Source organism: Paenibacillus sp. S150 (genome assembly GCF_019352175.1).
GTDB lineage: Bacteria > Bacillota > Bacilli > Paenibacillales > Paenibacillaceae > Paenibacillus_AQ.
Map to the genome: position 1 here is coordinate 1 of NZ_JACBYI010000021.1, position 57,671 is coordinate 57,671.

General features: G+C 53.5%; 51 protein-coding genes and 1 riboswitch (1 of these 52 running past the window's edge). Of the genes, 18 read left to right on the forward strand and 33 right to left on the reverse strand.

Translation table 11 applies throughout. The features are described from left to right. Positions 1-723: 723 nt before the first annotated feature. The 6 genes from HYD27_RS18395 to HYD27_RS18420 all read right to left on the reverse strand — a co-directional run bounded on the left by HYD27_RS18395 (position 724) and on the right by HYD27_RS18420 (position 7,152). Positions 724-1,794, reverse strand: a complete 1,071-nt coding sequence (locus HYD27_RS18395) for an ABC transporter ATP-binding protein (RefSeq protein WP_219217579.1) — start codon at positions 1,792-1,794, stop codon at positions 724-726. Positions 1,795-2,180: 386 nt separating this feature from the next. After that, positions 2,181-3,161 carry a phosphotransferase family protein gene (locus HYD27_RS18400; protein WP_219217580.1) on the reverse strand — a complete coding sequence of 327 codons (981 nt, stop codon included), beginning with the start codon at positions 3,159-3,161 and terminating at the stop codon, positions 2,181-2,183. Between the two features lie 5 nt (positions 3,162-3,166). Then, positions 3,167-4,135, reverse strand: a complete 969-nt coding sequence (locus HYD27_RS18405) for a sugar phosphate isomerase/epimerase family protein (protein WP_219217581.1) — start codon at positions 4,133-4,135, stop codon at positions 3,167-3,169. Between the two features lie 49 nt (positions 4,136-4,184). Further along, positions 4,185-5,249 (reverse strand): Gfo/Idh/MocA family protein, encoded by a 1,065-nt coding sequence (locus HYD27_RS18410; protein WP_219217583.1) that lies wholly within the window; start codon positions 5,247-5,249, stop codon positions 4,185-4,187. Positions 5,250-5,294: 45 nt separating this feature from the next. Next, a complete protein-coding gene (locus tag HYD27_RS18415) occupies positions 5,295-6,392 on the reverse strand; it encodes a Gfo/Idh/MocA family protein (RefSeq protein ID WP_219217585.1) in 1,098 nt (365 codons plus the stop codon). Then, positions 6,385-7,152, reverse strand: coding sequence for a sugar phosphate isomerase/epimerase family protein (locus tag HYD27_RS18420; RefSeq protein ID WP_219217587.1), 768 nt, complete (start codon positions 7,150-7,152; stop codon positions 6,385-6,387). Before HYD27_RS18420 ends, HYD27_RS18415 begins: the two co-directional genes overlap by 8 nt. Positions 7,153-7,479: 327 nt before the next feature. Here HYD27_RS18420 and HYD27_RS18425 point away from each other — a divergent pair, with 327 nt between their 5' ends. The 3 genes from HYD27_RS18425 to HYD27_RS18435 all read left to right on the forward strand — a co-directional run bounded on the left by HYD27_RS18425 (position 7,480) and on the right by HYD27_RS18435 (position 9,523). Next, a complete protein-coding gene (locus HYD27_RS18425; protein WP_219217589.1) occupies positions 7,480-8,313 on the forward strand; it encodes an AraC family transcriptional regulator in 834 nt (277 codons plus the stop codon). Positions 8,314-8,350: 37 nt separating this feature from the next. Beyond that, on the forward strand, positions 8,351-8,548 hold the full coding sequence (locus tag HYD27_RS32720; protein WP_219217591.1) for a hypothetical protein: 198 nt from the start codon (positions 8,351-8,353) through the stop codon (positions 8,546-8,548). Positions 8,549-8,842: 294 nt separating this feature from the next. Further along, positions 8,843-9,523, forward strand: a complete 681-nt coding sequence (locus tag HYD27_RS18435; protein ID WP_219217593.1) for a TIGR00266 family protein — start codon at positions 8,843-8,845, stop codon at positions 9,521-9,523. A 78-nt stretch (positions 9,524-9,601) separates the two neighbouring features. On the opposite strand, the gene HYD27_RS18440 is transcribed toward HYD27_RS18435, so the two are convergent. Further along, on the reverse strand, positions 9,602-10,192 hold the full coding sequence (locus HYD27_RS18440) for a TetR/AcrR family transcriptional regulator (RefSeq protein ID WP_219217595.1): 591 nt from the start codon (positions 10,190-10,192) through the stop codon (positions 9,602-9,604). Positions 10,193-10,235: 43 nt separating this feature from the next. Further along, complete coding sequence (gene fur, locus HYD27_RS18445) at positions 10,236-10,709, reverse strand: ferric iron uptake transcriptional regulator (RefSeq protein ID WP_219217597.1); 474 nt, start codon at positions 10,707-10,709, stop codon at positions 10,236-10,238. Between the two features lie 339 nt (positions 10,710-11,048). Here fur and HYD27_RS18450 point away from each other — a divergent pair, with 339 nt between their 5' ends. Continuing rightward, on the forward strand, positions 11,049-11,624 hold the full coding sequence (locus HYD27_RS18450; RefSeq protein WP_219217600.1) for a hypothetical protein: 576 nt from the start codon (positions 11,049-11,051) through the stop codon (positions 11,622-11,624). A gap of 118 nt (positions 11,625-11,742) precedes the next feature. Further along, positions 11,743-12,417, forward strand: a complete 675-nt coding sequence (locus tag HYD27_RS18455) for an S-layer homology domain-containing protein (RefSeq protein ID WP_219217602.1) — start codon at positions 11,743-11,745, stop codon at positions 12,415-12,417. 763 nt (positions 12,418-13,180) lie between these two features. On the opposite strand, the gene HYD27_RS18460 is transcribed toward HYD27_RS18455, so the two are convergent. The 4 genes from HYD27_RS18460 to HYD27_RS18475 all read right to left on the reverse strand — a co-directional run bounded on the left by HYD27_RS18460 (position 13,181) and on the right by HYD27_RS18475 (position 17,345). Continuing rightward, entirely contained in the window at positions 13,181-13,933 is a 753-nt protein-coding gene (locus HYD27_RS18460; protein WP_219217604.1) for an amino acid ABC transporter ATP-binding protein, read from the reverse strand. A 12-nt stretch (positions 13,934-13,945) separates the two neighbouring features. Next, complete coding sequence (locus tag HYD27_RS18465) at positions 13,946-14,614, reverse strand: amino acid ABC transporter permease (protein ID WP_219217607.1); 669 nt, start codon at positions 14,612-14,614, stop codon at positions 13,946-13,948. A gap of 58 nt (positions 14,615-14,672) precedes the next feature. Next, entirely contained in the window at positions 14,673-15,524 is an 852-nt protein-coding gene (locus HYD27_RS18470; RefSeq protein WP_219217608.1) for an amino acid ABC transporter substrate-binding protein, read from the reverse strand. Between the two features lie 300 nt (positions 15,525-15,824). After that, the gene (locus HYD27_RS18475; protein ID WP_219217610.1) at positions 15,825-17,345 is read right to left on the reverse strand and encodes a DHA2 family efflux MFS transporter permease subunit; all 1,521 of its coding nucleotides are present in this window, start codon (positions 17,343-17,345) and stop codon (positions 15,825-15,827) included. Positions 17,346-17,538: 193 nt separating this feature from the next. Here HYD27_RS18475 and HYD27_RS18480 point away from each other — a divergent pair, with 193 nt between their 5' ends. The 7 genes from HYD27_RS18480 (at position 17,539) to thiE (ending at position 23,607) form a co-directional block, all read left to right on the forward strand. Continuing rightward, on the forward strand, positions 17,539-18,195 hold the full coding sequence (locus HYD27_RS18480; protein WP_219217612.1) for a TetR/AcrR family transcriptional regulator: 657 nt from the start codon (positions 17,539-17,541) through the stop codon (positions 18,193-18,195). Positions 18,196-18,265: 70 nt separating this feature from the next. Next, positions 18,266-18,369, forward strand: a riboswitch (TPP riboswitch). 136 nt (positions 18,370-18,505) lie between these two features. Further along, entirely contained in the window at positions 18,506-19,291 is a 786-nt protein-coding gene (locus HYD27_RS18485) for an ABC transporter ATP-binding protein (RefSeq protein WP_228745207.1), read from the forward strand. Beyond that, positions 19,272-20,048, forward strand: a complete 777-nt coding sequence (locus tag HYD27_RS18490; protein ID WP_219217614.1) for an ABC transporter permease — start codon at positions 19,272-19,274, stop codon at positions 20,046-20,048. The genes HYD27_RS18485 and HYD27_RS18490 overlap by 20 nt, the downstream gene beginning before the upstream one ends. Then, positions 20,045-21,097: an ABC transporter substrate-binding protein gene (locus HYD27_RS18495; protein WP_219217615.1), complete on the forward strand. Its 1,053-nt coding sequence runs from the start codon at positions 20,045-20,047 to the stop codon at positions 21,095-21,097. Before HYD27_RS18490 ends, HYD27_RS18495 begins: the two co-directional genes overlap by 4 nt. A 196-nt stretch (positions 21,098-21,293) precedes the next feature. Beyond that, a complete protein-coding gene (gene thiM / locus HYD27_RS18500; RefSeq protein WP_309242091.1) occupies positions 21,294-22,109 on the forward strand; it encodes a hydroxyethylthiazole kinase in 816 nt (271 codons plus the stop codon). 26 nt (positions 22,110-22,135) lie between these two features. Continuing rightward, complete coding sequence (gene thiD, locus HYD27_RS18505) at positions 22,136-22,954, forward strand: bifunctional hydroxymethylpyrimidine kinase/phosphomethylpyrimidine kinase (protein ID WP_219217616.1); 819 nt, start codon at positions 22,136-22,138, stop codon at positions 22,952-22,954. Further along, positions 22,951-23,607 carry a thiamine phosphate synthase gene (gene thiE / locus HYD27_RS18510; protein ID WP_219217617.1) on the forward strand — a complete coding sequence of 219 codons (657 nt, stop codon included), beginning with the start codon at positions 22,951-22,953 and terminating at the stop codon, positions 23,605-23,607. The genes thiD and thiE overlap by 4 nt, the downstream gene beginning before the upstream one ends. A 97-nt stretch (positions 23,608-23,704) precedes the next feature. On the opposite strand, the gene HYD27_RS18515 is transcribed toward thiE, so the two are convergent. Next, on the reverse strand, positions 23,705-24,247 hold the full coding sequence (locus HYD27_RS18515) for a GNAT family N-acetyltransferase (protein WP_219217618.1): 543 nt from the start codon (positions 24,245-24,247) through the stop codon (positions 23,705-23,707). A 200-nt stretch (positions 24,248-24,447) separates the two neighbouring features. Between HYD27_RS18515 and HYD27_RS18520 the strand changes: the two genes are divergently transcribed. Both HYD27_RS18520 and HYD27_RS18525 read left to right on the forward strand, forming a co-directional pair. Further along, positions 24,448-24,885, forward strand: a complete 438-nt coding sequence (locus HYD27_RS18520) for a MarR family winged helix-turn-helix transcriptional regulator (protein ID WP_219217620.1) — start codon at positions 24,448-24,450, stop codon at positions 24,883-24,885. 23 nt (positions 24,886-24,908) lie between these two features. After that, positions 24,909-26,732: an ABC transporter ATP-binding protein gene (locus HYD27_RS18525; RefSeq protein ID WP_219217622.1), complete on the forward strand. Its 1,824-nt coding sequence runs from the start codon at positions 24,909-24,911 to the stop codon at positions 26,730-26,732. Between the two features lie 235 nt (positions 26,733-26,967). Here the strand turns inward: HYD27_RS18525 and HYD27_RS18530 are convergent, their stop codons facing one another. The 11 genes from HYD27_RS18530 to desA all read right to left on the reverse strand — a co-directional run bounded on the left by HYD27_RS18530 (position 26,968) and on the right by desA (position 41,395). Further along, on the reverse strand, positions 26,968-27,150 hold the full coding sequence (locus HYD27_RS18530) for a DUF3934 family protein (RefSeq protein ID WP_219217729.1): 183 nt from the start codon (positions 27,148-27,150) through the stop codon (positions 26,968-26,970). Between the two features lie 250 nt (positions 27,151-27,400). Next, positions 27,401-28,486: an aspartate-semialdehyde dehydrogenase gene (asd, locus tag HYD27_RS18535; RefSeq protein WP_219217624.1), complete on the reverse strand. Its 1,086-nt coding sequence runs from the start codon at positions 28,484-28,486 to the stop codon at positions 27,401-27,403. Between the two features lie 127 nt (positions 28,487-28,613). Then, complete coding sequence (locus tag HYD27_RS18540) at positions 28,614-29,825, reverse strand: VWA domain-containing protein (protein WP_219217626.1); 1,212 nt, start codon at positions 29,823-29,825, stop codon at positions 28,614-28,616. Next, on the reverse strand, positions 29,826-32,171 hold the full coding sequence (locus tag HYD27_RS18545; RefSeq protein ID WP_219217628.1) for a DUF5682 family protein: 2,346 nt from the start codon (positions 32,169-32,171) through the stop codon (positions 29,826-29,828). Then, positions 32,168-33,271, reverse strand: coding sequence for an AAA family ATPase (locus HYD27_RS18550; RefSeq protein ID WP_219217631.1), 1,104 nt, complete (start codon positions 33,269-33,271; stop codon positions 32,168-32,170). Before HYD27_RS18550 ends, HYD27_RS18545 begins: the two co-directional genes overlap by 4 nt. A 36-nt stretch (positions 33,272-33,307) precedes the next feature. Then, positions 33,308-35,164, reverse strand: a complete 1,857-nt coding sequence (locus HYD27_RS18555) for a HEAT repeat domain-containing protein (protein ID WP_219217633.1) — start codon at positions 35,162-35,164, stop codon at positions 33,308-33,310. Between the two features lie 62 nt (positions 35,165-35,226). Then, positions 35,227-36,663, reverse strand: coding sequence for an SWIM zinc finger family protein (locus tag HYD27_RS18560; RefSeq protein WP_219217635.1), 1,437 nt, complete (start codon positions 36,661-36,663; stop codon positions 35,227-35,229). 227 nt (positions 36,664-36,890) lie between these two features. Continuing rightward, positions 36,891-37,103, reverse strand: a complete 213-nt coding sequence (locus HYD27_RS18565) for a PI-PLC domain-containing protein (RefSeq protein WP_219217637.1) — start codon at positions 37,101-37,103, stop codon at positions 36,891-36,893. Between the two features lie 1,341 nt (positions 37,104-38,444). Next, positions 38,445-39,047, reverse strand: coding sequence for a response regulator transcription factor (locus tag HYD27_RS18570; protein WP_219217639.1), 603 nt, complete (start codon positions 39,045-39,047; stop codon positions 38,445-38,447). Continuing rightward, entirely contained in the window at positions 39,044-40,189 is a 1,146-nt protein-coding gene (locus tag HYD27_RS18575) for a sensor histidine kinase (protein ID WP_219217732.1), read from the reverse strand. Before HYD27_RS18575 ends, HYD27_RS18570 begins: the two co-directional genes overlap by 4 nt. Before the next feature lie 141 nt (positions 40,190-40,330). Beyond that, entirely contained in the window at positions 40,331-41,395 is a 1,065-nt protein-coding gene (gene desA, locus HYD27_RS18580) for a Delta(5) desaturase DesA (RefSeq protein WP_219217641.1), read from the reverse strand. 675 nt (positions 41,396-42,070) lie between these two features. Between desA and HYD27_RS32945 the strand changes: the two genes are divergently transcribed. Then, positions 42,071-42,292, forward strand: coding sequence for a matrixin family metalloprotease (locus tag HYD27_RS32945; RefSeq protein ID WP_375373930.1), 222 nt, complete (start codon positions 42,071-42,073; stop codon positions 42,290-42,292). 166 nt (positions 42,293-42,458) lie between these two features. Here HYD27_RS32945 and HYD27_RS18590 read toward each other — a convergent pair whose 3' ends face one another. From HYD27_RS18590 to HYD27_RS18620, 7 genes are all read right to left on the reverse strand, one after another. Next, on the reverse strand, positions 42,459-44,057 hold the full coding sequence (locus HYD27_RS18590) for a response regulator (RefSeq protein WP_219217648.1): 1,599 nt from the start codon (positions 44,055-44,057) through the stop codon (positions 42,459-42,461). Between the two features lie 18 nt (positions 44,058-44,075). Then, positions 44,076-45,443: an ABC transporter substrate-binding protein gene (locus tag HYD27_RS18595; protein WP_219217651.1), complete on the reverse strand. Its 1,368-nt coding sequence runs from the start codon at positions 45,441-45,443 to the stop codon at positions 44,076-44,078. Positions 45,444-45,457: 14 nt separating this feature from the next. Continuing rightward, positions 45,458-47,182 carry a sensor histidine kinase gene (locus tag HYD27_RS18600; RefSeq protein ID WP_219217655.1) on the reverse strand — a complete coding sequence of 575 codons (1,725 nt, stop codon included), beginning with the start codon at positions 47,180-47,182 and terminating at the stop codon, positions 45,458-45,460. 63 nt (positions 47,183-47,245) lie between these two features. Next, the gene (locus HYD27_RS18605; protein WP_219217656.1) at positions 47,246-48,109 is read right to left on the reverse strand and encodes a carbohydrate ABC transporter permease; all 864 of its coding nucleotides are present in this window, start codon (positions 48,107-48,109) and stop codon (positions 47,246-47,248) included. Then, a complete protein-coding gene (locus HYD27_RS18610; RefSeq protein WP_219217657.1) occupies positions 48,106-49,059 on the reverse strand; it encodes a carbohydrate ABC transporter permease in 954 nt (317 codons plus the stop codon). The genes HYD27_RS18605 and HYD27_RS18610 overlap by 4 nt, the downstream gene beginning before the upstream one ends. Before the next feature lie 96 nt (positions 49,060-49,155). Beyond that, on the reverse strand, positions 49,156-50,508 hold the full coding sequence (locus HYD27_RS18615) for an extracellular solute-binding protein (protein WP_219217658.1): 1,353 nt from the start codon (positions 50,506-50,508) through the stop codon (positions 49,156-49,158). An 808-nt stretch (positions 50,509-51,316) separates the two neighbouring features. Further along, positions 51,317-52,480, reverse strand: coding sequence for an NTTRR-F1 domain (locus tag HYD27_RS18620; protein WP_219217659.1), 1,164 nt, complete (start codon positions 52,478-52,480; stop codon positions 51,317-51,319). 176 nt (positions 52,481-52,656) lie between these two features. Between HYD27_RS18620 and HYD27_RS18625 the strand changes: the two genes are divergently transcribed. The 3 genes from HYD27_RS18625 to HYD27_RS18635 all read left to right on the forward strand — a co-directional run bounded on the left by HYD27_RS18625 (position 52,657) and on the right by HYD27_RS18635 (position 55,495). Beyond that, on the forward strand, positions 52,657-53,085 hold the full coding sequence (locus HYD27_RS18625; protein ID WP_219217660.1) for a hypothetical protein: 429 nt from the start codon (positions 52,657-52,659) through the stop codon (positions 53,083-53,085). A 1,145-nt stretch (positions 53,086-54,230) separates the two neighbouring features. Beyond that, positions 54,231-54,443: a hypothetical protein gene (locus tag HYD27_RS18630; RefSeq protein WP_219217661.1), complete on the forward strand. Its 213-nt coding sequence runs from the start codon at positions 54,231-54,233 to the stop codon at positions 54,441-54,443. A 152-nt stretch (positions 54,444-54,595) separates the two neighbouring features. Continuing rightward, positions 54,596-55,495, forward strand: a complete 900-nt coding sequence (locus HYD27_RS18635) for a manganese catalase family protein (protein WP_219217662.1) — start codon at positions 54,596-54,598, stop codon at positions 55,493-55,495. Positions 55,496-55,723: 228 nt separating this feature from the next. On the opposite strand, the gene HYD27_RS18640 is transcribed toward HYD27_RS18635, so the two are convergent. Next, positions 55,724-55,882: a hypothetical protein gene (locus tag HYD27_RS18640; protein ID WP_219217663.1), complete on the reverse strand. Its 159-nt coding sequence runs from the start codon at positions 55,880-55,882 to the stop codon at positions 55,724-55,726. A gap of 932 nt (positions 55,883-56,814) precedes the next feature. Then, a protein-coding gene (locus HYD27_RS18645; protein ID WP_219217665.1) for an aldo/keto reductase crosses the window boundary here: on the reverse strand, positions 56,815-57,671 show its 3' portion. Its footprint extends 142 nt past the window's final position; 857 of the gene's 999 nt are visible here — the last part of the coding sequence; its start codon lies beyond the right edge, outside the window; it ends in the stop codon at positions 56,815-56,817.

Below are 57,671 nucleotides of genomic sequence, written 5' to 3' on the forward strand. Positions count from 1 at the left end.
AACTAAAGTAGCGCATTCGGATACCGGAACATCCCTAGTGGGAAAAAGTACAACTAATCCGGCTGATATCAGGCATTTGGGGGGAGCGGGCCTCCATTAGGTGTACAAAATCCCACTAAAGCCCGTTGAAGCCAAAATTCCAGCCCATTAGTGTTACTTTTTACACTTCGCTTCAGTCCCCTATGAACCTCTCCCTTGCGTTCCATCAGCTTGTTCAGGTTCGCCGGTTCCATTCCTATACATTAAGTTTCTTTATTGTGTTTTTTTTAAGATTACAGAACCGTCTCCCGCTTAAACAGCGGAGCGGACGGACCCGCGGAACAGCGGCCGCGGCCGCCTGGGTCTCCGGATTTTCACCGCTAAGGGGAATGAAAAAAATCTGGAGAGCACAGTTATCGGAACAACGCTCCGTTCACGGAGCGGCCACTCCAAAAGCCTATGTATATCCTACGCAAAATAACCCCACAAAGCCATCCATGCCGCTGACGAGGCACCACAGATGATGGAAATGGGGGTAGATTTTGTTGCGTTTAATTTCTTGCGGCCTTTAAGCGCTTATCCTCATCCGTAAAGTTATTTCCAAAGTAATGGGGACTTGGCTTCGATGATTTACTCAGGTGCTTTGCGGGAACCCCAAAGCATATAAATTCTCTTTTTAAAAAAAGCGCCAAGCCGGCTCACGGCTTGACGCGAATTGAATTATTATGCTCCGGCTGCTGAGTATTAATACTCGCTGGCATGCTCCACCAGGACCGGTTCAGAATACGCATTGCCCAGCACACGCTGTCTCTTCTTCACGACTTCAGGCGGCTCGACCGCCGGGGCCATCGGGTGCATCAGCCAGGACTTCACCAAATGCGAATCCGACACCTTGTACATAGGAGGCTCTTTCTCCAAGTCAATTTGCATGGCGTAGGTGCTGCGGAGGGCAAAAGCATCGCCCTTCGGCGGCTTGATCAGATCCGGCGGCGTTCCCGGAATCGCAGTAAGCAGCGAGCCTTTGCTCTCCAGGCTTGGCATGGAAGCCAGCAAGCCCCAGGTATAAGGATGCCTTGGATCATAGAAAATTTCTTCAGCCGTTCCCATTTCAACAATTTGACCGGCATACATAACAGCTACACGGTCAGCCATTCTGGCTACAACCCCGAGGTCATGGGTAATGAAGATAATCGCGGTGTCGATCTTCTTCTGGAGATCCTTCATCAGATCCAGGATTTGCGCCTGAATCGTTACGTCGAGCGCGGTAGTAGGCTCGTCCGCAATCAGAAGCTTGGGATTCGCCGCAAGTGCCATGGCGATAACCACACGTTGGCGCATTCCGCCGCTGAACTCATGGGGATACTGCTGAAAACGCCGTTCCGGTGAAGGAATGCCCACCAGATTAAGCAGCTCGATAGCGCGTTTGTATGCCGCATCCTTGGAGATTTTCTCGTGCTTGAACAGCACCTCGGTAATTTGTCTGCCGACCTTCATCATCGGATTCAACGAGGTCATCGGATCCTGGAAGATCATCCCGATTTCTTTACCGCGGATTTTCTGCATTTGTTTTTCAGTTTTGCCGATCAGGTCCTGCCCGTCAAACAGAATCTGCCCGCGCTTGTATTCACCCATAGGCTGGGGAACCAGCTTCATGACCGCCTGCGAAGTTACGCTCTTACCGGAACCGGATTCGCCCACGATCGCCAGTGTTTCCCCTTTATTTACATGAAAGCTTACACCGCGGATCGCTTGAACCTCGCCTCCGCGTGTTCTGAATGATATAGCCAGGTCTTTTACCTCTAAAAGGCGCTCCATCCTGTCACCCTCTCTGCTTCTTTTCAAATTACGATAATGATTCTCAGGCACATAAAAGCACGCAATAAGTATTATTTTATCTATCTTTGTATACTTACGTCAAGAATTTTCTGAAAACCGGCGCTGCCGCCGCAAGCGTGTTCATCTTGGCTTATAGCGTTGCCTGCTCCTCATCAAATCTCCTATAACCGGCGGAGCCAGCAGCCACGGCCAGCGGTCTCCGGCCAGCTGACCATATGATCATTCAAAAGACGGCAGAAGGCGCCTGCTCCCGGAATATACACGAACCGCATGTTCATAGCAAAATCCCCGGCGGATTCACTGCTGCAATATACAGGCGAAGAAGACCGGCTTCTCCTGCGAGAACCGGCCCTCCACCATTTGTTCTATACATTTGCTTCATCCGTGCCCACAAATTCCTTCAAGGTTTCCTGCAAATTCTCAAAGGTCCAGCGCACATGATTCTCATCCTTGTACTGCCGGGAATAGCATTCAATGACCATAATCAGATCCAAATAGAGGTCATACAGCTTGATCCGAAGCCGCTCGCCCGGACTGTCAAATACAGTCCCATACCCCTCCAAGAAAGCCTGAGAATTCTCGAAATGCCGGAAGTAGTACTCCATCAGCACATCCCCCCACAGCGCACGCTCCCAGTCAATAATGGAGACAATGCTGCCGTCTCTGACGAAGATATTGCCGTTCCACAGATCCCAGTGAATCAGACGCGGTTCGGTCACCTCTTCAAGCGCAGGCAAATATCTCTCAATCCCCTGCCTGATTTTGTCATAGGAAGCGGGCAGAACGGCCTTCAGCCTTGCACCATCGTCAAGCACCTTATGAATCATTGCCGTGAAGGTCTCCCGCCAGGTTCTTCCCGTTCCCACTGAAGATTCTCCGAACAGGCCAAAATGCTCTCCCTTAATTTCATTGATCAGGCGCTGATAACGGCCCAATTCGAATTCAATGGAAGCTTTTACTTGTTCTGAAAAACTGTCCTTGACCTCAATGTATGGCTCACCATCAACCTTTTCCATGAAGAAATACGGACTTGGAATCAGCCTGTGGCTCTCATCAAATCCGTATACTGCAGGAACCGGAATGCCGCCGGCTGAAAGAACCAGGCGGAGCGCTTCCACTTCGGCACGCATGATGTCTTTTTCATAGCTCAGCGTCTCAGTCTCTTCGGCAGGCGCAACCTTCAGGATCACCGATCTGCCATCAGCTAATTCAAGATCATAGGCTGTATTAAAAAATCCGCCCGTCAGCTCCTTGCTGCTGATGATGGCTGTGTCTTTGCCAAATGTGCCCTCTGCCAAGGTTCTCAGCTGCTGGTCATCCAGTTTGACCTTAGTGAAGCTCTCCATCCGGTTTAGACCCACCACATATCGGCAAGAGGCTCTTCAATCAGCACCTGGCGGAGATTGTCCACGGCCTTGGAGAATCCTTCTTCGATAGACATCAGGCCATCCTCATGCTCAATGCTGACCACATAGTCATATCCGACTAACCGGAGTGCGCTGATGATATCGGCCCAGACCTTTACATCATGGCCGTAGCCTACCGAACGGAACTGCCAGGCACGGTCCAGCATATTCGTGTAGGACTGCATGTCGGTCAAGCCGTACATATTCACATTCACCGGATCAATCACGGTATCCTTGGCGTGGAAGTGATGAATCGCCCCCTGGCGCCCAAGGATATGAATAGCCTGCACCGGATCAATCCCCTGCCACCACATATGGCTTGGATCAAGGTTCGCGCCGATCACTTCTCCCGCAGCCTCTCTCAGACGGAGCAATGTAGCCGGCGTATGCACGGAGAAGCCTCCATGCAGCTCAAGGCCAATCTTCACATCATGCTGCGCGGCAAAAGCTCCCCATTCCGTCCAATACGGAATCACCTTGTTCTCCCATTGCCAGGCCAGAATCTCCTGGTAGTCATTCGGCCACGGAGCCACCGGCCAGTTCGGGTATTTGGCATCCTCATGGTCACCCGGGCAGCCGGAGAAGGTGTTCACAACGGAAACGCCAAGCTTCTGCGCCAATTTGACGGAGTTGACGAAATCCTCGTGATCTTTGCGGGCCAGCTCTTTCTGGGGATGCAGCGGATTGCCGTGGCAGCTCAGCGCACTGACCGTCAGGCCGCGGGACTCTACCGCATGCTTGAACTCTTTGAGTGCCGCCTCATTCTCCAGCAGCAGCTTGGGATCGCAGTGGCTGTTGCCCGGATTGCCTCCGGTGCCGATTTCCACCGCCTTCAGCCCTTTGGAAGCTACATAATCCAGCGCGTCCTCCAGCTTGCGACCGCCGAAAAGCACCATAAATACTCCAAGTTTCATTGCCCTGCCGCCTCTCGTCCTTGAATATTGTGAAGATTCTTGGATTAAATTAATACTCGTCAAAATCCTTAATGGTCTGATTGGATTCCGCAGCCGCAAATATTGCTTCGATCAGCTTCAGCACGCGCAGAACCTCGGTATTCTTGACAATCGGTACCGCAGTCCCCTCAATGACATCCGCAAAGTTGGCATAGAAGCCGGAGGACAGCTCCGCTGCCGGCGGCAGCGCTTCGGTGATTGTGGCTCCCTCCGAAGGCGGAGCCATGGTCTTCGTCAGACCCACACCGGCACGGATTGGAGTCGGCTCCAGTCTTTCATTTTCCTGGTTGCGTGTAACAATCCGCCCCGTCAGCGACCAGTCTTCAATGATCCCGGTGCCTTCCGTACCCTTTACGTACCATCTTGGCAGCGTGATGAAGTTAGTGGTGCCCACCTCTACAACAGCTTTGACGCCGTTCTCGAATTGCAGCACGGCCTCGAAGCCGTCATCCACTTCATTGCCCAGGATAAAGCTCAGGCTGCTGCTGACACTGGATACCTTGCTGTCAATCATGAACAGCAGCTGGTCCAGCAGATGTACGCCCCAGTCCAGCAGCATCCCCCCGCCCTGCGCCTTCACATGACGCCAGTCGCCCGGAATTCCGTTGGCTCCGTGCACACGCGATTCAAGCTGGAACAACGGGCCGATCGTGCCGTGGTCATACATTTCCTTGATGACCCGGAAATCCTCATCCCAGCGGCGGTTCTGATGGACCATCATAATGCGTCCTGCGGCTTCAGCCGCTTCAAGCATTTCTTTGAACTCCTCCGAGGATAACGCCACCGGCTTCTCGCAGATCACATGCTTGCCTGCCCTGAACGCAGCGAGGGCGATTTCCTTGTGCACATCGTTGGGTGTGGCAATCAATATGGTTTCAACCTTCGGATCAGCCAGAACCTCCCCGTAGCTGGCATAAGCGGTATATCCCGCCTCCACCGAAGCACTGCGGCGTTCCTGCAGCAGATCAAACGTTCCGGCCACCTCAAGGCGGCCGCTTTCCTCAATCAAATGCGTGTGATAGCTTCCCATTCCGCCATAGCCGACAATGGCGATAGTATGCTTCTGTGAACTCATGGTCTCCACTCCTGTTTCTGTAGAAGATATTGCTGGTTGTTCCAATCAGTTGCCAGAGCTTCCGTCGAAGTATACCGCGCGGCCTGTGCGCGCAGATTCATAAACCGCTTCAAGTATTTGCGTCACCACAAAAGCCTGCTCCGGCTTAACAACCGGCTCTTTGTCTTCACTTACCGCTTCCAGCCACAGCCGGGCTTCGCGGTCAGCTTCAGTCTCCGCGGCTCCACTGTAGAAAGCTACACCGCCGGAGGACAGATCCACCTTGGTCTCGTACAGGCGTCCGGCGCGTTCTCCGTTCAAACGCAGACCGTCCTTCATATCCGCGCCGCCTTCTGTACCCGCCAGCATGGTTTTGGCTTCACCGAACTCCGACACATTCAGCGCCCAACTGGATTCCAAGGAAATTGTAGCACCATTTTCCATCGTAATAAAGCCAAAGGCCGAGTCTTCCACCTTGAACTGCTCCGGGTCCCAGGGACCGAAGGCATTCGCCGCATTCTTCTTCTGCCCCAGCTTGTGGAACGTGGAACCGACCACCATGCGGGGTTTGTAGTTATCCATCAGCCACAATGTAAGATCCAGCGCGTGTGTGCCGATATCGATCAGCGGGCCTCCGCCTTGCTTCTCTTCATCCAGAAAGACGCCCCAGGTTGGAACCGCGCGGCGGCGCAGCGCAATCGCCTTGCCGTAATAAATGTCGCCGAGCTCCCCGCTCTCGCAAAGGCCCTTCAGATATTCGCTGTCCGGACGGAAGCGGTTCTGGTAGGCGATGGAGAGCTTCTTGCCTGTGCGGCGTGCGGCATCGAGCATTTCCCGAGCCTGTGCACTTGTCTTGGCCATCGGCTTCTCGCACATGACATGCTTGCCTGCCTCCAGCGCCGCCACCGAGATCACGGAATGGCTGTCATTCGGTGTGCATACATGAACAATATCAAATCCGCCGTCTGCCAGGAGCTCCCGGAAATCCGTGTATACGGCTGCATCTTCAGTACCGTAGGTTTTGGCCGCCTCCTGGGCGCGTTCTTCAATAATATCGCAGAATGCCACCATTTCGGCATTTTTCTGACGCGACAGGCTTGGCATATGTTTGCCGTTTGCGATGCCACCGCAACCGATAATGGCAATTTTGAGTTTGTTAGACATGAACTTTTCCTCCTTGATTGGCATAAGCCTTTATCCACTTCAAGCTGTCCGCGACGCTCTCAAGCGGCGAACGGCTGCAATAATCCTGCTCCACTACCGCCCATTCCGCGCCCGCCGCATCAGCGGCCTCCAGAATTGCGGCGAGATTCACTTCCCCTTCGCCCAGCACAACCGTCTCTGCCGAGCCGTCTTCACGCTTCCTCATATCCTTCAGATGGATAATCGGCAGGCGCCCGGCATATTTGCGGATATATTCCACCGGATCATAGCCGCCGTAGTATACCCAGCAGGTATCCATTTCCACTTGCAGCAGCTCGGCAGGCACTTCCTCAAATATGCCGTCAAAGACCGTGCGTCCGCCGAATTGCTCAGTGAATTCAAAATCATGATTATGATAAGAAAGAACTGCTCCCTGCGCGTTGCATTTCTCCCCGATAATCCGCAATCCCTTGACAGCCTCTTCCCAATTGCGCTGCTCCTCGGTCAAATAAGGCACAATCAGATTGCGGTTGCCGATGGCCAGATTGAAGCTGATCTCCTGCTCGGTATCATTCAGCATGGCATCATACGGACGGTGCGCTCCAAGCGGAACCAGTCCCGTTTCCTGAAGCAGCGCACTTACTTCCTCTGCCGTCCGGCCAAAAAAATGATAAAATTCCACACCGCTGTATCCCAGCTCCGCCACTTTGCGCAATGTTCCTTCGAAATCCTGTTCCAGTTCTTCTCTCAGCGTGTACAGCTGCAACCCGATCTTCAGCATCTTTGACTCACTCCTGTTTGGTCTGAATTTCATTTGAACTTCTTTCCTGCTTCTTATCGTTCCCGAAAAGCCACTTTCTGTGCTTCACCTGAACAAAAGGGCTGCAAAACCTGAATGTCCAATATCTGTATTTCTTACCCCTTGGTTTCCACTGGTTAGCCTATGTAGCTTTCAGAGCCGCTATAAAGCCTCCTCCACATCATTTATATGTTTTTTGCTTAGGTCCATGGTAATATGAAAGCGTATATAATAAAATGAATAATATGATTAAAACATGAACAATCTGCTTATCATTTAAAAGCCATTCTACATCACCCGGAGGGAACCATGACACACTCTGCACCCTGCCATGTACTGTCGGCCGGTTTCTCATTCCACCGCAAGCCGTTCCACGTGTCCCAGAATGAAGGTGTCCAATATCACCTTCTGCGCCTTCAGACTGAAGGACGCAGCCGGACAATGATCGGCGGCGTTGTCACCCCGGTGGAGAGCGGCGACCTCATGCTTTTTGCACCAAGCGACCCCTATAATTTAAGCATCGACAAAGAGAATTTCCCCGTCGGCAAGCCGCGGATCCAAAGCGGGGATTACCATATCTTCTGCGGAGGCCCGTGGATTGAGGAATGGTGGACCCGCAAGCAGCGCCCGCTGATTCTCCCCATGCCGCTCAGCGATTATTTCCTCGGCCTCTTCCGCCAGCTCGTGCTGGAGCAGCGCCGCTTGTCCGACTCCTCACCGGAGATTTCCGCTTGTTATCTGCAGATTCTCTGTATGGAAATCGACAGGCTGATGTCTGAGCAGCCCGCAGTCTCGCCCAAAGGCTATCTGGCTTACCGGATGAAGCAATATGTAGAGGAGCATGCCGCCTATCCGTTCCGGCTTGAGGATGTGGCCGGGCATGTGGATATTTCCGTTTCCCGGGCGGTCCATCTGTTCAAGGAGGCTTTTGGCACCACAATTGTCAAGTATGTCAACGACGTCAGGCTCGATATGGCGCGGGAACGGATCACCTTCAGCCCCATGCCGCTGGAGCATGTCTCCGAAACCTGCGGCTTCGCCAGCTACACTTATTTCCACCGCGTGTTCCGCGGACGCTTCGGGATGTCTCCCAAGCAATACCGCATATACAGCCGGCAAATAGAAATGACTTCATTATCCTAGTGATTATTTCCCCAGGACATGCACAAGGAGCGCCATCTTGAAAGATCCGCTCCTTGTGTTTGACCTTATTCAATTGCTGCCGCTTGCTTGGGGTGATCCGGACATGCTGGGATATTGCTCCGAAATGCTCATTTTGCCTGCGGTTCCGTTCCGCGCACCAGGTGCCGGAGCGTTCAGCCTTGAGCAGGGCTTTTTGCGTTTTTGTGCGTGCCATGAGGGCTACACTCCTTTTTAACTGAATGATCAGCGCAGGGCTTCATCCCCTCTGCCGGTATTTTAATTTTAACATATTCTCACGGCCATTTCCCGGTATAATTGATTATAATCAACCGGCCCAGCCCGCGCGCTTGCACTGGCAGGTTCGGTTACAGTATCCTTGATGGGTACGAGGCCAGACGGAATTATGGTCATTGATGTGAACGGGTATATCTGATACAGCATACGCAAGGAAATCAAACTTGCCCGGCTCGCGGGCAAAACAGCGGAGCATTGGAAAAGCCTGTAATTCACGGATGCGGAGGAGAATTCAATGAAATACGATGTGCTGTATGAAGGGGCCTTTGCCATGCTCAAGGTGCACTTGAATCCGGGCGAAAGTGTCAAGGCGGAGATGGGGGCAATGGTCGCCATGTCGCCAAACGTTGAGCTTAGAGGCACCGTGGACGGCGGCCTGATGCGGGGTCTGGGCAGAATGCTCAGCGGGGAGAAATTTTTCTTCCAGGAGCTGACGGCAACCCGCGGTTCAAGCGAGGTGCTGCTCTCGCCGGGCTCCCTTGGCGACATTCAGGCCATCGAGCTGGACGGATCGTACAAGCTGTATGTGCAGAAGGACGGCTTCCTCGCCGGAACCCACGGCATTCAGGTAAATACAAAGATGCAGAATTTGACGCGCGGGCTTTTTTCCGGCGAAGGCTTTTTCATTATTGAAATCAGCGGCAGCGGCACCGTATTCCTCTCTTCGTTCGGAGCGATCCATGCGATCAACCTGGAGCCGGGCGAGGAAATGATTATTGACAACGGACATTTGGTGGCGTGGCCGGATTATATGGATTACAAGGTGGAAAAGGCAGCCTCCGGCTGGCTGAACAGCCTGACGAGCGGCGAGGCCCTGGTCTGCCGGTTCCGCGGCGAGGGCGTGGTGCTGGTGCAATCCCGCAATCCGGGCAGCTTCGGAACATGGATCAAATCCTTTGTGCCTTCCAGACCGTGACAAACCATAAAAACGGCATTTCAGAGCGCAGACAGCGGACTCTTGAAATGCCGTTTTGGGGATATGCAGAAAGTGCAGCTAAGCCATCAGCCGGTCCAAATGATAAGCCACCAGCTTGACCATTTCCTCCGGTGTGACCTGCGCCGGGTGAATGACATTATGCAGCACCAGGCCATCCACCAGGCCATGCAGCACCTTGATCTCCAGCTCCAGGTCCAGCCCTTTCTTCAGCAGCTGCTCCGAGACCAGGAACTCCATCATTTGGCGAAAACCCTCATACAGGCCGTTATGCACTTCCTGCTTCAAGGCCTGGATCTTCGGATCGGCTACGGCTCTGCCGATAAAAGCAAGCCAAACCTCCGCCTCAATCCTCCGCTCTTCGTCCAGCGGCATCAGCTCGCCGATCAGACTCTCAACATCCTTGCGGGGGTCACCGGAGAATTGAAAGGCTCCTACACGGGCATAGCCCCTCTCCGTCACCAGCTTCATGGAGAAAGCCAGCAGCTCGGACTGGCTCACAAAATAATGCCGGAGCGAGCCAAGCGACATGCCGGCTTCCTTGGCAACATTACGCACCGAAGCGGCTTCCAGCCCCTCACGGCGGATGATTCTCCACGCAGCTTCAGCCAAGCGGTTGCGGCGTTCCCCGTGATCTACTCTTTTGGGCATGGAGGCTCTTTAGCAGGACAGACCATCGGAACAGATGCCGTACTCATGAGACCTCCTGGCATTCCTTTTCCCTTTTGCAGCCGCTTCGCTTGCATGAATTATAGGTGCCCTTGAAATCGAGCCGGTGATCGGTGACGTTGAAGCCATATTCACGTTCCAGCCGGAGCTCCAGCTCGTGAAGCCAATCATCCTTGATTTCCTCCAGCCTGCCGCAGACATTGCAGATCAGGTGGTGGTGCATATGGGCATGATCGTCATCGCGCAGATCATAGCGGGCGACGCCATCGCCGAAATTCATCTTTTCTACAATATGAAGCTCACACAGCAGCTCCAGCGTACGGTATACCGTCGCAAGTCCAAGATGCGGATAGCTGTTCTTCACAAGCATGTATACCTCTTCCACGCTTAAATGATCCTTCTCATTATCAAGCAGGACTTTGACTATGGCCTCACGCTGTGGTGTTAATTTATAATTTTGCGCAGCAAATTGCTGACTGATATTAACAATCGGATTCACCTTAAGTCTCCCACCTTTCCGGAAGCGCAAAACTGAGATTATAATTAGTAATCGTTACGAACTAAGCATAACAAAAATGCCCCCCAAAGAAAAGGGTCTGACATCATTATAACATCTCTTTGCGGAATTCAGCACAAAGCATCAAAAAAAAACGGCAAGAATACGGCATAATGGACTCTGTACCCCACTTGCAATGGAATGAATCAGATGAATTATTTTCCCGGTTAAATAAGGATTACGATATATATTCCCGTGGACTGAGCACCCGCCCATACGGGCCGCCGCCTCCTTTCCATACCTTATAGAAACAGATGAGTTATGGAAGTGAGGATGACACGGATGGCAAAAGCACAACCTAAAAAAGCCCGGCGCCTGGTGACGGCCCGCGTTCTGGGCCAGGTCAGCAGATCCATGCTGCCGTTTTACCGAAAGATTGCCACCAGCCGCAGCTTCGCCGGGCAATGGTCCACCGCCGTCGTTACCGCAGATCTTGCCCTGATGGGCAAGCTGCTGGCGGATATACCCGCCTTGGCTGGCACAGAGAATTACGGAACGAACGGAATCGGCTATTTCATCTCTTTCCCCTTTCCGCCGCCGGTTGCCTTCTATACGAATGGAACGACGATCCCGCCGGGTATGGTGCAGTTCACCTTCAGCACGCAGGCGCACCGGAGTGTGGCCCTGGCCGTGATTCCGCTGTACCGGAAGCTTGCAGCCAGCCCCTGCTTTGCCGAGCGCTTTGCCGCCGCAATCCGCCGCAAGGACAACAAAGCCGTAACAGCCATGGTGCGCGGGCTGGTCAAAACGGCTTCATTGAGGTCGGTAACCATTGAAGAGCATGGCGCAGCTCTGCTGTTCAAAACCAGGTTCAGCCAATACCCCTACCGCAATGTGCTGTTTCAGGAATCGATGTAGGCCGGCAGCTAATTTGGACCTAAAATTAAATTGCCTGCAACCTTTCCAGTTTCTGCTTCGTTAGAAGGATTGAACATGGCCAAGCGGCCGGCATCCTACAGACAGAGGTGGAAATGAAATGAATTTCAAAAACAGCGCTTTTGCAGCGATTGCAACGTTATCCCTCCTCACCTTCTCGCTCGGCGGACCCGTTTTCGCCGCGGACAGCAGCTTCAAGGATATTGGCAATGTAAACGGCAGGGACAAAATAAATTCCCTGAAAGAGCAGGGCCTGATCAAGGGCTTCTCCGATACCCGGTTCATGCCCGGCTCCAAGGTTACAACAGCCCAGGGCGTACAGTTCATCTCCGGCGGCCTTCAGCTGAGTCTTGCTGCTATCGATTTCAACAAGGCACCGCTCGCCAGCGGCATATTTACCAAGGTCAAAGACAACGCCTGGTATGCGGAAGCCTTCGTCAACGCTCATTACAACGGCATTGAAATCGACGCCGATATCGATCCCTCGAAGCCAATGACCAAGGAATTGTTCACCAGCCTGCTGATCCAGGGCGTAGAGAAAATCGGCAACCTGCCAATGATCAACATTGTGCCTGCAGATATCGCAGATGCGGATGCTTTGGAGCCATCTTTCCAGGGCAGCATTCAGCGCTCGCTGAAATACAACATCAACACCCTGGATGCAAGCGGCAACTTTAATCCGAAAAAAGAAATCACCCGCGCCGAAGCAGCCGTTATGCTCTACAATGCGCTGGAGTACCTGAACTCCAAAACGGACAGCGCTCCGCAGAACTGAATATTTTTTGCAGATGAGCTGCTCATTGTTGATCGATTCCACAGGAGCAGCTTACTCTAGTTGCCTGCGCAAAGGGGCTGGCCCAAAAGCAGGCTTCCACGATAAAAGCAGACAGTCCTTTAGCATAATGTATAGCGTGAAACATATAAAATCTTATCTTTGAACAAAACGGCTAGGCCTCCTTCACCGGACGGCCTAGCCGTTTTTGATTTCAGATTCAAGGCTGTCCGGGGCTATTCCGATCGCCCTAGCCGGATAACCTTTGCTTTGGCGGTCCCTCCATAGCTTTCTGCTGAACTCCGGCGGTAAGCCCAAGTGGAAAAAGGTCACTTATTTCTCCCCACAACCCCTTTTTCGCAAGCGTTAGTGGGAAAAAGGATACCTAATTCATCCGATTCTTTTCCTTTCTGGGAAATATGCCTAAATTAAGCTTGCTTTTTCCCACTATTCCCTCTGCCGGAAGCCTTCCGTCCATTTTAAGTTGAGTAATTCCACTTCACTCCCCAGCCCCGCAGCATGTGGGAGCCAACCGGCCTCAAGCGTCACTTGCCAAAAGCTCTTAGCCGTCCCACGGCCGTTTCCTCAGGCTGGAAATTCCACAAGAGCTTCAGGGCAGATTCTTCGGCGTACCGTGCTCGATTATGAGTATGCATACGCTCACGGTAAAACAAAAACAGGCTGTCATTGGGCGGCAGCCTGTTCTTACAGCACTTGCAATTAATTCCACCAACAATGGCCCGGCGTAGTCCGGCACCAGGTCCGGTTAATCTTCATCACCGCTCAGCCGGTTCAGAAACTGCAGGGCGCGCGGATTCTCCGTATGCTCCAGCACCTGCTGCGGCGTCCCCTGCTCCAGAATCACACCGCCGTCCATCAGGATAATCTCGTCCGCCACATCGGCGGCGAACTTCATCTCATGGGTGACAATGACCATCGTCATACCCTCGGCGGCAAGCTGCTTGATCACCTTCAGCACCTCGCCTACGAGCTCGGGATCAAGCGCCGAGGTTGGCTCATCGAACAGCAGCACCTCCGGTTCCACCGCCATCGCCCGGGCAATGGCCACTCGCTGCTGCTGTCCTCCGGACAATTGATGCGGAAAGGCCTCCGCCTTGTCTGCGAGGCCAACCTTGGCCAGCAGCGCTTCCGCCCGCTTGCGGGCTTCCTCCCTGGGACGCTTCTGGACGGTAACCTGACCTTCCATTACATTCCCGAGAGCGGTCATATGCGGGAAGAGGTTGTACGACTGAAAGACCATCCCTGTCCGCTGGCGCAGCGCCAGCACCGAACGCTGCGGGATTTTGCCTCCGGCAGTGAACTCCAGCTTGAGGCTGTCCAGCACAAGACTTCCGCGGTCAGGCTGCTCCAGCAGGTTGAAGCAGCGCAGCAAGGTGGTTTTGCCGGAGCCGGAAGGGCCGATAATCACCAGCACCTTGCCGTGTTCGACGGTGAGGTCCACACCCTTCAGCACCTGAAGGGGACCGAAGGACTTATGCAAATTACGGATTTCGATCACGGATACTCCTCCTTATCTCGCCGAGTAACGGTCAAGCCGCTTCTCCAGGTAATTTTGCAGAGCCGACAGCACGGAACAGAAGAGCAGGTAGAACAGGGCCGCTTCAGAGTAGAGCAGCAGCGGTTCATATGAGGTCGCCGTAATCTGCTGGGCTGTTTTGAATATTTCCACATAAGTGATTGTGGCAGCGAGCGAGGTATCCTTGACCAGGCTGATAAAGGAGTTGGACAAAGGCGGTACCGAGACGCGGGCGGCCTGGGGAAGAATGACCCTCCGCAGCGCCTGCCCCCGCGTCATCCCGACAGAGAATGCCGCTTCCCATTGGCCTTTGGGTATGGACAGAATCGCCGCCCGCACGATCTCGGAGGAATATGCGCCGACACTGAGCGTGAACCCGATGGTAGCGGCAATAAAAGGATCAAGGATAATGCCAACCGCCGGCAAGCCGTAAAAGATAATAAACAGCTGCACCAGCAAAGGCGTCCCGCGGATAATCCAAACATAGAAGCGGGCGATCAGCTTGGGCAGGGTCCACGGCGAAAGCCGGATAAGTGCGGTAAACACGGCCAGCAGCAGCCCCAGGATAAATGAAACTACTGCCAGCGGAATGGTAAAAGCCACCCCGGCTTTGAGCAGGGGCAGCATGGAATCAAGGAAAATTTGTATTTTGCGGTCATCCATGGATCAGACATCCTTCTCGGACCTTTGGGCGGCTCCGGCCGCCCTGGTCCATCCGTTATTATTGGGAAACGTCGGCGCCAAAATATTTCTCGGAAATCGCAAGGTACGTGCCGTCACTTTTCATAGCGGCCAGCGCTTCGTTTACAGCCGCAACCAGCTCATCGTTGCCCTTCAAAAAAGCGGCCGCGCTCTGGGAACCCTCGGCGATTTCATCGACAACCTTGATCTTCACATCCGGCTTCTGCTTCTTCAGATCCAGATAGGACAGCCCGTCATTCACGGTGGCGTCAATCCGGCCGGAGGTCAGCAGGTCAATAGCTTGGTTAAAGCCTTCGGTTGCTACGATCTGCGCGCCGTTCTCGCGGGCGATATCGGACAAATTGCTGGTCAGAGACTGGCCGGCCTTTTTGCCCTCCAGATCGGCAAAAGCTTTGATCTCTTCATTATTTTCGCCGACAATCAGCACCGCCTTGGACACGATGTACGGGTCGGAGAAGTCATATTTCACCTTGCGCTCGTCCGTAATCGAAACCTCATTAAAAATCACATCAAAGCGCTTGGCATCCATCCCGGCAAAAATGCCGTCCCACTGGGTCTCGAAGAATTCCGCCTCCACTCCAAGGCGCTTGGCAACCTCTTCAGCGATTTCAACGTCAAATCCGGTAAGCTTGCCGGATGCATCATGGAAGGTAAAGGGGGCATAAGTACCTTCGGTCCCAACACGCAGCTTGCCGCTCGCCAGGATGGCATCCAGACTGTTCTGTTCCGCCGGAGCTGCCGCTCCCTCGGTAGGAGCCGCTGAAGATTCCGGCGCTGTATTATTGCCTCCCGCGTTGCCGGTATTATTGCCGCATGCCGCTGCCAGCACCACCGTCAGCAGCATCAGAATTGTAAGACTAAGCTTTTTCATACAAATTTCCCCTCTCATTTAAATCTCTGTATATTCCGGAATTTAACCGGCAAATTGAATACTAACATCGCCGCGCAAGCGGAGTCAAGAACTTTTTTCCGATAATAAACATCGGAATTATAACATAGCCATTTGAAGGAGCGCTGTCCACTGTATAACCTTGCCCGCAAGGTAATAGCTTGCCCAGAACCCCGCCAGTTTTCCCGGACAAACCGGACACAGCAAAAATATCCCCGTTCCGCGTCTCACCGCTGAATGGGGATTCTTGCGAAGCTGCCGGAAAGGAATGCCCTGCTGAAATTATCCGTGCATTATCTCAGGCTGCACCTGGGACTTGGAGCCGCCCTCGCCGCCTCTGCGTCCTCTGCGCAGCAGAAGACCAAGCACAGCGCCTCCCAGAGCTACGAAGATCATAATATGGAACGTATCGTCAAACCCCTTGGCAAGTACAGTTTGCGTTGCCAGCTTCAAGGCTTCCGGCGAAGCATTCGCCGCAGTATTGCCGGCCGCAGCCGCAGCCTCCTGCATTTCCGCAGCACGCGCCGCTGCCCTTGAGGTCAGGATGGTCACGAGTGTGGATACAGCCAGAGAATTGATAACCTGCTGCATGGAATTGGTCAAGGAAGTCACCCGGTTCACGAGATGGCTTGGCGCCTTGTTCAGCAGATGCGTATTCATCGGCATCACCATCATCCCCATGCCTGCACCGCACATAATCAGCGGCAGAATCAGATCTCTGCCCTGCGTGGCAAGATCCACATGCGAATACTGGTACAGCGCTCCGGAGACCAGGCTGAGTCCACAGACAACCAGCCAGCGCACTCCGATTCTGTCGAACAAAATCCCGGCAATGGGCATCATAAGTCCGGAGGCAACCGCCTGGGGCAGCATCGTCAGACCCGTGTCAAAGGCACCGAAGCCGCGGGCCTGCTGCAAAAACTGCGGAAGCAGAAACAGCGCGCCATAGAGGCCAAACTGAGCGATCCACTGCACAAAGATACCCGTGCTGAAATCTATTGAACGCAGAATCCGCAGCTCCAGCAAAGGGGTCTTCGAGCGCAGCTCGGCAATCACAAAAGCGATTAAGGCCGCAACGCCCAGAGACAAGCCGATCAAGGTTTTGTCGGAGGTCCAACTGTCCGCTCCCTGGCTTACCCCGTATGACAGTGAGGCAAATGCCAGCGGTCCAAGAAAAATCCCCAGCTTGTCCATCCCCGGTACCTGGCTGCGCTCCGTTTTCGGCAGCTTGCGGGAGCCGATCAGAAGACAGATAATGCCGATGGGAATATTAATAAGGAAGATCCAGCGCCAGGAATGATACTCCACCAGCCAGCCGGAGAGCACAGGACCAATCGCCGGAGCGAACAGCACCGGGATGCCCATGATTCCCATAACTACGCCAACCTTGCTCTTGGGAGCCAGCTTATACACATAAGCCATACCTACGGGAAGCACACAGCCGCCGCCCAGTCCCTGCAGGACACGGAACGCAATCAGCCATTCCGCGCTGCTTGGTGTCGCACAGAGAATGGAACCAATGGTGAATACGGTGACAGCTGTCAGAAAAACAGTTTTGGCTCCGAAACGGTCGGACAGCCACCCGGACAACGGGATCACCGAAGCCTGGGCCAGCATATAGCCGGTGACGATCCATTGCAGCGTATTTAAATCCGTGTTGAAATCCTTGACAAGTGTGGACAAGGCCACATTCATTGCCGTACTGTCCAGCACAACCATAAATACACCGGCAATGATCGCCAGCAGCGGAACCAGAATGCTTGACAGGCGAAAATCGGCATCCGGCTTCAGCGTTTGTTCCATCTTTGAACTCCTCCTAAGTTGAACTGCGGGCGAAGGCTCATTGACCGCTGCGCAGCTTTATCTATATAATGAATGAAGTGAACGGACAATTGTCCGCCGTGCATTTTTCAGTCTACGGACAATTGTCCGATGTGTCAATTAATTTCTCTTATTTTCTGTAAATAGATGCTGTATTTCTGAAAGGAGCCGAATTATGAACCCAAGAGAGCCAGGCGGCAAGCAGGCTGCCAAAGCTGATAAAAAGCCAGTGCAATCCCCTTCCAGAGACTATCAGGACCCTTATGTGCAGCGGATTCTTGCAGCCGCCCAAGAGCTGTTTGACGAAAATGGCCTGGAAGCTGTAAGTATGTACGGGATCGCCAGGCAGGCAGGCATCGGCCAAGGCTCGCTGTACCGCAGATTCACCGACAAAGGTGAAATTTGCGCTGCCCTGCTCTCGGCCAGCTCCGAACGGTTTCTTGCCCGGCTGGAACAAGATTTGCGCGATTCAGCAGGTTCGCCAAGCGCTCTCGGGGAGCTGCGGGAGAGCATTGAGCAGGTCGTTGATTTCATTGACCAGCATGCCGAGCTGCTGCAGATGATCAAGTCCGAATTCACGGGCAAAAAACAGCTTACACAGTTCGAGCATCCGATTTTCCTGCGTCTGAACGCGGTTATGTGCGAACGGCTGCGGCGGGTTGCCGAAGGCGGCAAGCTGATCGCAATTGATCCGCAGTTTGCCGCAACCGCCCTGATTGCCGTGCTGAGTCCTGATCTCTACCTCTACCAGCAGAAGGTGCACAGCTCCACCAAAAGGGAGATTTCGCAGGGCGTCCTCGCGCTGTTCGTCGCCGGACTGCAGCGGACCTGAACTTCAATCCTTTTATAACAAGGCGGAATATGCTATATTAGTTAGCAATCACGAATACAATATTGACCTGCTATTTCACTAGGGGAGTCTGCCGACTGAGACGAAGCCTTAAGCTTCGGACCCTTGGAACCTGATCTGGATCATACCAGCGGAGGGAAGTGGAACGGAAATGATCAGCAGTGCCGCTTCATGCCTACTGCCTGAACCTTTCAGACCCATTTGCCTCCACTGGAGGCGGATGGGTCTTTATTGTGGTTTCCCATGATGCATAACCACAGTGCTGCTTCCATCCGGAAGCAGCTGCGGGCAAATGAGAGGAGGCATAGCACATACGAGTATGATTTCTATAACCAATCTGTCCTATTCTTTCAACGCATCGCCGCAGCCTCCGGTGTTCAGCGGGCTCTCGATGGAGGTCCGCCAGGGCGAGTTCATTTCTCTTGTCGGGGCGAGCGGCTGCGGAAAAAGCACTTTGTTCAAAATCATCGCCGGATTGCTCCGCCACACCGGCGGCGCGATCAAAGTTAACGGAAGGCTCTCCTCCGAGCCTTCCTCGCGCCTGGGACAAGTCGGATATATGCCCCAGCAGGACCTGCTGCTGCCCTGGAGAACCGTGCTGGACAACTGCCTGCTTCCCTGGGAGCTGAAGAGAAGCACCGGCAAGGCCGAGGCTATATTGTATGTCCGCGAAATGCTGGACCGTTTTGGCCTCGAAGGCACGGAGCGGCGTTATCCGCAGGAGCTGTCAGGAGGCATGCGCCAGCGTGTTGCCATGCTGCGCACACTGGCCGCCGGCAATGAGCTCATCCTGCTGGACGAGCCCTTTGGAGCTTTGGATGCCATCACGAAGCGCGGGCTGCACCGCTGGCTCTTGGAGCTGTGGAGCAGCCTTGAAAAAACGGTTCTCTTCATCACCCACGATCTGGAGGAAGCGCTGCTGCTCAGCGACCGGATCTATTTGATGTCCGGCGGCGGAATGCAGGAGTTCAAGGTAGATCTCCCGCGTCCCCGGCATTATCGAATGAACTATGACCCCCGGTTTGTGGCGCTGCGGGAGGATTTGGAGCGGAGGCTGCATGAAAATCATACTTATTAAAGCCTCCCTGCGGGAATATGGCCCCTTCGCCCTGCTGGTGCTGCTGACTCTCGCCCTCTGGGAGACCGCTGCCCGGCTGAAGCTCGTCCCTCCGTTCATCCTTCCTGCTCCAACGGCGATTTGGATGGCGCTGGCGGAGCAGCGGCACCTGCTTTTCGCAGAGCATCTGCCCGCTACACTGCAGGAGGTTTTGCTGGGTTTTGTTCTGTCAGCCTGCTGCGGCGTGCTGCTGGGCACCGGAATGCACATGTTCACCCCGCTGGAGAAGGCGCTGTATCCCCTGCTGGTCATCAGCCAGACGATTCCGCTGATCGCCCTCTCGCCCATTTTTATTATGTGGTTTGGCTATACGCTGTGGAGCAAGGTTGCGGTGGTCTTCCTGACCGCCTTCTTCCCCGTCGTGGTCGGTACCTATGACGGACTGCGCAAGAGCGGGGCGATCTACAGGGAGCTGCTGCTTACACTCGGTGCGAACCGCTGGCAGATTCTGCGCAAATCGCAGATTCCGCCGGCGCTGCCCTCCTTGTTCTCGGGGCTCAAGCTCTCCATTGTCTACTGCGTCATTGGCGCGACGATTGGAGAATGGCTTGGCGGCAGCCGGGGACTCGGGTACTTCAGCCGGCGGATGGCAGGCAATCTGCAAAGTGCGGAAATGTTCGCCGCTGTATTTCTTTTATCCGCGCTCGGCGTCGTCCTGTTTCTATGTGTTGTGCTGCTCGAAAAAATTATTTTGCAGAAAAGAGGCATTCACCGATGAAAACGATCTCCGTCAAAGCTTTGTTCAGAAAGAGGAAGCATTCCTTGCTTCCGTTATCGGCACTTCTGTGTCTCGGCCTTGCTGCAAGCGGCTGCGGAGGAGGCAACAATGCCGCACCTGCCGGCTCTGAGGCCCCCGTTGCAGCCGAGCAGCTCCACAAGCTGACTATTATGCTCGACTGGTACCCGAATGCCGTCCACTCCTTCCTGTATGCCGCCCAGCAGAACGGCTATTTCGCCGAGGAAGGCCTGGAGGTGGTTATCCAGATGCCCGCCGACAGCAATGACGCCCTGAAGCTGGTCGCCGCCGGGAAAGTCGATCTGGCCCTAAGCTACCAGCCGCAGGTGCTGATGGCCCGGGGGGAGCAGATTCCGGTGAAATCCGTTGCCGCGATTGTAAGACATCCGCTCAATCACCTGATGGTTCCGGCTGACAGCGGGATCAGCAGCCCGAAGGCGCTGGCGGGCAAAAATGCCGGCTACTCCTCCATTCCGCTGTATGAAGCCATGCTGAAGACGATGGTCAAAAGCGATGGAGGCGATCCTGCCGCCGTCAATATGATCGATGTGGGCTTCGACCTGATCCCTGCAATTTCCACCGGACGGGTCGACGGAATTATCGGGGGGTTCATCAACCATGAGCAGCTGATTCTGGAGAAGGAAGGCCATCCGGTGATTTCGCTGGACCCTACGGATTACGGCGTTCCGGATTACTATGAGCTTGTCCTGGTTGCCAGTGAGCAGGGCCTGCAGAACTCTGAGGGGTATATTGAGCAGTTCATCCAAGCTGCGCGCAAGGGACAGCAGTTCGCTTCGGAGCATCCGCAGCAGGCACTGGACCTTCTGATGGCGCATGAGGATGCCACCGCCCCGCTCGACAAGGACATTGAGTCCAAAAGCCTGGAGCTGCTGCTGCCGCTCATGGATGCCGGGGACGAGCCGTTCGGTTATCAGGACCCCGCCTCCTGGGACGAGGTGCAGAAATGGCTGATTGACAACGGGCTGCTGACAGGCGAGGTCAAAGTCCAGGAGGCTTTTATTAATTTGTGAGGGGCCAATGAAGGGAGTAGAAGCCGCCTGGCGCGGGGAATGGGATTGGATGAGAACTTACTGATGACAGCCTGTCCTTGAGGACTATGAAGCCCCCCCATTGGCCCTTGGCTCGCAAGGAATTCTCCAGTCAGCCGGATTTACCTGCGGTGCCTGCCTTTGTCCCAAGTAATTTCATTGGCGTATCGCATATCAAATTTCAGGAGGAATTATCATGTCTTTCTTATCCAAAGTGCGGGACAGCAATCCGCTGGTGCATAACATTACAAATATTGTGGTTGCGAATTTCAGCGCGAACGGGCTGCTGGCGCTGGGGGCATCGCCTTTTATGGCTGATGCGCACGAAGAAGTCGCGGATATTGCCGCGATGTCCGGCGCTGTAGTACTGAACATAGGCACGCTCAATGACTACGCTATTGCCTCCATGCTGCTGGCCGGAAAGGCGGCGAACCGCCACAACGTGCCGGTTGTGCTTGACCCGGTGGGCGCCGGAGCCACTGCTTACCGCACCGATGTTACCCGTAGGCTGGTGGAAAGCATGCAGATTGCCGCGCTTCGCGGCAATGTGGCTGAAGTGGCCCATGTAGTCGGAGAGAGCTGGAGCATCAAAGGCGTGGATGCCGGAGCGGGAGACGGCGATGTAGTGGCACTCGCTGTAAAAGCCGCACTGAAGCTGAACTGTGTGGTAATCATCACCGGCAAGGAGGATGTCATCACGGATGGCAGCAGCACTTATGTAGTCAGCAACGGACATCCCGTTCTGACCAGGGTTACCGGTACAGGCTGCCTGCTCAGTGCAGTCGTGGGCGCTTTCCTCGCGGCCAGCGGCGGAGCCTGGCTGGAAGCCGCAGCCGAAGCCCTCTCCTTCTATGGCGTTGCTGCCGAAATCGCCGAAGAACGGACACACGGACAGGGGCCGGGCAGCTTCCAGATCGAATTTCTGAATCAATTAACCCTGGTTACACCACAAACATACTCCGGGCTTTCCCGTATACAGCGGCTTGGACAATGATCACAGCAGCCAAAGGAGGCCTTGCCATGACTAAAGTATTCAAAGCACTGACTGTCGCCGGTTCCGACAGCGGAGGCGGTGCCGGCATCCAGGCCGATCTCAAAACCTTTCAGGAGCTGGGTGTATACGGAATGTCCGCACTTACGGCGGTAACGGCACAGAACACGCTCGGCGTTCAGGGCGTGTACCCGCTGGAAACGGAAGCCGTTGCCGCACAGCTCGATTCCATCGGAACGGATCTCACGCCCGATGCCGTCAAAACCGGCATGCTGTTCAGCAGCGGGCTGATCCGCGTGGTTGCCGGGAAGGTCCGGCAGTATGGCTGGGATCAGCTGGTCGTCGACCCCGTCATGGTGGCCAAGGGAGGTTCCCCCCTGCTTCAGCAGGAAGCCGTCCAGGCGCTGATTACCCATCTGCTGCCGCTGTCCTTGGCTGTAACCCCCAATATCCCTGAGGCGGAAATTCTGACCGGGATGAAGATTGCCGGCATGGCTGACCGCGAAGCCGCGGCCAGGCTAATTCATGCGATGGGACCGCGGGTTGTGGTTCTGAAAGGCGGCCACGATGAGGAAAGCGCCAAGGTGATTGACCTCTTGTATGACGGTGAGAGCTTCACATATTTGGAGAGTGTGCGTGTCAATACCCGGCACACGCATGGAACAGGCTGTACCTATTCCGCAGCTCTTACAGCCGGGCTTGCGCAGGGCCAGCCGGTCGCAGAAGCGATTCAGACGGCCAAGGCCTATATTCAAGCCGCCATCGAGGACGGCTTGAATATAGGCGCCGGACACGGTCCGACCAATCATTTTGCCTATCAGAACCGGCTGAGGGGGACTCGATCATGAAGCGGATCGACAGCGGGAAAATGCGCAGACTGCTGAAGCTGTACTTCATTATGGGAAGTGTGAACTGCCGGAAATCTCCGCTGGACACACTTGCTGAGGCCATTGACGGCGGAATTACCTTATTCCAATTTCGTGAAAAAGGCATTGCCTCATTTACCGGACTGGCCTATATGGAGCTGGCACAGCAGCTTCAGCGGCGCTGCCGCGAGCATCAGGTGCCTTTTATCGTGAATGATGACATCGAACTGGCGGCAGCCCTGGATGCGGACGGTGTGCATGTCGGACAGGATGATGCGCCGGCCCGTTCCATCCGCCAGCGGCTGGGGGCGCATAAAATCATCGGCGTCTCCGCCCATACCCCGGAGGAGGCGAAGCAGGCCATTGCGGACGGAGCCGACTATCTTGGTGTCGGACCAGTCTATACAACCTCCTCCAAGGATGATGCCGAGGCGGTTCAGGGGACCGCTGTTATTGAGGAGCTGCGTCGCATCGGACTGACGATTCCCCTGGTGGGTATCGGCGGAATCAACGCGAACAATGCCGCACCTGTAATCCGGGCCGGTGCGGATGGAATCTCCGTCATCTCGGCTATTGCCGGTGCGGCTGACATTCGCGGAGCGGCCCGGGAATTCCTGCGGGTGATCCGGCAGTAGCCGGATCAGCCAAAGACGGCCACGCAGCCCCCAGCCGCAAACAAAGCACAGCTGCCGTTCATGACACGGCGCTGTGCTTTTTTAGCGTCAAAGCCTCTCACCTCCATCTTCCCATTACAATGGTGTTGTAGTATTTACCGTCAGACAACAGCTTGTCGTTCTTCAGAAGTCCTTCCGCTTCAAATCCCTGCTTCTGATAGAGTGCTATTGCCTTGCTGTTGGTTTCGAGGACCTTTAAAGTGATTTTGCGGATACCGCGCGCTTCAGCCCAGGCAAGGGTCACCCCCAGCAGATTACGGCCGATGCCGCTTCCCCAGCATTCCTGAAGCACACCGATGCCAAATTCGGCCTGATGGGCCAACCGCTTCAACGCCTTCCCTTCACATCTGGAGAATCCGGCAAGCCTGCCGTCCACAGCCGCCACCAGCATGAGGTTCCTGCCGCTTGCCCTGTCCTCTCTGATTAGCTGCTCAAAGCCCGCTGCATCGATGAAAGCCTCTCCCCGCTCCCTGTCCAGATTCTCAGTCTCTCCATCAATTTGCAGCCGTAGCTCGGCCAGCGGTCCGGCATCTGCGGGCACTGCTTCCCTGATCGTAACGTTCTTTCCTCCCCGTTCATATTGCCGTGGTTCCATCTTCATTATGTACTCCCCTTCCCAAGGATTTAGCCGGTTAAGCTGAACTCTTGATTTACCAATGGGCTTTGGTCGCGGCGGCAGGAAGGTTTGGACTTCCCGCCGCTGGCTGGTTGGTCAATCCTGCCGTTCCTTGACTTTGCCGCCGCACTGGTTTACATTATAAACAGTTTACAACAACAACTAATATTCAAGGCAGGTGCGGCATGACATACCGTGAGCAAACCATAGAGGTGTATCAATCGTATTTTGCGGTCGCCCGCCAGCTTAAGAAGCTGGCTCACCAAAGCGCGGCCAAGCTTGGGCTGACCGTGCATCAAATCGGCATCCTGAATTTCCTTCTGGGACATCCGGGCCAGACCCAGAAAGAAGTAACGGAGCGTCTGGTGTTCAACAAAAGCCGGGTTAGTCTGCATATCGATGCGCTGGCCCTCAAGGGGCTGGTAAACCGTGCAGTGTCCGAGCAGGACCGCAGGGAAACGAAGCTGTATCTCACTCCCGCAGGTGAAGCCTTATGCCAGCAGTACAACGGGGAAGCTTGGTCCCATCAAGTGCTTGGTGAAGCGCTGGAGCAGTTCACGGAGCAAGAGCTGAAGCAGCTCATCCACATGAACAAGCAGCTGCTGCTGCATCTTAATCCCTAAATCTACAGAAGCTGGTGATATGAATGTCCAGAGGCTTTGGACCGCCGGATGGCGGTGGTTATACCCGGTTGAAATTCGACGACCACGAACGGAAGGCCAATCTGTCCAAAGCACTGCTGCTGCGGATAGCCAAATATTTTCTCCCGTATTGGAAACAAACGCTGCTCGTGATGGCTGTGCTGGTTGTGTCCGCGGTGCTGGGATTGCTGCCGCCCCTGCTGATTCAGCAAATCATCGACCAGGCGCTCCCGGATAAAAACCTCCGGCTGCTGGTGATCCTTGTTCTGGCCTCGCTGGGGACAACGGTGGTTTCCGGCCTGCTGGGTGTGCTGCAGAATTATTTGAATTCTTTTATCTCCCAGAGCATTGTCTATGACATGAAAAATCAGATGTACCGCCATTTGCAGCGGATGCCGCTGCAATTCTACTCCGGGGTCCGGCAAGGCGAAGTAATCACGCGGATGACGAGCGACATTACGGGAGTTCAGGGTGTGTTCAGCAGCACTGTGGTCAATTTTGCCAGCAATCTGTTCATCCTCGTCTCCACGGCCTTAACCCTGTTCATCATGAACTGGAAGCTGGCCCTGCTCGGCGTGCTGGTCATTCCCCTGTTTGTCATGCCTACCCGCAAAATGGGCAATGTGCGATGGAAGCTGGCCAAGCAGACCCAGGAAAAATTCTCCGAGCAGAATCAAGTGATCCAGGAAACGCTCAGCATCAGCGGATATCTGTTAATGAAGCTGTTCACCAAAGAAAGCACGGAGTATGCCAATTTCAAACAAATCAACTCCGAAGCCACACGGCTGCAAATCCGTGAATCGATGGCGGGCCGCTGGTTCATGATGGTTCTGTCCACTTTTACCAGCATTGGTCCGATGCTTATCTATCTCTACGGCGGAATTCTCTTCATTCAGGGCGAGCTGTCCGTCGGGGCCATTATCGCCTTTGTTGCCCTGCTGGGCAGACTGTACGGACCTGTGATGCAGATGACGAATCTCTATGTCGATATCAAGCGGGCGGCGGCACTGTTTGAACGGATTTTTGACTATTTTGATATGAAGCCGGAGATCGTCGATGAACCGCAAGCAGCGGCAATCAGCGCAGTGGGCAAGGACATCGCTTTTCATGACGTATCTTTTGGCTACCAGCCGGATAAAACAGCCCTGCACGGCATCTCGTTCACCGCTTCCGCCGGAACACTGACCGCACTCGTCGGACCCAGCGGTGCGGGCAAAACAACAATCACCAATCTCATTCCCCGCCTCTATGAGGTTGATTCGGGAGCTATCAGGATCGGGGGCAGAAGTATCCGGGAATTCACCCTGGATTCCCTGCGGTCGCAGATTGGCCTCGTGACGCAGGACACTTATCTGTTCAACGGAACCATCCGTGATAATCTTATGTATGCAGATGCCGGAGCCGGCGAAGCCGGGATGATTGCTGCCTGCAAAGCCGCCTATATTCATGATTTCATCATGAGTCTGCCGGAGGGCTACGATACGGTGGTCGGCAACCGGGGGATCAAGCTGTCCGGGGGGGAGAAGCAGCGGATCTCCATCGCCCGTGTGCTGCTGAAGAATCCGCCGGTCATTATTATGGATGAAGCAACCTCATCCCTCGACACAGCCTCGGAATATTATATCCAGCAAGCAATGCGTTCCCTGCTGCAGGGCAAGACCAGCATCGTCATCGCCCATCGCCTCTCCACCATCATGGCTGCAGATCAAATCCTCGTCATTCAAGCCGGAGCAATTGTCGAGGAAGGAACACATGATTCGCTGCTTGAGCATAACGGCGTGTACAGGGATTTGTACGATAAGCAGTTTGAACCGAAGGTGCTGGCATAATCAATATGATTTAAGAAAAAGAAAACCGTAATGCGTCACTGTAAGAGGTGGCATATTACGGTTTTCTTTTTAATAATGCTAATGTGCCGACGGCAAAAATCCGTGAAGGATATCCGGCAAAGCCGATAATATTGCCTCCATTGATCGTTATCCGTCCGGCCGCAATCAGCCTGCCGGTTTCCGTCCGCGGGTAAACGCCCGTTTCGCTTATGATGATCTATGAGCAGCCGGCCTTTTATTTGCCGCTCCCGTTTGTTTTTGCGCCGCTGCCCTTGGCAGCGCCTGTGCCTTTGCCGCCGGTTCCCCCGGCGGGTGCGCCTTTGGCCGGTTTCACAGGCTTCGCCGTTTTGTTCCAGCGGGTCCAGCCTTTGCTGCCTGTCCCTCTGCCTGTGCCGCCGCCTTTGCTTTTTGCCACAATATCACTCCGCCCGATATTCAGTTTTCGTCTTGCTGTTATCTATATTCTCCTGAAAATCATTCTTACTCTTTAGAGTAAAAATCCCCAAAATCCCCCTCCGCTGCCCTCACCTTTTCAAGCCCTTTGATTATTTCAATATCATCTATCTTACCATTCCTGCAGGCATTATGTCAGATAATTACGCAAGCAGCCTGCCGGAGCTGATCCGGCAGGCTGCTGCTTAGCCAAAGATTATGGAAGTGGGCAAGGATTATTTCGGCTGAATGTAACCCTCAGCTTTTAGAAGTTCAGCAATTAGCACGGCTCCGCCGGCTGCGCCCCGGACCGTGTTATGGGACAGGCTGACAAATTTGTAGTCATACAGCGTATCCCCGCGAAGTCTGCCGGCCGAGATACCCATACCGTTCTCGATATCACGGTCAAGCCGGGTCTGCGGGCGGTTCTCCTCTTCGAAATAGGTAATGAACTGCTTAGGTGCGCTCGGCAGTCCAAGCTCCTGCGGCCGGCCCTTGAAGCTGTTCCAGCGCTCAAGAATTTCTTCCCTGGAAGGCTTCTGCTCAAATGAAGCGAACACTGCGGCCATATGGCCGTCAGCCACCGGCACACGGATGCATTGTGTCGTGATGACAGGCTGTTCACTCTTCACAATCCCTTCAGCCGTCACGTTGCCCCAGATGCGCAGCGGCTCCTGCTCGCTCTTCTCTTCTTCGCCGCCGATATAAGGAATGACATTATCCACCATATCCGGCCAATCGGCAAAGGTTTTGCCCGCCCCGGAAATCGCCTGATAGGTGGTCACGACAACCTTGGAGGGCTTAAAGTCATGAAGTGCATGCAGTGTAGGCATATAGCTCTGGATCGAGCAGTTGGGCTTCACGGCAATGAAGCCGGTTTCCGTACCCAGACGCTTGCGCTGCCGGGCAATCACTTCCAGGTGCTCCGGATTAATCTCAGGGATCACCATGGGAACATCCGGCGTCCAGCGGTGCGCGGAGTTATTGGAAATAACCGGAGTTCCGGTGCGCGCGTAAGCTTCCTCCAGCGCCTTGATCTCTTCTTTCTTCATATCAACGGCACAGAAGATCAAATCTACATCCGCAGCCACTTCCTCCACTTTGGAGGCATCCTGAACCATGATGCCTTTGACGGCATCAGGGATAGGGGTGGACAGCTTCCATCTGTGTTTGACCGATTCTTCATAGGTTTTGCCTGCCGAGCTTGCACTTGCGGCAATTCCCGTTACCTGAAACCAGGGATGATTCTCAAGCAGTGCGATAAAACGCTGGCCGACCATACCGGTACCGCCGACGATACCCGCTCTCAACTTACTTGACATAAGAAATTCATTTCCTTTCAAGCAGCCCCCATCGATAGGTGCTTTTTAATAACCGATTATAAATGATATATGCAGCTTACACAATATGTGATTGTAAAGAAGGGGCATTTGGAGAAAAAATTGCCGGTCACGAAGCCCCCAGGCGTTTGGCCAGCTCTCCGAGATCCTGTCCCTTAAGCGCCCCTTCCACAAGCAGGGGCAGCAAGGCCGGAGTGCAGGCGAAGCAAGGGGTGCCGTCGCGTGACAGCTGCCCGGCCAGGCGCTCGTCATAGGAGGGCTTGCCTTCATCGGACAACGCCAGCAGCGTCATGGTCCGGACGCCTGACTCCCGCAGCTCCCGCATCCGTCGCACCAGACCGGCCTGGTTGCCGTTCTCATAGAGATCAGAGACAATAATGAACAGCGTCTTCTTCGGCTCTTCAATGAACTGCTCGCAGTACTTCACCGACTTGTGGATATCTGTTCCGCCGCCAAGCTGTATCCCGAAGAGCATATCCACCGGATCATTCGCACATTGCTCGGTCAAATCCACAACCTCGGTATCGAATACCACCACGCGGGTGTTCAACGCCGGAATGCTGGCGAAGATGGACCCGATGACTGAGGCCCAGATAATGGAGCTGGCCATGGAGCCGCTCTGGTCAATATCCACGATGACCGTCCATTCCTTGCTGCGCCGCGCCCGGTCGAAATAATAAAACCGCTCCGGAATGATCATCCGCCGTTCCTGGTCATAATGCTTCAGGTTCCGCTGAATAGTCAGCTTCCAGTCCAGCCCGCTGAGTGAAGGCAGCGGAGAATGCTGCCGTTTGTTCAGCGCTCCGGTAACGGCCCGGCGGATATCGGTCTCCAGCAGCTTCACCAGATCATCGACCAGCGCCTTGACCAGCATCCGTGCAGTATCCTTGGTCTTCCCGGGGATTTTGCCCTTAAGGGACAGGAGCGTGCCGACGAGCTGAATATCCGGCTTCACCGCAGCCAGCAGCTCCGGCTCAAACAGCAGCTGCTTCCAGCCCCGGCGCTCCATCGCATCGCTCTGGATGATCGAGACCACATCCTCCGGGAAATAGCTGCGCACATCCCCCAGCCATTTGGAGAGATGCAGGGCGGCAGGACCGCTGCCTGCACCTTTGCCCCTGCCGCCCCCGGAATTTCCCGGGCTGCCGCCTCCGCCGGTCTCATCGTAGATAGCGGCAAGCGCTGAATCCATGATTAATTCCTCATCAGTCAGGTTAATTTGGCCGCCTTCACCATAGCTTGCAAGCGAGGCTTCGGCTTCCTGGCCGAGAATCAGCCGCCAACGGTTTACTGTGCTCTCCTGCTTGTTGTCGTTCACCATCTATAAATCCCCGAAGTCAAAATCATTCAGATCATCCAGCATCTTGGCTTCATCCTCCTTCAATTCTCCGGTAAGAATCTCCGCCGCCTGCTCCGCGTCCACACCCCACAGCTCGCCGAGCAATTCGGAGATCAGCGTCTTCTCCCTTGGCGAGAAGGTGCTGAACGCCCGCCGCAGAAACACCAGCGCCCGCTTGAATTCATCCTCCTCCAGCCCGTTGATATAATCATTAAGCTGCTCCCATAGGCTCATTCTTGACAGCAGCCCATACCGGTTACGCATGGACAGCCCTTCAAACCAGCCGGCTCCGAGATCCGCCGGGATGCCGGGAGACAAACGGCGGGAGACTTCAGCGGCGACCTCTTCAGCAGAAACCGCTCCACGCTCCATCAGGATGGCACAGGCGAAGCCGGACAGCCGCGGATTGCGGTCATCCCGCTCCGACAGATGCAGCAGCTCCCGCAGCCACAGCGCTTCATCCACCGTCCCGCTGTGGTCCAGCGAGATTCCGTTCAGCTCATTCATTGCAACAATCATCCGGCCGGCGGCCTCGTCATTGCAGCCGCTGGCATCAAGCAGGAACAGGCTGCCGCGCCGGAACAGCTCCTCCAGCAGCGGCGTCAGCGGCACTGTGTCCAACTTGCGGATGCCGCCGAAGCCGATAATCATTGCCAGCTCGCGGGCTGCGGCGGCCATGCCGACCACATCCCGGCTGTCGGCAGCGAGGCTCTGGAGCACCCGGCTGGCTTCCTCCATCTGCGCTGTCATTCCGCATTCACAGGCAACCCGGATGAGCGCCGAGGCTTCGGCGATGGAACGGCAGGCCTGCAGCTTCTCACGCAGCACATAGGCGGCCGCCACTTCGATGGTCTCCCCCAGCAGCGTCGATTCAACCACCTGAATCTCCACCTCCGGCGTCCACTGGATGATCCAGTACTCCGCCCAGGTTGCCGCATCCTGCCCGCTCGGGCGGTTCTTGGCAAAAGAGATGCCGAGCAGCCTCAGCCGATGGAACAGAATCGACCGGTTCAGGTCCAAAAAGGCTGCCTCCGTACTGGACACCCTGCGGTTCTCCCGCAGGTCGAGCGGCAGCTCGGCGGCTACGGCCGATTTATACTTCTCCAGCTTATAGCGCTTCAGCAGCCGGTTCAGATCGTCCTGAATCGGTGTCTGGCTGACGCCATCGGCAAGCTGGCCGATGGCGGTCCCCACATCCACCCTCGCCAGGGCGTCGGCGATGACGGACAGCTCGCCGTGGCCCAGCAGCGTTTGCGCGGCATCGCGCAAATCGCGCAGCGTAGGCGCACTGCCGCCGTGCAGCGCGGCCAGCGACTCCGCCAGCCGCACCGCCTCGATCACCTCGGCGGTGGAGCGGTGGGTCCCGCCGCTGCGCAGCTGGCCGGCCACCGTGGAGAGATAGCGATGTGCCAGCTCCTCCGGCCGTCCGGCGGCCATGGTCTCCCACATCATCTCAAAATACTGCGGGGCTCCATTCCCCGCCCCGTAGCCTGACATCGTCGAGAGCTTGTAGTATGAATACGGCATCAGCGTCAGCTTGGTGCTCCGCACCGGCAGACCCGCCAGCTCGCGGTCGGCCAGACCCTCCGACAGATCGGCAAGCGCGGACGCGTGGTACGCGCCGCAGATGACCACGATCTTGTCAGGCGCATGTCCGGCGGCCACTTTCTCCATGATCTGCCGCCGCATATAGGCCTCGCGCAGCGCGTTATAGGCATGCTCCTTCGGCTGCTCAAGCTGCTCCCTGCCCTCAGACAGCGCCCGCATTTCGGCTGAGAATGACAGGATTGCCGCCCGGTAAGCTCCGGCATTCGCATTATGCTCGTAATTGCGCTCCCAGTACATATCATAGTCATATTCTCCGGCAAGCCGGGCAATCCGGCTGTACACCGGTTCCTGCTCCATGACTTCTTCAGCGGCGGGCTCCCCGGCTCCATCCGCCTCAGGCTTCACTCCCCGTCCGGAAGGGCCTTCCCGTCTTATGGCATCCTGCAGGCTTAAGGTGACCGAGGATGGAAGATCAATGAACGCTGCCTCCGCCCCGTTGTCCCTGGCCCATTTCATGCCCTGATATTCCGGTGAATACACCGCCAGCGGCCACAGGACGGTGCGTACCGGCAATTCCTCCGTGAAGGCAAGTATCGCAACCGGAGGTTTTGTTGAGCTATGCGTTAAATGGCGGATTTCATCCGTCGCATCGCTTGGGCCTTCGATCAGCACCGCCGTCGGCTGAAGCACATTCAGGTAATCCAGCAGATGCTTCGCGCCGCCCGGAGACAGATGCCGCACTCCAAAAATATGTACCCCGGCTTCGGCAGTCGCTTTCACTCGTTCATCTCCTTACAGGCCTGGTACAGGCCGCGCCATTCCGTTCCTTTTTTCTTCATCACATTATCCAGATATTCTCTCCAGACCAGCCTGTCCTTGTCATCATCCTTGACGATCGCCCCCTGCAGCCCGGCGGCAAGGTCACGGTCTGTCAGTTCACCGTCGCCGAAGCTGGCCGCAAGCGCCATGCTGTTCGTCAGCAGCGAGATGGCCTCTGCTGTAGAGATCACTCCTGCAGGGGTTTTCACCTTCTCCTTCCTGTCGAGCGTCATGCCGCTGCGCAGCTCGCGGAAGATCGTCACGACCTTGAGCAGCGCCTCATCCGCCGGAACGGAGGCGCCAAGGTTATAGGAGGAAGCAATCTCGGCGACCCGCTTCTTCACAATCGACAATTCGGTTTCAATATCCGTAGGCGCGGGCAGCACTATAATGTTGAAGCGCCGCTTCAGCGCCGCCGACATTTCATTGACTCCGCGGTCTCTGGTATTGGCAGTGGCGATGATGGAGAAGCCCTTGCGCGCACCTGCCTCCTTGCCCAGCTCCGGCACGGAGATTGTCTTCTCCGAGAGAATGGAGATCAGCGCATCCTGCACCTCCGAAGCACAGCGTGAGATTTCTTCGAAGCGGGCGATTCCGCCGTCCTCCATGGCCCGCATGATCGGGCTTTTGACCAGCGCTTCCGGGGTCGGGCCGCCAGACAGCAGCATCGCATAATTCCAGGAATAGCGCACATGCTCTTCACTGGTGCCGGCAGTGCCCTGCACAACCAGCCCCGAGTTGCCGTAGATCGCCGCCGCCAGATTCTCCGACAGCCAGGATTTGGCCGTCCCCGGCTCGCCGATCAGCAGCAGCGCCCGGTCGGTGACCAGCGTGGCGACCGCCATCTCGATCAGACGCGTGCTGCCGATATACTTGGGCGTAATTAAGGTTTGGCCGGCCTTGCCTCCTGCGATAAAGGTCAACACCGCTCTGGGAGACATCTGCCATCCGGCCGGGATGCTGCCCTTGTCCTCCCTGCGCAGCGCCTCCAGTTCCTCACGGTACAATACCTCTGCCGGCAGCCGCATATAATCCTGAAGCTGCTCTTGTTCTGTTGACATGGACATCTCTCCCTTGTATGAATATGGACCGCCTGGTCAGGCTTCCCTGCCCTTCAACCGGTTAATTACATATTCCAGCTGCGCCCGGCTTTCGTAGTACCTTTGCTTCGGCAGAAGTGCTTCCAGACGGCTAAGGTAGCTTGCCGGAAAATGCAGCATTTGCTGGAACAGAGCATAATTAAATCTGTAGGGATTAAAGTATTTTTGATCCTCCATTACGGACATCAGCAGCTCCGTCAGCTCTCCGTCAGGCATCCCTGAACGCGCAAGCCCTATAAATAAATGCGCAATGAGTTCATCATCCCTCCGTTTATTTTTCGGTTCCTTCAGTTCACGCAGTTTAGCAAGCAGATACCGCCTTGCCGCCTCATGACCGGGCCGGGCAAAAGCGCATACCAGCTCCGGCGCATCCCGGTCAACGAACCAATCCAGCCAGCGGGGGTCCCAGTGGGCTTCTATTTTCTCCGGAGCGGGCATTCCCATTTCACGGTACTTCCGGTCCCTTTGCACATCCCATTCGGCATCGTACCAGATTTCCTCCGTATCCACGACCTGCCGCCTGATTATGTCCAGCAGCATCTTCTGCCGCATTGCGGCCTCCTTGGTCACCGCCGCTTTCAGCCTGTTCCTCATTGTGCCGCCGAACCGCTTGTACAGCTCATCCGGGGGCAGCAGCTGCCGGGCTGCCGAGAAATAATGCCGCAAAAAATGGGAATCCAGCTGCTCCAGCTGCTCCAGCTCTTTAAAGGCCGGCATGGTAGCAGCCTTTTGCTTATACCCGGCTGCTTCATTGAGAAGCGACTTGAAGCCCAGGGAAGAAAAGAGGGCATAGCCGCGGATTATATAGCTGTAGAGTTCATCAAGCTGCGGATTCTGCTGCCCGTGAAGCACGGTCGCAAAGTGGCGGAGGCTGGTCTCTGCCTGCTCTGCTGTCTTCTTGTCCGCCTTCTCCTGCGGAGCCTCCAGCAGCTCCTGCATATACAGCGCGGACAGCCTTGCGGCAAGCGCCGGAGAAGCGCCGGAGGCCAGCGCATCCGCAACCAGCTCACGGTCCTTCTTCCCGGCAAAGGCTTCATACAGCCGTTCCTCGCCCTGCGGCAATGCGCCCGCAGCCAGTGCCCTGTAAGCAGCTTCCCGGATCACTTTTCTCTTATCGGTTGTCCATTCCAGCAGCGCCGGAAGGTAGGCTTCATGACCGCCAAGGCATTCGATTGCAGCCGCACGGGTATCGCCGCTGCCGTTTTCGGCCACCTTGAAAAGCTCCTCAAGCACTTCCGTTCCGCCTGCCCTGGCAATAACCTTCAGCTTGCGCACTTCGCTTTTGCCGCCCGCAGGATTGAGATTTTCAATCAGATAGCCGGCAATGGCGGGCCCATAGCCGGGCAGAATCTGCGTCATGGCAAAGTCGGCAATCTCCGAATACGGATCATTTAAGGCCGCGATCGCCAGCGGAAGCAGACGGAGGTCCCGAAACAGGCCTTCCTTATAAGCTTCGGTTACAATTTCATATCTGCCGCTGCCCGTTGTGGTCAGGGCCTGCCGCACCACAGCGAGCTTCCGGTACGGCAGCCGGGTATCCAGGGGGAATTCCCGCGTCTTCACCTCGCCGGGAGTCCCGTCCGGCACAGTGGCCCCCTGAGTATACAGCACCGATTCCAGCAGCAGTGTAAGCTCCTGGAGCCGGACGGCGGGAGCGGCTCCCTGTCCGTTCTCCGGCTCCAGAAGAACGGCGATGCCTTCTCCCAGCCGTTTGAAGACAGCCGCCCGCTCTCCGAGCTGCTGAAATTGCGGAAGCAGCCGCTTCAGGCGGAAATCTCCGGCGGCCAGGTCGCTGCCGGCAATGTATAGTCTTCTGACCTCTTGATGAAGCTCTTGCAATAATGCTGTACTCATAGGCTGTCCTCCTATAGGAATGTATAAGAACGGATATGGAATTCACAGGTATGCCGGATATGCTAGTACAACAGCCGGGTAATCTCCCCGCCCTGAATCAGGGTCAGCGGCTGGGCAATCAGCCGCCCCTGATCCAGAAGATGCTCGAACATTACCAGAATGCAGCAATCCTTGAGGGCGGAAGCGGGCAGGAACGGGAGCAGCTCAAGCGTACCCTGGGGCAGAGAAGGAATATCCTCCATTACCAGCTGGCCTCCGGCTTCATCTGTGAGCGTATACTGGCCGCCCTCCGTCACCCCCACGCTGGCCGCATGCAGCAGCAGCACGGGATTTTTGTCGCTCAGCGGATGCTTCAACTGATTCTTCACCTTCTTGACAACCTCCGCATAAGAGCGGTGTGCGCCTGCCCGGACCCGCTCCATATCCTGCTCTCCGGCAGCTCTGGTCGTCATTTCTTCATAGCGCACCCTGGCATTCATATCCCCCGGATACTTGTACAGCAGCGGAATTTGCGCCAGCTCAAAGAAGCTGTCCTCCTCCCGCATCAGCTTCGCGGCCTTGTATGGACGGTAGTTCACCGTCCGGTGAATCTCCCCGCTGTCCGTCTCCAGCCAGTAGCCAAGGTCCACGAATTCCTGCCGGGCGGGATCATCGCAGCTGTAGAACGCGAGCTGCAGCAGCTCCACCGCTTCCTTCACCAGTCCGTACTCCTTCAGCTCGGACAGCTGCCAGGCATGTCCCAGCCATTCATCGATCGTGGATTCATGATCGAGGGCAAGCTCCGGGTCCTCGGCCCTGGCGGCCAGATAGACCCGGCCTTTCTTGATAAATGCATGAAGCCGGGTCAGCTGCTCCATGGCATATGTATAGCTTTCTTCCCGGTCCTGCCCCTTGCCCAGCAGCAGCGCGAACCGGCGGAGCTGCGTCTGCGCACCCGATAAATAATAATTGCCAAGCTGCTTCACATGCTCCTGAACGGTTTTGACCGTTTTGCTGTCAATGGCCGACAACCCGCCGCGGATCAGTGACAGCACCAGCTTTTCCAGCAGATCAAGCCCTTCGAGCTGGGCATTGATTTTCTTTTTGAGCGCGGATTTGTTGACCTTCTTCGGCTTCACTGCACCTCCGGCGGCCTGCTTCGCCTTGTTCTCTTCGCGTTTATCCGCCTTCTCGCGTTTGGAGGCAACATCCTCCGGTACAGGAGCAGGGGTGAAGGCCTGGCCTTCCACGTAGGCATAGAGAAGTCCCAAGGCGTGCTTGCAGGGGAACTGCCGGCTGGGACACGAGCAGCGGAAAACCGGACTATCCGTTGCAATAAAATCCACGGAGCACTCGTAAGGGGTCTTGCCGCTGCCGGCGCATTGCCCGAAGAGCAGCTCTCCATTCTCAGAGATGTGCAGCTGTATGAAGCTCTTCTTGCGCACGAGGCCCTGGCCATTCTTGATGGCGGCGGCATTGGGGGCGAGCGAATCTACATAGGATGAGGTAAGTTCAGGCAAATCAGGTTTCCTCCCGACTGGATGAAGTGGCAAATCAGCTGAAATGACAATGCAGAATGAACACATGTATGTCATTACCCAAAATCAAACATAAGATCACATGAAGTCCCCTGTCCAATCAGCACATTTCCGGGGCAGCCCTCTTTTCAGGCTTAAACATCCCCGCAACGCAAACAGAAACGGACACCTTCCTTTTTTAAGGTCGGCATCCGTTTCTGCGGGAAAAACTATTCGATTAGATCAATTGTATTGGTCCGGACATAGCCGGTATAGCGGTATGGAATTATGCCAGGACTCTCCTTGGTATCAAAGCCCTCCAACCCTTCTCCGTCTCCGGCAACCAATACAACGCGGGTGTTCACCGACTTCATGCGTTCAATGAATTTGTGGGGCCAGCCCCAAAGGAGCCTGGCATATCTCTGCGGAAGATGTAATTCCATATTGTGCAGATCTTTTGGAATATAACCTGTAAATCCGAGCAGCTCATATTGAAGCAAGCCGATTTCATCAAAGCCAGCGATAAAAGACGCAAGCTGTCACTTTGGCCTCTCAAATATTTTATACCTGCTTCATCTCCATACACCGTTATCTGGGCTAACTCCATAGGCTTTAAGATTGCCATCTTTAACGTGAATCAGCAATTCCTTATCCGTAAAGGCAACAAAAACTTCGTCTATCCTAAGCATAAGCAGAGTTCCCTTCTCTCTAAAAGGAAAAATCAATCCGTTTCGCCCCCTTGCAGAGGAATACGCCTAAATTAAGATGAACTTGAAACATTCTTTCAAAGGGCAGCCATTTTAGTGGTAAAAAGTAACACTAAGGTAGCGCATTCGGATATTGGATCATCCCTAGTGGGAAAAAGTACAACTAAGGTAGCGCATTCGGATTCCGATTCATCCCTAGTGGGAAAAAGTACACCTAATCCGGCTGAAATCAGCCGTATGAGGGGAGATGGTCTCCATTAAGTGTACAAATTCCCACTAAATCCTGTTAAAGCCAAAATTCCAGCCCATTAGTGTTACTTTTTCCACTTCGCTTCAACTTCGCTTCAGTCCCCTATGAATCTCTCCCTTGCGTTCCATCCGCTTGTTTCAGGTTCTCCGGTTCAATTCAGGATAAATTAAGTTTCTTTATTGTGTTTTTTAAAGATGACACAACCGCCTCCCGCTTAAACAGCGGAGCGGACGGACCCGCGGAACAGCGGCCGCGGCCGCCTGGGTCTCCGGATTTTCACCGCTAAGAGACTGCGACGAAATAAAGTACCGCTACATTGTTGACAAAACTCCCAAAACCGTGGAGATTTTGTCAACAAAAGCGGGTACTCATTTCCTCGCAGCTCCTAAGGGGAATGAAATAAATCTGGAGAGCACTGCGACCCGGACAACGCTCCGTTCGCGGAGCGCCCACTCCAAAAGCCTGAGTCTATCCTGCGCAAAATAACCCCACAAAGCGGGGCCATGGCTTCGATGATGACTCAGGTACTTTGCGGGAACCCCAAAACATATAAACCTGAATTTCGAAAGTAAGCATCTACAAATCATCTAAAAGGCTCTACACGAAGGGAGTTTTTGTGAAAACAACTTGCACCAAATGGGTGAAGGAAAAAGAGGGTTTATCCCTTGTCCTATCTGGACTTGTTCAATTCACTTTCGAAATTCAGGATAAATTCTGATCTTTCAAAAAAGGACTCTCAGAGTCCCTTTTAACCTGTATTCAGCTGAGCTGCACGCCAGTCTCCTGCGTCTTCAGCCGATGGCCGCAATTCTTATTGCTCAAACAGCCTATTTAAACCAGCCTTTTTCCTTGAATCTGGTTATGGCTTCAATCCGGTTCCCCACATCCAGCTTGTCGAGAATCACCGAGATGTAATTGCGCACGGTTCCGGTTGTGATGTAGAGCTGGCTGGCGATCTCCTTCGTATTTTTACCGTCGGCGATCAGTCCCAGCACCTCCTTCTCCCGCTGGGTCAGGGGATTGGCTTCACTGCTGTAAGCCTCATCCATGAGCTCGGGAGCATACATCCGCTTGCCGGCCATCACATTGCGGATCGACAGCGCAAGCTCCTCGCTCGGGCTGTCTTTGAGCAGATAGGCATCGACCCCGGCTTTGACGGCACGCTCGAAATACCCCGCCCGCGCAAAGGTGGTCAGAATCATAATTCTGCAGCCGGAATCCTTCAGCGCTTCCGCCGCATCAAGGCCGCTCATGGCCGGCATTTCAATATCCATGATGCATATATCCGGCCGGTGCAGCTGCACCAGCTTGACAGCCTCTTCGCCGTTGGCCGCCCGGCCCACCACCTTCATGTCATCCTCCAGGTCGAGCAGTGAAGCAAGCGCCCCCAGCAGCATGCGCTGATCTTCAGCGATTACAATTTTGATCATAGCCCCTTTACCTCCAGTTCCGGCTGCTTAAAAACATTCGGCACCTTAATCACAATAGTTGTTCCGTTATCTTGCAATACATCCATAGATCCGTTCACAAATTCAAGCCGCTCCCTCATTCCCTGCAGCCCGTGGCCTTTGTCATACAGGTTGATCCCCCGGGTTCCGCCGCCGTTATCCCTCACCTTGATCAGCAGCTCCGTCCGCGACGGCTCAATCAGCACCTCGCAGAGCGCCGCTCCGCTGTGCTTCACCACATTCGTTACGGCCTCCTTCAGACACATGCTCAGCACATTCTCCGTAATCAGAGAGGTATTGGCGAGCCTCGGGCTGCCTTCGAGCTTGAACTCAATCTCCGCCGCCTGCAGGAGCTGCCTGATTCGTATCAGCTCATCCTCCAGTCGGATTCCGCGCATTTCCGTAACCATCTCCCGGACCTCCTTGAGCGCGCTTCTGGCGGTTTGGCGGACATCGTTCATTTCAACAACGGCTTGCGCCGGGTTTTTGTTGATTAATTTGCCGGCCAGATCGCTTTTGAGGCCGATCAGCGAAAGCTTCTGTCCAAGCGTATCGTGAAGATCGCGGGCGATCCGCTGGCGCTCCTCCATTTTGACCAATTCTGAGATCCGTTTGTTGGCATCCTCCAGCTGGCCCTGCAGTTTATCCTGATTGTTGCGGTTATAGGTCGTTGCAGGCAGCAGCACCACGGCAATCATGCTCACCAGCACGAACGGAAGCTGTGAAATGAACACGGGATTGCGCGAAATCAGCTCATAATTGATCGCCACGATCGTCGTCAGCAGATGAATCGAATACAGGACGAAGAAGCCCGCCCTTTTCTGGATATTCCCGATAAAAAAAGCTATAAACAACGCAAAATACATATATCCGAACAGCAGGGTCATCGTGATCGAGACGAGAATCTGCACACTGGTCCAGAAGTAGACCACCCATCCTTTGGATTTGAAGGCGAGGACATAGCAGGCAAAAAACACCGCGATCATCACGATTCCATAGACCCACTGGTTTTGGTTCACGGAGGCGGAGCGGAAGATGAAATAGAACGGAAGAATATAAAAAACGACCCACACATATGGGCTGAGACCCGTACTTTTGTGAAAAATATGATGCCACTTCTGCATGTCAGCCATCCTTTGTGCCAGCAAGATTGTACCCCCATTTTAGCATATACACTGCCTTATCCCGCAATACGCCTGCAAAAAAAAGAGAACGGGCAGTACCGGATCGGCGTTCTCCGGCAGCTCTTTCTCCTCCTGATGCATTTATTCGCCCTGGAATCCGGGTTTGATTCCCTTTAGAACTTCCTGCGCCGGAACCGGCTTCTTCATTCTGCTTTTTATCTCCTTGAAGCCTACAAAACCTTTATTCTCTTCATCCCACAGGCGGAAATGCAGCGCCTTCAGGCTCGTTCCAATCGTAATGGTGGTTGCATGCTGCAGCGGCTCCGATGCATTGTGTGCCCGCTCCAGATTGTAATTCGGCACCTTTGGACTCAAATGATGCACATGGTGGAAGCCGATGTTGCCGGTAATCCACTGCAGCAGCTTCGGCAGCTTGTAATACGAGCTTCCTTCCACTGCAGCCGAGACGTAGCTCCATTCCTCTTCATGCTCGAAGTAGGAATCCTCAAATTGATGCTGCACATAGAACAGCCAGATGCCAAGGAAGCCGGAGACGAAGACGACAGGCAGCTGCACCAAGAGAAAAGCCTGCCAGCCCATAGCCCAGATCAAACCGCCGTAAAGCGCGGCAATCGAGACATTGGTCACATAGGTGTTCATCCGTTCCTTGCGTCTTGCGCCTTTGGCATTGAAGCGGTATTGAATGAGGAAGACAGCGACCGGTCCGACCACGAACATGATCAGCGGATTGCGGTAGATCCGGTAATATAAGCGTTTCAAGGGCTTCGCAGCCATATATTCCTCTACGGTCATGATCCAGATATCGCCGATTCCCCGTTTGTCGAGATTGCTGCTTCCGGCATGGTGGATGGAATGGCTGTGCTTCCACTGGCGGTAAGGGACAAGCGTCAGCACACCTGTAATGGTGCCGAGGATATCGTTGGCTTTGCGGTTTTTGAAGAACGATCCATGACAGCAGTCATGAAAAATAATAAAGGTCCGGATCACAAACCCCGCCGCCGGAATAGCGAACAGAAGCGTAAGCCCGTAGGATACCGGCAGACTGAAGTAAGCGGCAGTCCATAAAAGCACCAGCGGAACGAGTGTATTGATTAATTGTCTGATGCTGGCATTGCGGTTGTTTTTTTCAAAGGGAGCCATGCTTTTTTTCAGGCTGGAGAGCTGGGATGTCTGGTTCGTAGTCATCTTGGTCGTTTCCTCCTCGGATGCAGTCCGGTTTGCGGATACATTCATCTATCTTCATTATAAAGAAGGAAGTGTCACCCCAGGAAGACATAAACATCAAGGAGGCAGTATGACATATGTCATATCTTTGTTGGATAAACGGCAATGAAGTGCACAATAGTTGGAACTGACTGCAACAGTGCAATCAAATGCGCCAGCATACGCTATTTCCAGGTATCCCCATTCCATTTCCGCGTGATATCCTTAAAATTCATTTAATACCTTTATTTCCATATAAGGGGGGCGGCGGTTCTGGATAGAGGAAGTACAATGAAAATTGGAGGGTGATTATTTTGTTATTCATTTGAAGCAGTTGAACCTATTGTTGGCTATAGCAGTGCAAACAATTAAATACACTAGTCACCGGCGTTTGAGCAAATAACTCCTTTTTTCACAATAGATAATTATAAAGATTACGGCAGAGGCGCTAAAAATGAAAGATTACAAAATATTTTTTAAGGAGATTAATATCATGAAAAAGATACTTCAAAAATGTTTTAGTACATTGCAGTTTCTATTTCTGTACCGGCTTTAACAACTACCATGGTATCAGCTGAAGCCGATCCTGATTGGGGGGCTCAGTTCCCGGGTATCAATGTGCCATATAACAGTTACAACGATAGTTGGAAAACGCCAATGGATTCTCGAACTATCAACAGGGATGCTGCAAATTTTTCAAACTTTGTTAAATCCGTTTTGGTTCACGAATATGGTCACATTTTTTGTCTGGATCATACTGTCCAAACATCTATCATGAATGACTCACGTGATCGGAATACAATGACAACTCCACAGCAATTCGATATTGATGAAGTGAATTCTGTCTATAACTTAGGAGGAATAAATTATGAAGCATAAATCAATTTTCATTAGTCCCGTTTGCCTAGTTGTGGTTATTGCCGGAATTTTCTTCTTCAGTTTGAACTGAACCCGCCAAGGTTTTAATATGGTATAACCTTATCTTTACAGCCTTTTTGATGGGCTTCTGATTTCAGTGACCTCACTTAGTGCGCATACACACCCTTCAGTTCGCCTGCCGGGAATTCATCTCGCGGTATTCCGTCGGCGTTTTGCCGGTGGCTTTTTTGAACACCTGTGTAAAGTAGCGCGGGTCCTGATAGCCGACAAGCGGCGCAACCTGATAGACCTTGACATTGCTGTTCTGCAGGATATATTTGGCTTTCTCCATCCGGCAGTGGGTCACGAACTCCAGGAAGGTATAGCCGGAGAGCTGCTTGAACAGCGTGCAGAAATGGCTGATGCTTAAGCCGGCTAGCTCCGATACCTCCTCAATGCTGAGATCTTTGTGGTAGTTGGCCTCAATATACCGTTTGGACTTCTCGACCACGCTCCGGCCATCCTCACGGGCAGCGGATTTATTGCTCTCCAGCATCCGCTCGCGGAATTCCGCCTTCAGTGCCGCAATCATCGAGGGGAGGGTGCCCAGCCCGTGCAGCCTGCTGAGCAGAGCCTCCAGCGGCCAGTCCGTATGCATATTCAGGTGCTCAAATTGTCTGTACAGCACAACAATCATCTCAATGATCAGTCTCTCGGCAAGCTCCTGCGGAAGGCCCTGGGCTTCAATGAAGGCGGCCATCTCGTCGAATAAGGACAGCATACGCTCAAGATCCAGAGTCCTTATACTCTCAATCAGCGCAAGCTCCAGCTGCTTCGGATACTTCACTTCCCTCCGGCCCGTCCCCGGTGTCTCCTCATCAATGAACACTCCGGCCTGCCCGGAATAAAAGCGCTGGTACAGCGCTTTGCAGGCGAGCGGGTATACGGCGCTCAATTGATCGATGCCCCGCGTGGTGCGGCTGATGCCCACGGAGCATTCCAGCTTGGAAAATCTTTTGATACCGGCGGTCAGCTGCCCGCCGAGCTCTCTTTTGCCGGCATCCCGGCTTCCCGGGAAGAGCAGAATCCACTCTCCGTTATAGAACGGAAAGACAGACAGCACGCCGTTCTCCAGCGACCACTCTTCGAGAATGTTCCGCACGGCGAACAGCCAGAGGCGTTTCTCCCCGGCACTCCACTGTGCGGTCAAGGAAGCATAATCATCCAGCCGGACGACAGCCATGAAGTAGTCGCTCTCCAGCTCGCTGTTCTCCAGCCATTTCAGATGCTGCAGCGGCCGCGGATTGCCGAGCGTGAACTCGGCGAACATCCGCTCGCGGGCCAGCATGGACAAGGTCTGCACCGAGAGCATCAGCTGCTCGTTCTCCTTTTGACGGTCCAGCTTGACCCTGGCCCGGGCCAGCATCTCCGTCAATTCCTCGTGGTCAATCGGCTTCAGCAAATAATCAAAGGCTCCCTGCCGCAGCGCCTCCCTGGCATATTCGAACTCTCCGTAGCCGCTGATGAAGATAAAGATCAGCTTGCCGCTGCGCGGCAGCACCTCCTTCATCAGCGCAATGCCGTCAAGCACCGGCATGCGGATATCGCTGATGATGATCTGCGGCGCCGTATCCTCGATCAGGCTTAGCGCCGCTTCCCCATTTCGCGCCTCGCCCACAATGCTGAGCCCCAGTTCCTCCCATGGAATGGCCACCTTCAAGCTTCGCAGAATAATCGGTTCATCGTCCACCAGCAGCACCTTGTACTTCTCCTGTGTTGCACCCATCTAAAGACCCCCCCAGGCTTATTGAATGGCCGAGCTCTGTATTAATTCCCAGTACTGCTTCGAGGCGGATTGCAGCTGCGCAAGCGCCTGGTCTCCTTGCAGGCCCCCATCGATCATTTCTTCGATGACACTCAGGAATGTTTTCTTCACTTCCGGCGACAGCAGATTGTCATAAGGCACAAAGCTTTGCCGGTTATCCTCCATCATCCCCATTACCTGGGCAAACACCGGTCCTGTGCGGCCCGGGTCAATGGCAATGCGCATGGACGGAATTCTTAAGCCTTCGTACACGATCCGTTCCTGTATCTCCCGGGTATAGAATGCCTTCATCAATTCCAGCGCCGCCTCCCGTTTGGCGCCGGCCAGGCTGGAGGACAGTCCGATCCCGATGGTGTACCCGCCTGCAATAGAAGCTTCCTTGCCGCGGGTCAGTGCCGGGAATGGAATAACCCCCACCTTGTTCTGGAAATCAGCAGGCGCCGTCTCCCCCGAGAACAGGTTAATATCCCAGTTGCCGTTCAAATACATGGCTGCCTTCCCGCCGGTGAACAGCCGGACCGCATTTTCCGGCGATAAGTCATTGGATGCCGGACTGAAAGCCTCCTCGTCAATCCATTGGCCCAGATGCCGGAAAGCCTGCTTGTAATAGCTGTTCTGAAAGCTGGACCCGTCCTTCCCGTTGACCAGCTTCATGATCAGCTCCGGACCGGCATAGCGGTCCATCAGATAATGGGCAAAAATCCCGGCAGGCCAGCGGTCTTCATTGCCCAGCGCAAAGGGAATATAGCCTCCCTGCTTCAATTGAAGGATGGCCTGATCCAATTCAGCCAGCGTCTCAGGAACCTTGATGCTCAGCCTGCTGAAGATTTCCCTGCTGAAGTACAGCGGCTCCGCATTGCCTTCGATCGGCAGCCCGTAGATATGGTTGTTGAACGTCCACAGGTGAAGATCCTTGAACTGATCCGCCAGGCCGTTCTCCCGGGCAAAATCCGTCAAATCCATCAGGCGGCTGGAGCGCACGTAAGGCTCGATCTCCGCCCCTCCGAACAGCACGAACATATCCGGCGGCGTGCCGGTCACCATTTCGCTTTTCAGCTTCTGCTCGCGGTGTATCGTCTGGTCCAGTCCCTCGAAATTCACCTTCACGTTGGGATGCTCCCGCTGATAATCCTGCACAACCTCCTCGAAAATCGCCAGCAGGGGCCGGTCATGCTCCTTAATCCAGAAATGGCGGAAGGTAAGGGTGATTTTCTCCTGTGAATTATCCTCGATCGGCTCCCTGTCGCCCTGCATAATGAAGAGAACTGCCCCTGACATCAGGAGGATGTACAGGATAATCCAGCCCCGTTGGGTCAGCCATCTTACAGCCGTCTGCTTCTTGGTCATCCGGTCCGCTCCCGTCATGGCTGAATTCTCGGAATGCGGATGCAAATCGTTGACCCGCAGCCCGGAGACGAACAGACCAGAATGCCGTAAGGATTGCCGAACCGGATATTCAGGCGTTCATGGACATTTTTCAGCCCGACGCCGCTGTCGCTGTATTTCTTCGGATTGGTCCGTTCCTTGTTCCACAGGCTCATCAGAGTGGCAAGCTCGAAGCCCGGGCCGTTGTCCTTAACGATAATGATCAGATCCTTCCCCGTCTCCTCCGCAGAGATTGTAATCACCCCATGCTCCTCCATCTGTTCAATGGCATGGTACAGCGCATTTTCAACAATCGGCTGAACAATAAGCTTCTGGGTCATCAGGCTCTTCAGCGATTCGGGAAGCTCCAGCGCATAGGAGAACTTGTCTTCAAAGCGGAATTTCTGAATATCCAGATAATGGCGGACATGCTCAAACTCCATCTGCAGCGGGATCAGCTCCTGATTCTGGCTGATGCTGATCCGCAGCAGCTTGCCCAGAGAGATGACCATTTTGCTGATATCCCTGTTTCCGGCCAGCACAGCCATCGAATTGATCGATTCGAGTGAATTATAGATAAAATGCGGGTTAATCTGCGCCATCAGCGCCTGCATCTCCGCTTCCTTCTTGCGGCCCTGCTCTGTCTGCACCTGCCCGACCAGCTCTACGATCTGTGAGCTCATCCGGTTGAAGCCGTCGATCAGCGAATCGCTCTCATCTTCGGCACGGGTCGGCAGGGTGATGGGCGTGAAGATCCCCTGCTTGACCCGCTTCATGCCGTTCACCGCACTGTTGATGCTGCGCACGAGCCTGCGCACAAAATAATGGTCGAACAAAAAAGCGGATATGAGGGAAACCGTCCCCAGGATGATCGCAATATTGCGGATTGATACGGACTCCGAGTAAATCAGATTCATCGGTGTAATCGCTGCCAAATACCAGTCCGAATTATGTGAAGGCAGGAAGGTAATCAATGATTTCTCCCCTTGGTAATTGTCGATGTAATAGTCCTGCGCTTGGGTATAGCTCTCCTGTAAAAAAGGAAAATCCGTGCGCTGCCCGATATGCTCGCCGGATTTGTTAAAGACGATATTCCCCTGCTTGTTCACCAGCAGAATATCCCCCTCCTTAAGCGTAGCGGCCTCCCAGAAAATCTGGTCCAGCAAATCCGGCTTCACATAGACCACCAGATAGCCGATATCCTCCAGCGAATAGTAATCCTTAATAATCCTGGCCTGCACCAGCACGGGCTTGCCGGAGAATTCCGAGCCGTTCTCGCCCGGACCGGACCAGACGGGACGCCCTTCGGCGCTCTCCATGGCCCCGTACCAGATCTGCCCCTGCATATCCGCGAAGGACATCGGCGCGTTGTATTGGTACAGCAGGCGGTCCTTGCCGTACAGACTGAACGAGGTAATCATCGGGTGGTTGATCAGCAGATTGTTGATCTCCTGCTTGCGGTCATACGTCAGCACAAAATCCGGCTGCTTCAGTGACTGCTGAATCGCCGGCTGCGTAATCGCCGAATTGGTAATGGATGAAATTTCACTCAGGGCGAACTTTAGCTTGCGGTCCGTCTCCAGAAGTGAAATCCAGTAGAAATTGCTGGATTTCTTCTCCATCGCATTGGAAAAATTAACATACGTAACGCTTCCCATCACAATGACGGGGATGAACACGAGAAGAATAATAGCGAACAAAATTTTGCGGCGGAGCTTCATATTTCTTTCCTTCCTCCTGCTGTCCTATGTCCTTATTATTCTTCACGGCAATCCTTATTTCCTTTAGCTCTTAATGGCACCGGAGGTCAGTCCGGCAATGACCCAGCGGCTGAAGAGCAGGAACACGACCAGCAGCGGCAGGGTTGCCGTGAAGGTGGCGGACATGATCATTCCGTAATCCAGCCCGTCGCGTGTGGTGAACAGCTGCTGGAGGGCAATCTGGATCGTATAATGCTCCTTGTTCTTCAGCACGACGAGCGGCCAGAAGAAATCATTCCACACCGTCATGAAATTCAGAATGCCGAGTGTAGCCATCGCCGGAGTAATAACCGGGATGGCAATGTTCCAGAAAATGCGGAAATGTCCCCCGCCATCAATCCGGCCCGCTTCAATCAGCTCCGTATGCACGGCTGTGGATACGTACTGGCGCATCCAGAAGATTCCGAAGGCGTTGACCATCGCCGGCACAATCAGCGCCTTGAAGCTGTCGATCCAGTGCAGCTTTGCCATAATGACATAGGTCGGCAGCACACCCAGCTGCTGCGGCACGAACAGGGTGGCAATCACGAAGTAGAACAGCACATTTTTGAACGGAAACTCATATTTGGCAAATGCATAACCGGCCAGCGTACAGAAGAACACGACCGAAACCGTCACCATCGACGATACGAACAGGGAGTTGCCCAGCGCCTGGAAGAAATCCGCTTTATCCAGCACACGCTTGAAGTTGTCCGCGAACTGGTCCCCGATGGTCAGCAGCGGCGGCACATGGAACACTGCGCCTTTGTCATTGGTACCTACCACAAACATCCAGTAAAACGGGAAGATGGACACCAGGGCGCCCAGAATCAGCAGTACATAGAACCAGAATTTGCCGAACAAGCCAAGGTCGTCCGGATTTTTTTTGAATATTCGCAAGGTGCTCACGCCTTTTTCCCTCCTGTATCTCCGCCCATGCGGCTTGAGACCAGCATATTAAGCAAGGAGAAAATAATCGTGACGAGGAACAGCAAAACGGCCGTAGCCGACGCCGTACCAAAGAATCCGTTGCGGAAGGCTTCGCTGTACAGATAGGTAACCATCGTAATTCCCTCCTGCCTTGTCGAGCCGGTTCCGGATTGGCCCAGGAATACATAAGGCTCCGTGAAAAGCTGGAGAGCGCCGATCGTTGAGAGCAGGGTTACAAAAATAATGAACGGGCGCAGGAGCGGCAGTGTAATAAAAGTAAGCTGCTGTCTTCTGCTGGCTCCGTCGATGCGGGCCGCTTCATACAAATCCATCGGTATGCTCTGCAGGCCGGAGAGGAAAATGATCGCGTTATAGCCCGTCCAGCGCCACATGACCATTGTGGAAATGGCAATTTTGACCCCCCACCAGCCGGAGTTGAAGGCCATGCTCTCCAGGCCCAGGCCGTTCAGCATCCAGTTGATCATCCCGTTGTTTCCGAACAATGTGCTGAAGACCAGCGTAACGGCAACGATTGAGGTGATATTTGGCATGAAATAGAGAATGCGGAATGTTTTTTTGAACCGGGTCATGCCGGAATGCAGCAGCACCGCCAGCAGCAGCGCCAGAATAATCTGCGGCACGGTTCCCATCAGGCCCATAATGAGCGTGTTGGTGAAGGAAATCCAAAAGGTGGGATCGCTCGTCACCAGATCATAGTTTTTCATGCCGACGAACTTCATGGGACCGAGTGCATCCCATTTGAAAAAGGATAAATAGATCGTGAAAAAGATCGGGTACAGTCCAAATATCGAGAACAGAATAAAGAAAGGAGAAATGAAGGTATATGCGGTTATGCGGCTCCGTCTTTGTTCAGTTAAAAATGGGCGTTTGCGCTCGGCATGCGGACTCGCGAGTACGGGCTCAGCCATGTTACACCTCCAGGGAATAGAACGTTTTTAAATCCGGACACACGGGGGATGCTGCCCCCATGAATCCGGACGGTCAAGACAACTCAATTGACAATCTTAGCCGCGTTCTGCCAGCGTTTTCGCCTGCTTCACAGCTTCATCCCATTCCTTGGCCGGATCGGCTTTCTTCTCCAGCACGTTTTTGAGCGCGTTCTTGAAGAAGGTGTCAGTCTGGTCATGCAGCGGACCGTAGTATACAGGCTTTACGCGGTTAGCCGATTTACCGAATTCAACCGCAGTCTGCTGGCCGCCGAAGAATTCATCCTTGAAATCCTTGAATGCAGGATCTTCGTACAGCGCAGGAACCGAAGGCATCAGACCCTTGGTCTTGAACGATTCAAGCTGGTTGTCTTTATTGACGAGCCACTGGATGAAGTCATAAGCTTCCTTGGGATGCTTGCCTTCCTTCGGCAGCGTGATGAACGATCCGCCCCAGTTGCCCGCTCCCTCAGGAAGCTGGGCGATTTTCCATTTGCCGGAGGAGTCCGGAGCATTGCTCTTGATGTTTCCGGCCATCCATGCAGGTCCCATAACCACCGCAAAGGAACCGTCGCTCATGCCCTGGCCCCACTCGGGAGACCACAGCATCACGTTGCTGATCCAGCCTTCCTGGATGCCTTTTACCGTGAAATCATAGGCTTTCTTTACCTGCGGATTGGTGTCGCCGATGAACGTGCCGTCGGCCCTGCTGAAGTAGATTTCGTCAGCCGATTGATCGCGCAGCGCATTATAGGTCAGATCCGTCAGATCAACAAACGGCTTGCCGGTTTTTTCCTTGTACGCTTTGGCTGCAGCCGCAAATTTATCCCAGGTATCAACGGCGGCTCCGAAGCCGTCAGGATCAGCCGGCAGTCCTGCCGCTTCCGCCAAATCAGCACGGTAGTACACAACTGTAGGACCGATATCCGTTGGGAGGCCGAGCTGGAAGCTGCCGTCAACCGAAGAGGCTTGCTTCCATTTCCAGTCCAGATAATTGGCTTGAATATCCTTCGCTCCATAATCGTTCAAGTTATAGAATTTATCCTGAGCGCCCAGGAAGCGTTCCATGAAACCGATTTCAAGCTGAAAAATATCAGGCGCTCCCGAACCGGCCGACAAAGCTGTCGTCAGGTTGTTGTGGTGCGCCGTCTGGTCACCGGTGTTTTGCACCTTGACGGTAACGTTCGGATGCTCTTTGGTATACTCGTTGGCCAGCTCTTCATAGTTCACGTTTCCGAGCGTCCAGAAAGAGAGCTCAATCTTGTCAGCCGGATCTGCAGCCCCTTCAGTCGCCGGAGCATTGCTGTTTTCTGCGTTGTTACCTGAATTCTCCGTGTTGTTTCCGGCGTTGTTGCTGCCTCCGCATCCTGCCAGTGAAGCGACGAGCAGGACGGCGGCTAACGACAGCGCCAGGTGCTTTGCTTTTCTCATTCCTCTGTACCCCTTTCGAAGGTTTCTCTTACAAGGTTTAGTGTACAGCAGGAAATCCGGATTTTTGAGGAGGCAAACTTCCGGTTTATGGTGGAAATACTTCTGATTTATTAGTTAGTTGATACATTTATTTTAATCTGTATAAAATCAGAAAATGAGGCTTGTCCGTGATCATCAGCCATATTAAAGAGATTATGGAGGAGTCCGGTGGGGTATATTTTATTTTTTTAGGAAATTATGAATTTCTTTTGCTGAGGATAAGTTGTGTGTATAAATTCGGGTAAGTTTAAATGCGTGGTAGTCGTGCTGAACCTGCGGGTTCTATGCTTTGCAGAAGGAAGTTCGGAATTATAGGGCTAACCGAGAATTAAGTTCACTTTTTCAACTTGGACTTCCCTCCGGGTCAGCAGGCAACCTTATACCTGAAATCCCAAACGGATGCGCTGTCCAGTCAAGGAAGGCATAGCCGGGTTGTTCTGTACATCATTTGGATTGTCGGGCCTCTTGTAACAATGTCCCGATCTCGCAGCTGGAGGCTTATTTATGCCCGCACCACATCACGGGTTATACCCAGGTATATAATTTCCACGGTTTGGCCGCATTTTTATGATGCCGCCCCTACAAATAAGAACATTAGTTCTCATTATATGCTCAATGCTCATTTTTCAGCAATGGTTTTATTTTTCATTACGCACAAAAAAAGCCCGCCGACCAATTAAGGTTGACGGGTTGTTCATAATTTCTCTTATACGGTAGATACGCGAAAAAGTCGGTTTAAACTAAAAGCTAGAATTACATAAATACAGCGCTAAACAAATTTCACTCCTGCACTAACATAACCCGCAATGACAGAAGCAACATCGAGACCTGCGGTAATATCTGCCGAAAATACTAATAGCAAACGAGTACCCGCAGTAACCGGTATTGCCAATCCTGTAGTAATTCCACTGCTGACCTCACCAATAGATATCAGCCCCGTAAGCGCTGGAGCTAAAGTGACAACCGCGCCAGGAATCGGAACAAAAGTATCATCAGGCGTAGCGGAACTGAACAGTTGAGCGGTAATGGTAGCTGTTGAACCAATCAGGGATACTGCCGCTGAAGTGCTCAAATAAGCTGCCATTGATGTTATGGTTCCGTCCTCTGGAACTGAGAAGGCGAAGTTCGTTAATCCCGTGAGATCTATTACTCCTCCCAAAATGCTGATGCCAGTGGCAGAGCTCCCAAAACCAATGATGCTTGAAGTACCGAGCAGCCCCCCCAACACAGTAGTAAGAAGAGCTGGTGTTCCGGAAGCATAGGGAATAATAGCTCCAGATCCTGTCACTCCGGTTGCTCCGGTTGCCCCTGCTACACCGGTTGCTCCGGTTGCCCCTATTGCACCCGTTGCACCTATTGGTCCAGCCGGTCCGGCTGCCCCGGCAGGCCCTGCTGGTCCAGCTGGTCCAGCCGCTCCTGTTGCGCCGGTTGCACCTGTTGCGCCTGAACCATTAGTACTGACCGCCTCAACAATCATCACTTCGTCAATAGAGATATCGGCCGTTCCCACATTAAATGGTTTGTAGATAATTAAATTGGCGAATGCTGCATTAGCTGGAGCCGGTGCTGTAACTTCATTGATGACTTGCCATGCTCTATTCGCCATATCCGGTACTGAGTTGGTAGGAAGAACTACATTTAATCCCGTTGAAATAAGGTTAAGGCTGCTGTCATAAAAACTGACGTTAATCGTGACAGGATCAGTAGGATCACTGTGGATTTTAGTAAATGATCCCATAACCAAGTAGCTGGTTCCAGGCACGGCAACCACCGTTTGGTTGATTGAAGATGTGCTCAATCCACTGAGAATTGCGCTGTAATTCCCTACTTTAGGCGCCATGGTAGATACAATAGCGTTAATTGGTGACCACGGCGCCATTGTTCCCGACTCAAAACTGCCGTTGCCAAGCAAATTCGTAAATGATGTTGGCATTTTATTCACCTCCTTTTCTATCAATATATTTGGAGGTGAGCGATATTGATAAGGATACTTCCCTCAGCAAAAACGTGGAAATATTTGTAAATAATTATTTGAGTGTAGTTGTCTACTGCATTTCTCTATCTTTTGAATATAGTAAAGTATATCAACAGGAAGGGAGGTTAAAGACAATGACAATTACCTTGGATGCCAGATCTTCACAAAACGCAAGCTTTGTTAATTCCATTGCTACTCCAATCTTAGCGGTGAATACGCCGCAACTGATTGGCCAGATCGGATTAATCACACTGGGTGCAACAACGAACGTTCGTGTTCAACTCTACGGCACAGCAGCCTTCCAGCTTCCAGTTCTACCTGTTACTACGATTGTAACTCTTACGATTGTGAGGGGAACCTTACCTACAGATCCAGTAGTCTTTTCCACCAGCGAAAGCTTAGATCTGGCTATTGTAGGCCCTCAAGTTTTGTCAGTAAATGCGGCTGATTACCTGCCTCCAGTCACACCGCAACTGACCTACACCATGTTTGCTTCCGTTAATTTACTTGGGGTCGTAAGAACTGGACCTGAATGTTTTAACGGTAGTGTGTACTCCGATTAAATTGCATCTTAGTTAACAGTTCTAAGTTCTATAAGGGGAAAAATTGCTTGGTTACATGAACACACTAAAATCCTTATAGCTTGCGGAGGTATATTTCATTATCCAAAACAAAAATCCCTGCAGACCATTACGGCCGGCAGGGATTTTAACTATTTAGTTTCTTTTCCTTCAACAAAAAACTGCTGTAATTCCAAATCAGTCACCTTTTAGCAATCTGCGTACTCCAATCAGTGGTGAAAATTATTTTGGCAGATTTGAAAAGGATGAGCAAACTGGATAACTTAGATTACATGGATCAAGCGTATTATTTCCAATTCGGACATAATCAAAAATTTTTTTTACCACTTTAAAAAATGGTTGCATTTTGCTTTGTATAAATTCAGCTCTTCTTAATGGGTTGTCCCCAATATTTCTCCATTAATTCACTGACTGAGCTTCTGAATCTAATATAAATGCAATCCTCGGAGAATCTTTGAATCCTCTTCCCGGATATACCCGTTCTTGGCGATACGCATAAAAATGATGCTGTACCGGTGACGGAGGTGGGTGCATAGCGGATTACACCTATCTCTTTGATTTCCTCCCATCTCAGCTGGTGTGTTCGCGAAAGCGAACGATAAACCACGCCATCAGAAGAAATAATGATTCTGCGGTCGCATACAAGCAAATAAAAGACACCGGCTATGATTATCATCCAGAAAACAACAATCATTATGGAGGTGTATAAACTAAAGTCAGCATTGGTGATCAATGACCATGGAGCAATTGAGAATAAGAGCAAAAATAGGGCGGTAAAAATCACTGTCGATTTCTTTACAAAAAGAAACTGTTTAATCATCATCACCTTCTTTTTATAGTATAAAGTGAGTATATTTTGTTTAAAGCATAGTGTACATAACGTCGTGGAAAACTTTCCTGAGCACAAAGAAATACCCCGCCAATATTTGCAGGGTACGGTGCTTCCGCTAGATCTATATTCATATATAGGGAATTATTTGCGTTTACAGTGCAAGCGTCAAATATACAGACCAGTGCCATCTGGATTTATCCGCTTCACACAGGTATACTATTTTTATTTCCAGCCTTTGCCCAACCAAGTCCCGGAACACCTGAATTATTATAATTTGCAAAAGGAGCACATCTTTATGCCCATCAACCGCCCATTGCTGACCGACAGCGACCTGCAGGAAGCCATTGACCGGAAACTGCCGGTCCGGGTCTTTCAGGATGATCATCTGGTGAATTCCGCGGCCACCATAGTCCGGTTCACCGATTCGGATGTTGTCATCCAGTCCCGGGTCAGCGACTTAACCTATTATTCCCGCAGCAGCTGCCAGTTTTACGAGGTTAGGCCTTAGCCGGTGAAGGAACCGGCGCGGCCGCCGCAGGCATGATGAAATGATAAAATTGTAATCACAGCAAAGTGTATAGTTTGCCTGCTAAAGAGACACTATAGAGCGGAGAATGGCCGACAGGCCAACTATAAATCTATAGTGAGGCAGGTGCTTCAATGTTCAAGCGATTTGACGAAATTGCCATTGAGATTCCCGAGGTGGAACGTCCCGATCCGAATGCGGCGGCTGCAGTTCAGGAGCTGCTGGGCGGAAAATTCGGCGAAATGTCCACACTGAACAACTACCTGTTCCAATCCTTTAATTTCCGCAGCAAAAAAAAGCTCAAGCCCTTTTATGATTTGGTGATGAGCATCACCGCCGAGGAGCTGGGCCATGTGGAACTGGTGTCCCATGCCGTGAACAAATGCCTGTGCGGGTCCACTTCCTATAAAGAGCCGGATCAGACCCCGCTTGAGCCGTTCAAAAATGCACGCAATGCATTCTTCGCCCTTGGCGGTGCCCAGGGGGCCATGCCCTTTGATTCCTTGGGCCGTCCCTGGACCGGTGAAAATGTCTTCAACAGCGGCAACCTGATTCTGGACCTGCTGCATAACTTCTTCCTGGAATGCGGAGCCCGGGCCCATAAAATGAAGGTGTATGAAATGACTGATCATCCCGCAGCCCGTGAAGTGGTCGGTTATTTGCTGGTGCGCGGAGGCGTCCATGTCGTGGCCTATGCCAAGGCACTTGAGGTGGCAACCGGTGTGGATGTCGGCAAGCTGATCCCGATCCCGTCCCTCAGCAATAAAGCCTTCAACGAAACCCGCAAATATGAATCCAAAGGGGTTCATACGAAGCTCTACACAAACAGCGACGGTGATTTCACCGCCATCAAGCAGATCTGGAAAGGGCTGCATCCCGAGGACGGGCAGCCGCTTGAGGTCATCGAGGGTTCTCCGAAGGGCTTCCCGATTGCCGAGTCGCCGGAGGTTCCGGAAGAATTCGCCCCGGGGATTTCAGAGGAAGATTTCCTCGCCATCGCCGCCCGCCTGCAGCAGGCCGCAGGCGTTCATTAACGGTGCATACTCCGCAGCATCTTTTTTCTGCGGAATACACTCTGTCAAGCAGAAACGGTTACGCCGTCCTTATAAGGGACGGGGCGTTTCAGCGAGAAATAGAAGGATCATTTAATGTGCAAAGCATATAAATTATATGTACACAAAAAAGCCGGACAAGCCGACCCGAGGGTCGTTTGTCCGGCTTCTGTCTTTGGCAACGTTGTAAGCTCCGTTTGACTGCTGCGGTTATTTCTTCATCCCGCTCTGTGCCTTCAGCTTCTCATTGAGAATATCCTGAAAGCTCTGCGATTTATCGTCTGATCTTTGCGGCTTCGGATCGGCCACGGCCTGAGGTCTGAAATATTGATGATTGAAAGCCATAAGATTATGTACTGTCATACTCATGTAAGTCAACACCTTTCCGTAGTTTTCACCAAATTTGCGCGTCTGCGCACCTTCTTATCCCTTATATACCCCGGTCTTTCCAATCCTAAACAGTTTTTTGCACAAAATGAAAACGGCTGCGCCGTCCTTAACCGGGCAGCGCAGCTGTTTTCATTTCAGGTGTAAGGCCGGCTGATGAAGCCAGGCGGGAAGCCAAGTGGAAAAGGTCTCTTCATATTCCCCCAGCCGCTTTTTCGCAAGTGTTAGCGGAAAAAAGGCTCCCTAATCGATCCGTTTCGCCCCCTTGCAGAGGAATACGCCTACATTAAGATGAACTTGAACCATTAATAAAAAGGGCAGCCATTTTAGTGGGAAAAAGTATAACTAATCCAACATATTTGGATACTGGATCATCCCTAGTGGGAAAAAGTACAACTAATTCGGATGAAATCAGCCGTATGGAGGGAGTGGGCCTCCATTAAGTGTACAAAATCCCACTAAAACCCGTTAAAGCCAGGATTCCGGCCCATTAGTGTTACTTTTTCCACTTCGCTTCCGTTCCCTATGAATCTTCTCCTTGCGTTCCATCGGCTTGTTCAGGTTCGCCGGTCAATTCATATACATTAAGTTTCTTTATTGTGTTTTTTAAAGATTACAGAACCGCCTCCCGCTTAAACAGCGGAGCGGACGGACCCGCGGAACAGCGGCCGCGGCCGCCCGGGTCTCCGGATTTTCACCGCTAAGGGGAATGAAAAAAATCCGGAGAGCACAGCGACCCAGACAACGGTCCGGTCGCGGAGCGTCCACTCCAAAAGCCTACGTATATCCTACGTAAAAACAAGGCTGGCCCAAGCAGCCATTTCATGGCTTTTGGGTTTTAAGAAATATAAAAATAACCCCCAAACCCGTAAGCGGATTGGAGGCTATGTCATGTACATTTTATAACCCTTGCTTCATTTCAACGCTGACCAGGAGGCTTCATTCAGCTGCTCCAGCTCATTGTTCACCAGCCGGAAGCCCATGGCTCCGATGTTCTCCCTGGCATGACGGGCCTTGGAGGCCCCGGGGATAGCGACCACCGTCTCCCCGTTGAAATGTATCAGCCAATTAAGCGCAATCTGTCCGGGTGTAACCCCATATTTATCCGCAAGCACGGTCAAGCTGCCAATTAAAGGCTTGCTGCGGGCCAAAGCCTTCTCATCCAGCCCCGATTGCATTCTCCGGAACCGGGAAACCACCCGGATCTGCGACGGGTCCTTGTGGAAACGTCCGGTCAGGATTCCCTGCTGGAGCGGGGAGTAGGCAATGATTGAGATGCCCAGCTCTTTGGCCGCCTCCATCGTTCCGTTCCGGTCAATTCTCCGGTCCAGCAGATTGTACTTCACTTGGTTGGAGACGAGATTCAGATCATATTGCCGGAGCAGCCGGTGCGCTTCCTTCATCTGCTTCGCCGAGTAATTGCTGACTCCGACATTGCGGATCTTGCCCGCTTTCACCAGTCCGGCCATCGCCTTCATCTCACTGGCAATCGAAGACAGGGAAAAGGGCTGATGAATCTGGTACAAATCAATATCCCTTCCGCCCAAACAGCGGATGCGCTCATCGATCGTGGACGTGATCGAGCCTGCCGTGCGGAACAGCGGCCACCACTTGGTGGCAATCAGAGGCTTGGCATGCGGACTGCCCTCCCTTTTCAACTGGTCCAGCACATAGGCCACCGCTTTCTCCGACTTGCCGCCGCCATAAATCTCCGCAGTGTCGACCCAATTCATGCCTCCTTCCAGACTCACCCGGACGATTTCCAGAATAT

Bases quoted from the DNA above. Each gene is read 5' to 3' on its own strand.
- HYD27_RS18570 (WP_219217639.1), bottom strand. From the start codon at position 39,047: ATGATCAAAATTGTAATCGCTGAAGATCAGCGCATGCTGCTGGGGGCG.
- HYD27_RS32945 (WP_375373930.1), top strand. From the start codon at position 42,071: ATGGATTCTCGAACTATCAACAGGGATGCTGCAAATTTTTCAAACTTT.
- HYD27_RS18440 (WP_219217595.1), bottom strand. From the start codon at position 10,192: ATGCCCAAAAGAGTAGATCACGGGGAACGCCGCAACCGCTTGGCTGAA.
- HYD27_RS18435 (WP_219217593.1), top strand. From the start codon at position 8,843: ATGAAATACGATGTGCTGTATGAAGGGGCCTTTGCCATGCTCAAGGTG.
- thiE (WP_219217617.1), top strand. From the start codon at position 22,951: ATGAAGCGGATCGACAGCGGGAAAATGCGCAGACTGCTGAAGCTGTAC.
- HYD27_RS18635 (WP_219217662.1), top strand. From the start codon at position 54,596: ATGTTCAAGCGATTTGACGAAATTGCCATTGAGATTCCCGAGGTGGAA.
- HYD27_RS18490 (WP_219217614.1), top strand. From the start codon at position 19,272: ATGAAAATCATACTTATTAAAGCCTCCCTGCGGGAATATGGCCCCTTC.
- desA (WP_219217641.1), bottom strand. From the start codon at position 41,395: ATGACTACGAACCAGACATCCCAGCTCTCCAGCCTGAAAAAAAGCATG.
- HYD27_RS18550 (WP_219217631.1), bottom strand. From the start codon at position 33,271: ATGTCAACAGAACAAGAGCAGCTTCAGGATTATATGCGGCTGCCGGCA.
- HYD27_RS18465 (WP_219217607.1), bottom strand. From the start codon at position 14,614: ATGGATGACCGCAAAATACAAATTTTCCTTGATTCCATGCTGCCCCTG.
- HYD27_RS18420 (WP_219217587.1), bottom strand. From the start codon at position 7,152: ATGCTGAAGATCGGGTTGCAGCTGTACACGCTGAGAGAAGAACTGGAA.
- HYD27_RS18595 (WP_219217651.1), bottom strand. From the start codon at position 45,443: ATGACCAAGAAGCAGACGGCTGTAAGATGGCTGACCCAACGGGGCTGG.
- HYD27_RS18495 (WP_219217615.1), top strand. From the start codon at position 20,045: ATGAAAACGATCTCCGTCAAAGCTTTGTTCAGAAAGAGGAAGCATTCC.
- HYD27_RS18475 (WP_219217610.1), bottom strand. From the start codon at position 17,345: ATGGAACAAACGCTGAAGCCGGATGCCGATTTTCGCCTGTCAAGCATT.
- HYD27_RS18480 (WP_219217612.1), top strand. From the start codon at position 17,539: ATGAACCCAAGAGAGCCAGGCGGCAAGCAGGCTGCCAAAGCTGATAAA.
- HYD27_RS18575 (WP_219217732.1), bottom strand. From the start codon at position 40,189: ATGCAGAAGTGGCATCATATTTTTCACAAAAGTACGGGTCTCAGCCCA.
- HYD27_RS18540 (WP_219217626.1), bottom strand. From the start codon at position 29,825: ATGGTGAACGACAACAAGCAGGAGAGCACAGTAAACCGTTGGCGGCTG.
- HYD27_RS18555 (WP_219217633.1), bottom strand. From the start codon at position 35,164: ATGAGTACAGCATTATTGCAAGAGCTTCATCAAGAGGTCAGAAGACTA.
- HYD27_RS18600 (WP_219217655.1), bottom strand. From the start codon at position 47,182: ATGAAGCTCCGCCGCAAAATTTTGTTCGCTATTATTCTTCTCGTGTTC.
- HYD27_RS18410 (WP_219217583.1), bottom strand. From the start codon at position 5,249: ATGAGTTCACAGAAGCATACTATCGCCATTGTCGGCTATGGCGGAATG.
- HYD27_RS18565 (WP_219217637.1), bottom strand. From the start codon at position 37,103: ATGGAATTACATCTTCCGCAGAGATATGCCAGGCTCCTTTGGGGCTGG.
- HYD27_RS18525 (WP_219217622.1), top strand. From the start codon at position 24,909: ATGTCCAGAGGCTTTGGACCGCCGGATGGCGGTGGTTATACCCGGTTG.
- HYD27_RS18515 (WP_219217618.1), bottom strand. From the start codon at position 24,247: ATGAAGATGGAACCACGGCAATATGAACGGGGAGGAAAGAACGTTACG.
- HYD27_RS18610 (WP_219217657.1), bottom strand. From the start codon at position 49,059: ATGGCTGAGCCCGTACTCGCGAGTCCGCATGCCGAGCGCAAACGCCCA.
- HYD27_RS18625 (WP_219217660.1), top strand. From the start codon at position 52,657: ATGACAATTACCTTGGATGCCAGATCTTCACAAAACGCAAGCTTTGTT.
- HYD27_RS18450 (WP_219217600.1), top strand. From the start codon at position 11,049: ATGGCAAAAGCACAACCTAAAAAAGCCCGGCGCCTGGTGACGGCCCGC.
- HYD27_RS18415 (WP_219217585.1), bottom strand. From the start codon at position 6,392: ATGTCTAACAAACTCAAAATTGCCATTATCGGTTGCGGTGGCATCGCA.
- HYD27_RS18425 (WP_219217589.1), top strand. From the start codon at position 7,480: ATGACACACTCTGCACCCTGCCATGTACTGTCGGCCGGTTTCTCATTC.
- HYD27_RS18405 (WP_219217581.1), bottom strand. From the start codon at position 4,135: ATGAAACTTGGAGTATTTATGGTGCTTTTCGGCGGTCGCAAGCTGGAG.
- HYD27_RS18520 (WP_219217620.1), top strand. From the start codon at position 24,448: ATGACATACCGTGAGCAAACCATAGAGGTGTATCAATCGTATTTTGCG.
- HYD27_RS18400 (WP_219217580.1), bottom strand. From the start codon at position 3,161: ATGGAGAGCTTCACTAAGGTCAAACTGGATGACCAGCAGCTGAGAACC.
- HYD27_RS18485 (WP_228745207.1), top strand. From the start codon at position 18,506: ATGAGAGGAGGCATAGCACATACGAGTATGATTTCTATAACCAATCTG.
- thiD (WP_219217616.1), top strand. From the start codon at position 22,136: ATGACTAAAGTATTCAAAGCACTGACTGTCGCCGGTTCCGACAGCGGA.
- HYD27_RS18395 (WP_219217579.1), bottom strand. From the start codon at position 1,794: ATGGAGCGCCTTTTAGAGGTAAAAGACCTGGCTATATCATTCAGAACA.
- HYD27_RS18470 (WP_219217608.1), bottom strand. From the start codon at position 15,524: ATGAAAAAGCTTAGTCTTACAATTCTGATGCTGCTGACGGTGGTGCTG.
- asd (WP_219217624.1), bottom strand. From the start codon at position 28,486: ATGTCAAGTAAGTTGAGAGCGGGTATCGTCGGCGGTACCGGTATGGTC.
- HYD27_RS18630 (WP_219217661.1), top strand. From the start codon at position 54,231: ATGCCCATCAACCGCCCATTGCTGACCGACAGCGACCTGCAGGAAGCC.
- HYD27_RS18455 (WP_219217602.1), top strand. From the start codon at position 11,743: ATGAATTTCAAAAACAGCGCTTTTGCAGCGATTGCAACGTTATCCCTC.
- HYD27_RS18615 (WP_219217658.1), bottom strand. From the start codon at position 50,508: ATGAGAAAAGCAAAGCACCTGGCGCTGTCGTTAGCCGCCGTCCTGCTC.
- HYD27_RS18590 (WP_219217648.1), bottom strand. From the start codon at position 44,057: ATGGGTGCAACACAGGAGAAGTACAAGGTGCTGCTGGTGGACGATGAA.
- HYD27_RS18620 (WP_219217659.1), bottom strand. From the start codon at position 52,480: ATGCCAACATCATTTACGAATTTGCTTGGCAACGGCAGTTTTGAGTCG.
- HYD27_RS18640 (WP_219217663.1), bottom strand. From the start codon at position 55,882: ATGAGTATGACAGTACATAATCTTATGGCTTTCAATCATCAATATTTC.